Genomic DNA, 55,442 nt, shown 5'->3' on the forward strand with positions numbered 1-55,442 from the left:
GTCGCCCTGACGCTGACGGCCTCGGCGGACTTCGCGATCGACAAGGACGCGGGCACTCCGTGCCCCAACCTCGCCGACGACTTCCGCTGCGGCATTCATGCCCGGCTGCGCACCGAGGGCTTCACCGGCTGCACCGTGTACGACTGCTTCGGCGCGGGCCAGAAGGTCTCCCAGGAAACCTACGGGGGGCGGGACTGGCGGTCCGCCCCGGACACGGCGCGCCAGATGTTCCAGGTCTTCCCCGTCATGCGACAGCTTCACGAACTGCTGCGGTACCTCACCGAGGCGCTCACCCTGCCGGCCGCCGAGCGCCTGTACGCAGACCTCCGCGACGTCCTCGCCACCACCGAACACCTCACCCGTCTGCCTGCCGGCGAACTGGCGGACCTGGACGTGTCCGCGCACCGGGACAGGGTCGCCTCGCTGCTCCTGCGCGCCGGTGAACTCGAACGCGCCACCGTTCGACGGCGCGACACCCGCAGCCGGCGGGGAGCCGATCTCATCGGGGCCTCGCTCAAGGGCGCCGACCTGCGCGGGGCCGAACTCCGCGGGGCCTACCTCATCGCCGCCGATCTGCGCGGAGCCGACCTCCGCCGGGCGGAACTCATCGGCGCCGACTTCCGTGACGCGGATCTGTCCGACGCGGATCTCAGCGGTGCTCTCTTCCTCACGCAGGCCCAGGTGAACGCGGCGAGAGGCAACGCCGCCACGAAGCTGCCGGATTCCCTCACCCGGCCTCCGCACTGGGCGGCGGACAGGCCCGGCACCGCCTGAAGCCGCCGGACTCCAGCCGGCGGCAACGGGGGCGACGACCCGGCAACCTTTCGCGTCCCGGCTGCCACTGCAATCCGACCCCCGCTCAACTCTCCCGGAGGGACGGTCGGATGAGCCGATCAGCCGTGAACAGCACCACCACCCGCAGGCGCTTTCTCCTCGGTGCCGCCGGCGCGCTCACCGCCGGTGTCGCAGGCACGCTGGGTGCTCCCGGCAGCGCCTCTGCCACCGGGCGAACGCCGACAGCCGCGGGGACCCTCTACATCGCGAGCGACTCCACCGCGCAGTCGTACAGCTCGGGGTACTACCCGCAGGCCGGCTGGGGCCAGAAACTGTCGTCGTACTTCACCTCCGCCGTCACCGTCGCCAACCGTGCCATCGGCGGGCGGAGTTCGCGGTCCTTCATCGAGCAGGGCCGGCTGGCCGCGATCCACGCGGTGATCAGGCCCGGCGACTACCTGTTCGTGCAGTTCGGGCACAACGACGCCACCGTCGGCAACGCAGAACGGTACACACCGCCCGCCGACTACAAGGAGTACCTGCGCAACGACTACATCCGCGCCACCCGTGCGCTGGGCGCCACCCCCGTCGTGGTGACGCCCGTGTCGCGCCGCTCGTACGACGCGTCCACCGGGAAGTTCAACGTCTCCTTCCCCGCCTACGTGGACGCCGCGAAGGCCGTGGCGCGGGAGGAGAACGCGCCCCTGGTCGACCTCTCGGCGGCCAGCCGCTCCTACCTCGACAGGACAGGGGTGGAGGCGTCCAAGGGGATCTTTCTGTGGCTGGACGCCGGGCAGTACCCCAATTTCCCCGGCGGCGTGCAGGACAACACCCACTTCCAGGAGCGGGGCGCCGCCGAGATGGCCCGGCTGGTCTCCCGCTCCGTTGCAGGTCTGGGGCTGCCGCTCTCGGGTGAGGTGGTGCCGACGGCCGCGCGCTGACCGCTCCGCACGGCGGGCGCGGCGGGACGGACGAGACCTCGGACGCCGGGCGCGCCGGGTGCCCCAGCCGGTCCGCTCCACCGCACGGGCCCCGAGCCTCGGCCCCGTCTCACGCCCCGCCCACGCCCGGACCGCCCTCCACGCGGACGTCCTCCGAGCCGTCTGCCTCCAGCACCGCCTTGAGACGTTCCAGCGTCGTGCGGATGTTCCGCCGCTGGAACTCGGCGAACGTGTGCCCCCGCGTCGCGACCCGGTCGAAGGCGTTTGCCACGAAATCGGGCCACGACCGCCGGTTGTCCGTCCAGGTCTCCGTGACACGGGTGAAACCGTCGACCGACTCGAACCGGTACTCCCACAGTGCGATCGCCCCGGGCAGGAGCGGGCGGCGCGCCCCGATCGCGTGCACACGAAAAGCGAACCGCTCACCCGGATCGGCCGCCGTCACCGTGCACTTCGTCGTCCACCGGAAGGAGCCCCGCTTGTTGCGCCCCTCGAAAACCATGCCTACATGAGCACCCCGGTGCTCCCCGAGCACCCTCGCGCCCCTGTTCTCCGGACTCCAGCGTCCCATCGCGGTGGGGTCGCTCAGCTCCCGGTACACGGCCGACGGCGCCATACGGATGAGGATGCTGTCCGAAACGGACATCGTGCGAGGCATCAGAGGTCTCCCTGCCCCGGCCGGCCGGGGCGTCTCCCGCAGGCCGGGCGGATCATCTGCGAACGGTTGGCGATACTGGTGCGTTGGACAGTGTGTCGTACACGCAACACCGTCCAGGACACCGGGCCCGAGCGCGCACATGCCGCCACACCGCGCCGTGCCGCACCCCGTCCGGGGCGCGGCACGGCACCGGTCAGGCGCGCCAGTCGGCGGTGCGCTCGGGGGACGCGTCCGCCAGGGCCTTCGTGATGGTCACGGCGTCACCCCGGTTCCCGTACACCGGCGTCCCCGGCTGCTGGCGCCAGGACTCGTCGATGCCGCCCGCGTCGACGGTGTCGAAGCCCAGCTCGTCGATCAGGTCACGGACCGCCTGCTTGGCCGCCGGGTCGTCACCGGCCACCGGAAGGGCCTGCCGTCCAGGCGTGCCCGGCGGGGTGCCCTTGTCCAGGATGTCCTGGGCATACGTCCCGTTGAACGCCTTCACCACGGCACGCCCGATCTGCTGCTCGGTCCAGCGGCTCTCCGTCAGCCCGTCCTCGATCGCGGGAATACGTCCGTCACGCTGCTGCGGGTAGTAGTTCCCGGTGTCGATGACGGCGACGTCGTCCGCCGCTCCGTCGAGAAGGCCCGAGGGGAGGTCAGGGACGGCCTTGAGAGGCACGGTCACCACGACGATCCGGGCCCCCTTGGCCGCTTCCGACGCCGTGACCGCCGTCGCCCCGGTCTCCTCGGCCAGCGCCTTCAGCGTCTCGGGACCGCGCGAGTTCGCGACGGAGACGTCGTGACCCAGCGCCGTGAGGCGCCGGACGAGATTGCCGCCGATGTTGCCTGCTCCGATGATGCCGATCTTCATGAATCCGACCTTCCGATGCGGAGTTCCTCGACTGAAAGGGTCTCGCCGGATCACCAACCCCGGGGGCGCGGACACTATTCCGGGTGCCGAATCGATTCTGTGGCAGTCCGGCGGATGCCGGGGATCCCGGTGGGCAGGTATGGGTGTGTCAAACGGAACCACAAGGCCCCACCCGGAGGTGGTGTCCGTGCTGCACGGCATCGATGTCAGCGCCTATCAGACGGAATTCGACACGGACGGTCTGGACTTCGTCTTCGTCAAGGCCACCGAGGGCCGCTCCTACGTCAATCCACGGCTGAGAAGCCAGGTGAAACGCGTCCGGGACGCCGAGTGCGTCGTCGGCTTCTACCACTTTCTCTGGCCGGGACACGCCAAGGATCAGGCGGAGTACTTCGTGGAGAGGACTCCGGACAAGGAGGGCGACCTCCTCGCGGTCGACTGGGAGAGGACGGGGGAGGGCACGCGCGCGAGCAGCGCGGACAAGGACCGCTTCATCCGGGAGGTGAAGAGGCTGAGGCCGCATCGCCGCGTCCTGCTCTACTGCAACCGCTCCTTCTGGGTCGGCCACGACACCAGTTCCTACGTCGGCGACGGGCTCTGGATCGCCGACTACGGCAAAGCGGCCGCACCGCGGATCGACGCCGACTGGCGTATCCACCAGTACACCGACGACCCCCTCGACAAGAACGTCGCCGACTTCCCGTCACGTGAGGCGCTGCGCGCCTGGGCCGAGGCCTGAGCCCGGCAGGACAGCCCGGCAGGACAGCCCGTGGACGGGTGCCCGGAACGGTGGTGCGCCCGTCAACACGGGCAGTACACCCTTCCGCCAGTGGAGTGTCCTTTGCCAGCCACTGGTGCAGTGCGCACGGAGATGACCTGCGGTACCGCCGCGGGGAGTCCATCCTGGTCGCCGAGTCAGCAACCGGCCGTCGACCGAAGGAGTGCCGCAGTGACGACGAGGGGTCCCGCAGTATCGGCGGAAGCCGATGACGCCTACCAGGACGAACTGCCTGTACGGCGTCGGCAGCCGGGCAACGTGGTCATCACGTGGCTGACCACCACCGACCACAAGACGATCGGCACGCTGTATCTGGGCACCTCATTCGCCTTCTTCATGCTCGGGGGTGTCCTGGCACTCGTCATGCGAGCCGAGCTGGCCCGTCCCGGTACGCAGATCGTCTCGAACGAGCAGTACAACCAGGCCTTCACGATGCACGGCACGATCATGCTGCTGATGTTCGCGACGCCGCTGTTCGCGGGGTTCGCGAACTGGATCATGCCGCTGCAGATCGGCGCGCCCGACGTCGCGTTCCCGCGGCTGAACATGTTCGCGTACTGGCTGTACCTCTTCGGCTCGCTGATCGCGGTGGCGGGCTTCCTCACCCCGCAGGGCGCCGCCGACTTCGGCTGGTTCGCCTACTCGCCGCTCACCGACGCGGTTCGGTCCCCAGGCGTGGGGGGCGACCTCTGGATCATGGGTCTGGCCTTCTCCGGCTTCGGCACGATCCTCGGTTCGGTCAACTTCATCACCACGATCATCTGCATGCGCGCGCCCGGCATGACCATGTTCCGTATGCCGATCTTCACCTGGAACGTCCTGCTGACCGGTGTCCTGGTCCTGCTGGCCTTCCCGGTTCTGGCGGCGGCACTGCTCGCCCTGGAGGCCGACCGCAAATTCGGTGCGCAGGTGTTCAACGCCTCCAACGGCGGCGCACTGCTCTGGCAGCACCTCTTCTGGTTCTTCGGCCATCCGGAGGTGTACATCATCGCGCTGCCGTTCTTCGGCATCGTTTCCGAGATCATTCCGGTGTTCAGCCGTAAGCCGATCTTCGGTTATGTCGGGCTGGTCGCCGCGACGATCGCCATCGCCGGCCTTTCGGTGACGGTGTGGGCGCACCACATGTATGTCACCGGTGGGGTGCTGCTGCCGTTCTTCTCGTTCATGACGTTCCTCATCGCTGTGCCGACCGGGGTGAAGTTCTTCAACTGGATCGGCACGATGTGGAAGGGTTCGCTGTCCTTCGAGACACCGATGCTCTGGTCGGTGGGCTTCCTCGTCACGTTCCTCTTCGGTGGTCTGACCGGCGTGATCCTGGCCTCGCCGCCGCTGGACTTCCACGTCTCCGACTCGTACTTCGTCGTCGCGCACTTCCACTACGTGGTCTTCGGGACCGTGGTCTTCGCGATGTTCGCCGGATTCCACTTCTGGTGGCCGAAGTTCACCGGCAAGATGCTGGACGAGCGGCTCGGGAAGATCACCTTCTGGACGGTCGACGACCCCTGGGGCTACGGCCGCTCGCTCGAATGGGCGACGTCGTGCCCGCCGCCCCGGCACAACTTCCTGACGCTCCCTCGTATCCGCTCGGAATCGCCGGCCTTCGACCTGCACTACCCCTCGATCCGCGCCCTCGAGGATGCGACGAACCGTCCTCACGAGTCCGTCACCGTGGCTCCCGGGGACAAGCAGGAATAGGCCGCAGACCAACGGTTCGAGGAGAGGAGGACCGCATGGAGCCGGACAAGGAGAGCGCCCGGGGCCTGGCTCAGGTGGAGGGCTACCTGCTCTGGAACGCCGAGGTCGAGGAGGCCCGCCGGCAGGCCCGAAGTTTCACGGGCTCCCTGCCCTGGCTGACCACCGCGCAGCGTGAGGACGTCGAGCGCGTCTACGTGGCGGACCGGGTGGAGCTCTGCCGGGACACGCTGACCAGGATCGCCGGACGCGCGGTGGAACTCCGGGGCGAGTACACGGAACGGTACGAGCGGCTGAGGGCCCGCTGCGTCGCGCTGTCCGTCCTGACCGTCGCCGGGATGGGCGGTGCCTGCGCCTTCCTGGCGCTGGTCAGCCGCTGACCCCTGGTTCCTGACCCGTGCACCATGGACCGTCGTCCGGGTGTACGGGTCAGTGTCGTACCAGGCAGAACGGATGCCCGGCGGGATCGGCGAAGACACGCCAGCTCCGGCGACCGTCGCCCTCGTCCAGCACGGTCGCCCCGAGGGCGACCACCTGCTCGTGCGCACGGTCGAGATCGGGTACCGCGAAGTCCAGGTGGAACTGCTGGGGCTGGGCGGGATCCGGCCACAGCGGAGGGCGGTACTCCGGGACACGCTGGAAGCAGAACACCTGCCCGGCCGGGGTGTGTACCGTCGCCCAGTCCTCACCGCGTGCCCAGCGTCCGTCCGGCCGGTCGGTCTCCCCGCCCAGCACGGCTGCGTAGAACCTGGCCAGACCGGCCGGGTCGGCGCAGTCCAGCACGACACACTCCAGTTCGGCGATCATGAACCGCATCCTAGGGGCCGGTCCGCGACAGGCGCTCAGCCGACGGGAACCGCCCGTGCCCGGTCGAGTTCCGACAGATGCGCGGCGAGCACTTCGGCGTGCGCCGCCGGCAGCCCGGCAGCCCGGTGCCCGAGCTCCACCGCACACGCCGTCGTCGTGTCGATGAGCTGTTCCAAGGCGCCGGCGACCCCTTCGGATCCGGCTGAGTGCCGGGAGACCGACGGGAGTTCGGCCGCCGACAGATCGATGGCCGTACGGGCCTTCGCCAGTGACCTGTAGGCGTCGCGGCGGAGTGCTCCTCCCAGCGCCTTGTCCTCCGGGGCGTCCAGGACATGTCCCAGGTAGCGGTGCGCCGCCCCCACCGCCGTGTCGAGAGCCGCCCGGACGCCGTGGCCACGCCGTCCCGGCAGGGGGAGATGGCCTGTCAGCAACACCGTCCCGCAGGCGAGGAGGGACTCCACGACCCGGGCCCAGGAGGCGGCCGGCTCACCGCCCAGCAGGACGAGGGACAGCACGAGCACGGTGACCACCGCGGTCTGCAGAGCGAAGTGACGGGTCGCCACCGGAAGGAGGGCGCCGCAGAGTGCCACCGTCGCGACGAGGGCGGAGGGGCCGGACGACAGCACGCCCAGGACACCGAAGACCGCGGCGCCCGCCACGGTTCCCACCGCCCGGCACACCACCCGTGAGGCGAGCGGTCCCAGATCGGGCTTGACGAGGAAGACGGTGGTCGCGGGGAGCCAGTACCAGTGCTCATGGTGCAGCCACTGCGCCAGGACCGTACTCGCCGCGCAGCTCACCGCGACCCGCAGGCCGTACTCGAGCCCCGCCGCGCTCCAGGCCCGGCGCAGAACGGACGTGCCCGGGCGTCCGGGGCGCTCTCCCGGGGGCACCCGGGCGGGACGGTCGAACACCGCCGCGGCACGGAGCAGGGCATCGTCCAGAGCCCGCAGTCCGGCGTCCGTCCCGGCCGGCGCCGGGAGGGGCCCGCAGGGCACTCCGGACCGTACGGCGGCCGCCAGCCTGCGCGGCCCTTCCGAAAACCTGACAGGCAGCGTGACGCCGGCCCAGGCCAATGCGGTCGCCGCCTCTGCCAGGGGAAGAGCCGCCGCGTACCGGGCGTGGAGCCGGCGCTCCGCCGCGGAACCGGCACGGCGCCGCAGCCGTGGGCCCGACAGAGCATCCTGGGCCTGGTCGAGCGTGGCGCTCAGCGCGGTCCGCCCCGCCCGGGCCCCCGGGCTGCCCGCGGCCAGCAGGAGCCCCGCCACGGCTTCGTAGACCGCGGCCACGGCCTCGCGTTCCCCGTCGAGCGCGTACGGTCCGCTGCGGCGCCCACCCGGCGAGGGCAGGACCAGCCGGAGCAGGAGGAGCCACCCCGCACCGGCCAGGAACAGCAGTGCGCGCACCGGACCGGGCTCCGGCAACGGCATGCCGGCCCCGATCACGACCGCGACGAGCACCTGGGTGCCGCACGCGGACGCGACCGGCCCCGTCGAGCTGATCGCCCCGGCACCCAGCCCCAGCAGTCCGAACACGAGCGGCACGACGACGAGGGAGCGGCCGTCGCCGACCGTCTCCGCGACTACCGATCCGCAGAGCAGACCGGCCGAGCCCGCCAGAGCCGGCAGACCCAGCCGGGCGACCGAGGCCCGGCGGCTGCCGGGCCGGTCGTTGATGCCGGCCAGCATCGCGCCCAGCGCCGCGGGAACACCGGCGGTCGGCCGCTCGGCGAGCACCGACAGCAGCAGTGGCACGGCGGCCAGCGCGCCCCGCAGCACGGCGCTCCACGGGACGGGGCCGCGCTGGGCACGCAGGACGTGCGCGAGCCAGGGAGGAAACCGAGTGGCGGGAAATGGGGGCGTGGGCACCGTGCTCCAGTCCGCTGGGGGAGGACGACTGTCGCCTGCGGACGCCTTCGGCCTGGGCTCGGTCCCAGCCTGCATGCCTCACGTGGAGAAGGTGCTACCTGCTCGTTTCCACGGTGTGACGGTTCCCCGGACTGCCGGCGTCAGAGCGCGGTGCCGAAGTTCTGGGTCCACACGGGCCCCCCGGACGAATCCACCCTGCCGACACCGAGCTCCTTGAAGGCGCAGTTGAGGATGTTCGCCCGGTGCCCCTCGCTGTTCATCCAGGCGTCCATCACCGACTCGGCCGTCTGCTGGCCCTTCGCTATGTTCTCGCCGTACGTGCTCCAGCGGTACCCGGCGGCGGTGATGCGCGCGCCCGGGTCCGTGCCGTCCGGTGAGGTGTGCGAGAAGTAGTCCCGCGCCACCATGTCCGCGGAATGGTCCGACGCCGCCTTGGCCAGCAGACCGTTTCCGCTGACGGCACCGCAGCCCTCCTTCGCCCGCTCGGTGTTGACCAGGGCGATGACCTCGTCGGCCACCGAGGGGGCCGACGAGGCCTCCGGAGCGGCCATCGGTTTCGAGGACGGTGTGCTCGGTTTCCGCGTCTTCTCCGGTGTGGCGGTTGCGGTGGCGCTCCGGCTCCTGGACGGGGACGGGGTCGCGGACGGTGACGGCGAGGCCGACGACGGCGTCGGAGAGGCGGAGGAGGGTGCCGCGGACGGGGAGGACGCGGTGCTCACCGGTGCCGACGGGCCGTCGAGCGGGGCTACGGCGGTGGCCGCGTCCTCGTCCGTGTCGTCCGTGTAGAGGTGTACCGCGGCCCCGCCGCCTCCCAGGACGGCCACCGCCGCCAGTCCGGCCACGACCGTCGTGCGACGTCGTCGCCGTGCACTGTCCCGTCGGCGCTCTGCCCGCCCGGGTCCGGCGGCGGCCGCCGTCGCGGGGAGGAAGGCCGTCGGCAGGAGTTGCTCCGACGTGCCTGCGAAGGACGCCGCCACGGGGACCAGCGCGAGTCCCACCAGCAGGCCCTCCGCCGGGACCAGCCCCGACCGGTGACCCGCGCACACGGTGCACTCACGGGCGTGGCGTGCCAGGCGCTTGCGCCACAGCGCGGACGGCACCCCGTCCCAGCGGACCGTGAGGTCTTCGAGCAGCACGCAGCGAGGGTCGGCCGCCAGAGCGCGCACCACCACCCGGGCGGCCTCCAGCCGCTCCTTCATCCGCTGCACGCGAACCGCGGTGTGCTGCGGTGAGAGGTCGAGAGCGCTCGCGACCTCCGCCCGGGACAGTTCCCCCGCCGTCTCCAGCCACCACAGCGACACCAGCTCGCGGTCGTCGTCGTCCAGCCACCGCGTCGCCTCGGCGGCTTCCCGGCGCTGGCCGGTCAGACCGAGACGCACGATCGTCAGCTCGACGAAGTCGGCCGCGGGATCCACGACGTCGTACGCGTCCTGAAGGGGGTCCGCGGACATTCCGCCCGTGCTGCGCTCGCGCCAGTGCCCACGGATCTCGTTCATGGTGATGGCCACGAGCCAGGAGCGGAAGCTCTTCGGGGTGCGCAGCGAGGGCAGGCCACGGATCATCCGCAGCACGCTGTCCTGGACCACGTCGTCCACGTCGGCGTGACCGTTCAGCGCGCGGCCGACGATGTTGTACACGAGCGGCAGGTAGGACGCCACAAGCCGGTCCTGCGCCTCGGGGTCGCCCTTCTGCGCGGCCTTGATCAACGCCGTCTCGCGTGTCTCGCCCATGCTGTGCTCACTCTTCCGGGGTCCTGTTACGTCACTTCCCACACTCGGGAGACGCTGTGCGGCGGGGACGATAACAGGAATTCGGTCGAGTGCTCGATAATCCGCTCCCGGTTCCGTACACGCGGAGTGCCGGGCCCGTCGACGCGTGGGCGGTCGCCGGGCCCGGCACCGGGTCGGGCGCGGGCGGCGGGTCAGCGGTTCTCCGTAATCAGGCGCGGGGCGGGTCGTTCCGGTCGCGATCCGAGCCGAGCTGCTGCTTCAGCTTGTCCTGGCCGGTGTCGACGTGCTTGCTGTACTTGCCCTGCGTCCGGTCGTCGACCATGTCGCCGGCCTTGTCGATGCCCTTTCCGGCCTGGTCCTCGTGGCCCTTGAGCATCTTCTTGATCTTGTCCAGCGCGGACATGGCGGATCCTCCTCGCGTCGGTTTCCCCCCGCGTGTCCAGGGTCACCGCACATCGCCCGCTCCGCATCCGCGAGCGGGCGCCGGCAGGTCCGTGAACGGCCCGAGGAGCACCGCACGTGTGAAGGGCGCCTGGATGGGCATCTATCGGGTTACCAGGAGGAGGTGGTGGCCGTGGGCCGCATCCAAATCGTCCGCCGTCCGCAGCCCCCCACGGGGCCGCCCCCGCTGGACCTGCGAACACCGTCCGGCCGACCGCTTCCGTACTGATCCGGCACGATATCGACGAGCCACGCCGTCGGCGGTGCGGGGCGCAGGCACCGAGCCCGAGGACGGCCGGAGCGTAAGCTCCGTAGCCATGATCGATCACTCGGAGCACGGCCTCTCCGCCCGCCGGACGAACTGGGCCGGCAACATCGCCTTCGGTGCGAAGCAGCTGCACACACCCGCTTCGATCACCGAGCTCCAGGAGCTCGTGTCCGCAGGGACGGCCGTCAGAGCGCTGGGCACCGGCCACTCCTTCAACACCGTCGCCGACACCCACGGCGCGCTCATATCCGTGGCTGGTCTGCCCCGATCCGTCGAGATCGACACTGAGGCCCGTACCGCGACGGTGAGCGCGGGCATGCGCTTCGGGGAGCTGACCGGCACACTGCACCGGAGCGGGCTCGCCCTGCACAATCTGGGCTCGCTGCCCCACATCTCCGTGGCGGGCGCGTGCGCGACGGGCACCCACGGTTCCGGGGTGGGCAACCGCGCACTCGCGGGAGCTGTCCGAGCACTCGAGCTCGTCACCGCCGACGGCAGCGTCAGGACCCTGGAGCGGGGCGACGCGGACTTCCCCGGTTCCGTGGTCTCCCTGGGCGCGCTCGGAGTCGTGACCCGGCTGACCCTCGACCTCGTGCCCGCGTTCGAGATCCAGCAGTGGGTGTACGAAGGGCTCCCGCAGGAAGAGCTGCTCGGCCGTTTCGACGAGGTGATGTCCGAGGCGTACAGCGTCAGTCTCTTCACCGGCTGGCACGGTGGCCCGATCGATCAGGTCTGGCTCAAACGGCGTGTCGGGCCCGGCACCCCCGGAACGGCCCCGCACCGTTGGCACGGCTCGACTCTCGCACGGGGGCCGAGGCACCCGGTGCCCGGCGTGGCGGCCGAACACTGCACGGAGCAGCAGGGCGTCCCGGGACCGTGGCACGCCAGGCTGCCGCACTTCCGGCTCGAATTCACCCCGAGCAACGGGGACGAGCTGCAGTCCGAGTACTTCGTCGCCCGTCAGGACGCCGTCGCCGCCTACGAGGCCCTCGACCGGATCCGGCAGGACTTCGCGCCGCTGCTCCAGATCGGGGAGATCCGGACCGTGGCCGCCGACGACCTCTGGCTCAGCCCCGCCCAGGGAAGGGACTCCGTGGCGTTCCACTTCACCTGGGTCCCCGACACGGCGGCGGTGACGCCCGTCCTGGGGGCCGTCGAGGAGGCACTCGCCCCGTTCGCCGCCAGGCCGCACTGGGGCAAGGTCTTCACCACACCGCCCGGCGTGCTCCGGGAGCTCTACGACCACTACGCCGACTTCGAGCGGCTGACCGAACGGTTCGATCCGACCGGGACGTTCCGCAACGACTTCCTGGCACGCCACTTCCCGCGCACGGGCGGCTAAGCGCCGTCCCACCCGTGCCGGGGCCCGTCGGGCCCGCCCTCCGGCGACGGACCGGGCGAGAGCTGCTCCACGAGGGCCGCCAGCTCCTCGCAGGCCAGCTCCGTCTCGTGACGGATGTTGTTGTGCTCGGTGACGATGGCGGCGAGGAGGAGCGCGGTGAGGGCCACACAGCCGTTGAGGATGCAGAGGTTGAGCATCACCTCGAGCACCGAGTGGTCGGCAAACGGTCCCACCCCGTCGGTGCCGGCGACGATCGCCATGACGGACATCAGCAGGGCACAGGGGGCGCTTCCGGCCAGCTGGAAGCGGAGAGCCGCCCAGACGAGCACCGGAAAGAGGAGGTAGATCATGGACAGTGGACTCCTGGTCGCGATCGCCGCCGACGTGACCGCGACGACGGCGAGCGCCAGCGCCTCCGCCCACCGGTCGTCCATCCGGGGCAGACGCACCTTGTGCAGGACGAGCAGCAGCGGGGTGACCATGAGCACCCCCATGGCGTCTCCCGCCCACCAGGCCGCCCAGACCGGCCAGAACTGCGAGGCCGACTGGCCGCCGCTCAGCACCTGGACCCCCGTGCCCGTGGTCGCGCTGATGACCATGCCGCCCAGGGCCCCCAGGAAGACCAGGGCGACGCCGTCGCGCAGCCGGTCCAGCTGCGCGCGGAAACCCACGGCGCGCAGGGCGAGGAAGGAGCAGACGGGGGCCAGCGTGCTGCCCGCCGCGACAGCGACTCCCCAGAGGGTGAGCGAGTCGGTGATCGACATGATCGTGAGCAGCGCACCCGCCGCGATCGCGGGCCAGATCCGCAGGCCCAGGTAGAGCAGCGAGGCGAGGGCGATCCCCGAGGGCGGCCACAGCGGGGTGACGACCGAGCCCTGCACCTCGACCTGCCGGAGGAGACCGAGCTGCGCCGACGCGTAGTAGACAGCGGTGATGCCCAGTATCTGCAGGACGAGCACGGCTCGGCGTCGGGTCTTCTCGCTGCGGATCACCGTCTCATAAGACACCGCTCATGTCGGCGGGTGGCTGTGACACGCGCGGCAGGTGGCCCCGGTGCTCACCCGGGACCCGCGGCGGCGTCGTGGCGGAGAACCAGGACCGCGGCGTCGTCCTCGTGCCCGGTCAGGGCCGCGGCCTTGAGCACCTGGTCCGCCAGGTCCTCGGCGTCGGCGGTGGCGTGGGAGCTCACCAGCCGCCTGATCCGGTCCAGGCCGTCGTCGATCGTCAGTGAGGGCCCTTCGATGACTCCGTCGGTGAGCAGGACGAACGAGCCGGTCACGTCCAGGTCGCGCCGGGCGACCGGGTAGTGCTGATGAGGCTCGATACCGAGCGGAAGGCCGCCCGCGTCGGCGGTGACTCCCGAATGCCCGTCGGCCGTCGCCCACACGGAGGCGACATGACCGGCGCGGGCGCTGCGCAGCTCCCGGCTCCGCGGATCCAGCCGCAGGAAGGAGCACGTGGCGAAGAGAGTGGAGTTCATCGACATGATCAGGTCGTTCGTGCGGCCCATCACCTCACCCGGATCGGACGTCGAGCTGGCGATGGCACGCATGGCGATCCGGATCTGCCCCATGAAGGCGGCAGCCTCCACGTCATGCCCCTGGACGTCGCCTATGGCCAGGCCGAGGGCACCGTCCGGCAGCAGGAAGCCGTCGTACCAGTCCCCGCCGATGTCCAGCCCGTCGCGCGCGGGAGCGTAGCGGGCCGCGGTCCGGAGCCCGGGGAAGGACGGCAGTGTCGCGGGCAGCATGTCGCGTTGAAGCGCCTGGGCGAGTTCCACGCGGGCCTGGTGCAGCTGCACCTCCTGCCGGGCGCGGGCAGTGAGGTGCTGCAGTGTGCTGAGCAAGTCCTCGGCGCTGGCCGACCGGGGAGTTCGACGCCGGTTCATGGGCCGCTCCGCGTTGCGATAGTTCCTGCATCATATTTCGGCGTCGCAACGCCCGCGAGCGCTGTGCGGACGGCCCGGGCCCGGGGCGTGGGCGGAGCTGCCCGGCGGGTCAGCCGGCCTTGCCCAGCGATGCCGTGAGGCGCCCCAGCGTCTCCTGGAGGGCCAGGATCTCCTGTACCGACAGCCCCGTGGCCCGGAGGATCGTCCGGGGGACGGAGAGCGCGCGCCCGCGCAGCTCCGACCCGGCGTCCGTGAGGTGGACCGTGACCGAGCGCTCGTCCTGAGGGCTGCGCTCACGCCTGACGAGACCGGCCGACTCCAGCCGTTTCAGCAGGGGCGACAGCGTTCCCGAGTCGAGGTGGAGCCGCTCGCCGATCGTTTTGACCGGCAGTGAACCGTGCTCCCACAGCACCATCATGGCCAGGTACTGGGGGTAGGTGAGGCCTAGGTCCCGGAGCGCTTCCCGGTAGACGCCCCCGAAGGCTCGGGAGGCCGCCTGCAGCGAGAAGCAGACCTGGTGGTCCAGCTTGAGCAGCTCGGAGTCCGCCGGCTCGGACGGAGCGGGTGCGGGGGGCGGTGTCGGCGTCATGGATCCAGGATAGCCTGCGCCCGCGATTAAGTTGTGCGCAATTGAATTGTGTGCAACTCTTTGGGGGTGATCGGTCCGCGGTCACCGTCGTACGAGAGAAGGTCACCCATGGACGCGCTCTACACCGCTGCCGCCACCGCGAACGGCCGTGAAGGCCGGGCAGTGAGCTCGGACGGACAGATCGACCTCGCGCTCGCTCTGCCGCCGGCCCTCGGGGGCGACGGGAAGGGCACCAACCCGGAGCAGCTCTTCGCCGCCGGATACGCCGCGTGCTTCGCCAGTGCGATGAGCTCCGTCGCCCGCGAGATGAAGGTCGACACCAAGGACGTCTCCGTGACGGCCGAGGTCTCGATCGGCAAGGACGACTCCGGGTTCGGCCTCGCGGTCGTCATGCGCGTCGAGCTGCCCGAGGCCCTGGAAGGGGAGACCGGACGGCGTCTGGTCGAGGCGACGCACGCCTACTGCCCGTACTCGAAGGCCACGCGGGGCAACATCGACGTGGAGCTCGTGATCGAGTAGCGGAGCAGGCTCCCCGCCCTGTGCGGGCGGGGAGCCGATCCTGCAGGGGAGACAGGAGTCGAACCTGCGGCATCCGGTTTTGGAGACCGGCGCTCTGGCCTCTGAGCTACACCCCTTCGGTCGGTGTGATCAGCCTCGCAGCCGCCGTGATCCCTGACAACCCGTTTTCGGGTGGGTGCGACCCGTTTCCCGGGGACCGCCCCCCGGAGCTCCGGACGCGACGCGTACACTCGGCTCCCGTTTCCGCTGATTGGCGGGCATAACCGATCGATAGGCAGTTTCACGTGAGTTCCACAGAGGCATCCGACGCACCGATCTACGCCGGTCTGGTGGAGGAACAAGGCGACGTCCCGGCCGAGGTGCGGCGGGTGGCCGAGGAGACCCTGCTCGAGGTGGAGAGCGCGCTCGACTTCAGCGCGGTCCGCGCCCCGGCCGCGGCCCGCTGAGTGCGTTACGCCCCGGCCCGGCCCGCACCGTAAGGGTGCGGATCATGACGGGTTCCCAGGGGCAGGATCACCGCGTACCGGTTCCCTACCGTTCGGAGTGCCGCGTGACCGTCAGCCTGCACCACTCAGCCACCGTCCTGTTCCAGGGCGACAGCATCACCGAGGTGGGCAGGCTGGCGGAACGGGACTGCCCACTGGGCAACGGCTACGTCCGGATGGCCGCCGAGTCCGTGAGGTCCGCCAGGCCGGACTCCGGCATCACCTTCCTGAACCGAGGAGTCGCCGGCGACGGGGTCGCGGACATGCGTGCCCGTTGGCGTGGCGACGCGCTGGACCTCCGGCCGGACGTCGTGTCGGTCCTGATCGGCGTGAACGACACCTGGCGCCGCTACGACTCCGGAACCGTCACCTCGGTGCGCGCGTACGAGGACGACTACCGTGCCGTCCTCACCCAGGTCCGGGACGCGACCGGCGCCCAGCTGATCCTCGTCGAGCCCTTCCTCGTGCCGGTACGGGACGAGCAGTGGGCCTGGCGGGAGGACCTCGACCCCAGGATCCAGACCGTCCGACGGCTGGCCGAGGAGTTCGACGCCGCACTGCTGGCGGCTGACGGCCTGCTCAACCAGGCGGCGCGTGCCGCCGGCGGCCCCGAGTCGATCGCCGGTGACGGAATCCATCCGACTCCCCTCGGGCACTACCTCCTGGCGGAGGCCTGGACCGCGCTGGTGGGGCTGTGAAGCGCGGGTCCCAGCAGGACCGGAATCACCGCCCAGACGGTCTTGCCCGCCACGGTGGGCCGTGACCAGCCCCATGAGCTGCTCAGCGCGTCGATGATGCGCAGGCCCCTGCCCCGCTCCAGCCAGTCCTCAGCCCTGCGCAGCACGGGTACCTCGGGGCTCGAATCGTTCACCGCGCAGACCAGCGCCCCGTCCTGGCAGGCCAGTCCCAGCCGGGCCGTCGGGAGCTCGGGGTGCTCCTCCGTGGGCTGGATTCCGTGACAGACCGCGTTGCTCACGAGCTCGCCCGCCACGAGGGTCACGTCGTCCGCGCACGAGCCCAGGCCCCAGCACTCGAGCGCGTCCCGGACGAACGCCCGCGCCTGCCGGAGGCTTTCAGGGTCCGCGCCCAGGCCGCGCGTGGTGAACCCAGGAGCGTCGATGCCGAGATCCCGTGCCAGTTCCTCATGCGGATCCGCACCGCCGGAGGCCGGACGGGGCGGGAGAGCTGCCGCTCCGTGACGTGGCGTGTTCTCCTCGTGCATGAGCGCTGATCACCCTCCGCTGAAGGCCGGTTCGTGGTGTCGTGAGGTCCGGACGACCACTAGTATCCTCGCCGTCCGTGCATGCAGTGCAATTGCATCCGGAATTGCACCCAGGGGTGTGAGCCAGGGACACCTGTTCACCCTGCGCGGGCCCCGGTGTCGCACCAGGACGTGACCAGCACGACGAGAAGGAATGGACCGCATGCAGCACTTCGACAACGGCGTCCCCGCCAACTCCCTTTCCGGCGTGGAGTGGAGGAAGAGCCACCACAGCAACCCCAGCGGGAACTGCGTGGAGATGGCGCTGCTGCCCGGCGGTGAGGTGGCCGTCCGCAACTCCAGGTTCCCCGACGGCCCCGCCCTCGTGTACACGGGGGACGAGGTGCGGGCCTTCCTCGCGGGCGTCAGGGACGGCGACTTCGACACCATGGCCGGCTGAACTCGCCCCAGGGCAGGCCGAAAAGACACGGAACTCTCGCAACGGCCGGGCCTGCCCGGGCCTTCTGATGGCACACTGGCGTCACGACGCCCGTCCTCAGGAGTCCGCATGCCCGGCATCGAACCGCTTCAGCCGTCCCGGAAGCCGACGCTCGCCTCGGCCACGGGGGCGAGCCCCACGGCGTTACGCCTGGTACTGGGCGCGCAGCTGCGGCGTATGCGTGGCGAGGCCGGCATCACCCCGGATGTCGCCGCCGACCGGATCAGGTGCTCGACGGCCAAGATCAGCCGGATGGAGACCGGGCACTCCCCGTGCAAGGAGCGCGACGCCGCCGATCTTCTCGCGCTGTACGGCGTGACCGATCCGGCCAGAACGGCGGAGTTCATCGACCTGGTGCGGAGGGCGGGGCAGCGCGGGTGGTGGCGCAACTACGCCGACGTGCTGCCGGACTGGTTCGAGCCGCTGGTCGGTCTGGAGGAGGCCGCCGCGTCCATCCGTACCTATGAGGGGCATTACGTTCCGGGGCTTCTGCAGACAGCCGACTACGCATACGCGGTGGTGCGTTCCGGGCATGCCCTCGAATCGGAGGAGATCACCCGGCGTCGCGTCGAACTGAGGCTCAGGCGCCAGCAGTTGCTGCAGCGACGCGATGCGCCCAAGCTCTGGGTGCTGCTGGACGAGGCGGTGCTGATGCGTCCCACGGGTGGTGCCCGGGTGATGCGTGAGCAACTGGTCCACCTGCTGGAGATGACTCAGCTGCCCCATGTGATCGTGCAGGTGGCACCTTTCGAGGTGACCGCCCACACCTCTCCGGGCAACGGGATCACGTATCTGCGGTTCGCGATGGACGGGCTTCCCGATGTCGCCTACATCGAGCACCTGACCAATGCCACGTCCGTGAACAAGCAGGAGAGCACGGACGAGTACCGCTGGATCCTCGACTCGCTCAGCGCCCAGTCGCCGAGCCCGGTCGCGAGCAGGGACCTGCTGAGGCAGGCACTCGAGCGCTACAGCTGAGTACCTGCCCCGTCACCGCTTATCCCGTCTCACGCGATCCACGTCACCACTTGCGGGCGACGCCACCGAACTCGATCCACTCCTCGGTCTCCTGTTTCGGCGCCAGATCCGAATCCGGCCGCCACGTCGAGACCTCCACCAGGCCGGGGTCCAGCACGTCGAGGCCTTCCAGGAAGCCGTGCACGTCGGCCTGCTGACGCACCCGCCCCCACTGGTTCCCCGTGCTCTTCGCCATGTAGTCCGTGACGAAGTCGCGGGTCGCGGCGTCCTCGCTCACGAGCTGGCACACCACCAGGAAGCTTCCAGGAGCCAGCCGCTCCGCCACACGCCGGACCAGACCCGCGGGGTCGTCCTCGTCGGGGATGCAGTGCAGCACCGACACGAACAAGGCGGCCACCGGCTCGTCGAAGTCTATGAGCCGAACCACCTCCGGGTGAGCGAGGATTCCCTCCGTGTCCCGCATGTCCGCCTGGATGACCGCGGTCCGGTCGTTCTCCTCGAGTATGGCCTTGCCGTGCGCCAGCACGATGGGGTCGTTGTCGATGTAGACGACCCGGGCGCCGGGGTCGACGAGCTGGGCGACCTGGTGGACGTTGTCCTGGGTGGGCAGGCCGGACCCGTGGTCGATGAACTGGCGTATCCCGTACTCGGAGGCCAGGTGGTGCACCACGCGCCGCAGGAATCTCCGGTTGTTCACCGCCAGGACCTTCGTGCTCGGCACACGCTCCAGCAGGTGTTCGCAAGCGACCCGGTCGGCCGGGTAGTTGTCCTTGCCACCCAGGTAGTAGTCGTACATCCGCGCGACGCTCGGCACGTTCACGTCGATGTTCTTCGGAATGGAGGTGTCCCCGTGGCTCATCCAGCCCCTCGCGGTTCAAAGAGAGTGAAGTCGGTGTGGGGTCATGCTAGGGATCTCGCCGGGTGGCAGACAGCCCTCGGGGGAGTGAGGCAAGGGTGCGGGGTGTCGAACCGGCCACATGAGTCCGATGGTGGAATGCCCGTCCTGCCTGGCCCACGGCCTCGAAGACGACCGAGCCGGGTTGATGAATCGTCAACGGTGCCTGATGGGAGGCCTATTGTCAGTTGAGAAGCCGAGTTCGGGACTCCGGCCGCAGTCGTGCGGAGCCATGTTCCAACGCGGCTGGAAATCGGCGTAGGACTTCGCTCCTGGACAGTGCTGGGGCGGTCCGGAAAACAATGCCCTTACCGCGTCGCACGATCGCCGTTCCCGCCCGGCGGTCTATCGTGACCCCATGTCCGCTCCCGAGCTGATCCGCATCGTCTCCCGCGACTCGCCCATGGCCCTGGCTCAGGTCGAGCGCGTCAGGGCCGGCCTCGCGGCCCTCCACCCCGACACCGTCACCGAGGTCGTCCCCGTCCGGACCACGGGCGACAAGTGGCTGGGCGATCTCTCCAAGGTCGAAGGCAAGGGTGCCTTCACCAAGGAGGTCGACGCCGCCCTGCTCGCAGGGGAGGCGGACCTGGCCGTCCACTGCGTCAAGGACATCCCCGCCGACCGCCCCCTGCCCGCCGGCACGACGTTCGCGGCGTTCCTCGAACGCGACGACATCCGTGACGCCCTCGTCCACCCGGACGGACTCACCCTCGAGCAGCTCCCCGAAGGCACCCGCATCGGCACGTCGTCCGTCCGCCGGACAGCACAACTCGCCTCCTCCCACCCCCACCTGGACTGTGTCCCTTTCCGGGGCAACGCCAACCGGCGGCTGGCGAAACTGGCCGCGGGAGAGGCCGACGCGCTGCTCCTGGCCGTCGCCGGTCTCCACCGCATCGGCCGGCCCGACGTGATCAGCGACATCCTCGCCCCGGAGACGATGTGCCCCCCGATCGGCGCGGGTGTGCTCGCCCTGCAGTGCCGTGAGGACGACACGGCGACTATCGAGGCCGTCGGCGCGCTCAACCATCCGGGGACCTATCGGGAGATCACGGCGGAGCGCATGTTCCTCCACGTCCTGCAGGGCCACTGCAACTCGCCGATCGCCGGCTACGCCACGGCTCACCGCAACGGTGACCTCTCGCTGCGCGCCTGCGTGTTCACCCCCGACGGCAAGACGGTCCTCAACGCCCACGAATGGGCCGGTCCGCTCGACCCCGCCACGCTCGGGACCTCCGTGGCCGTGTCCCTGCTGCGGCAGGGAGCACGCGAGCTGATCGACTCCATCGCGCACTGAACCGAGGTCTCGGGGACAGCGCGGCCCGGGCGGCCTCGCCACGTCGAAGGCGCTGCCCGGGTGCGTACGGCAGAGGGGCACGGGCATCGAGGGGACGCTGCCGGGCCGGGCGGCCCGTCCCGGGGTGGCACCCGATTGCGCGCCGGAGGTGCCCGTCCGGCTGCCGAGCGGCCGGGTAACGCGGATCCTGGGAGGCGGTGCCATCCCGGGAGCGCCGCGCCGCCACGCCGCGCCCCGTCGTACCGGAGGAGATCCCATGGCCCGGTTCGAGGCGACGGTCGACATCGACCGTCCCGTCGCAGAGGTTTTCGCCTTCCTGGCGGACGGCGAGAACGACAGGAAGTTCAGCACTCGCGTGCAGGCCATCTCCAAGCAACCGGCGGGTCCGACGGCAGTCGGCACGGTGTTCCGCAGCACGGTCAAGGACGCCGGCATGACGACCCGGCGTGAGTTCCGGATCAGCGATCTCGTCGCGCCGGCACGCATCCGCTGGAACGAAGTCTCGACCAATCTCGTGACCGCCCGTGAAGGTGGCTATCACCTCGAACCCCTTGCGAACGGTCGAACGAGGGTGCGGATCTTCAATGATCTGGAGGGGCACCGACTGGGCAAGCTCCTCGTGGGACTCGCCGTGGCCGCCGCACGCAAGGACGCCCCGGCGTTCGGACAGCGGATCAAGGCCGCGGTGGGGGCCTCCTGATCATGGGGCCCAGCGGGCGGCGCCGACGCACGGTTCGGCGTCACCGGGCCGCGTAGGGTCGGGGCCATGGTGCACGTACTGAGCAGCAGGGTATTGCTGACGCCCCGCGATCCGGAGGTCTCCCGTGACTTCTACGGGCGAACGCTCGGACTGTCCGTCTACCGGGAGTTCGGCACGGGCCCCGAACGCGGAACGGTGTACTTCGTCGGCGGGGGCTTCCTCGAGGTGTCGGGGCGCTCGGACGCACCGCCGACCGAGACCCTGAGGCTCTGGATGCAGGTGGACGACTGTGCGGCGGCGCACGAGGAGGTGGCCGCCCGTGGAGCACACGTCCTCCGTCCGCCGGTCCAGGAGCCCTGGGGGCTGATCGAGATGTGGATCGCCGACCCCGACGGGCACCGCATCGTGCTGACCGAGGTTCCCGCGCGACACCCGCTCCGCTACCGCCCCTGAGGGACGGGATACTTCTGTCCGGCGAGAGCCGTGAGCGCGACACGGGCCGCCCGGGCGATCAGCGCGTCCTGCGGCTTCGCTCCGCGGGTGGCCCGACGGGACAGTACGGCGATGGTGATCGGCGCGGAGTGAGGTGGCCACACGACCGCGATGTCGTTGCGGGTTCCGTAGCCGCCCGTACCGGTCTTGTCGCCCACGGGCCAGCCGGCGGGGGTTCCCCCGCGGATGAGGGCGTCTCCCGTGGTGTTCCGCCTGAGCCAGTCGGTCAGAACGGCCCGCTTCTCATCGCCGAGGACGTCGCCGAGCGCGTACGCGCGCAGATCGGTGGCCAGGGCCCGAGGCGTGCTGGTGTCCCGGGGGTCACCGGGTGCCGCCTCACTGAGATCGGTCTCGTAGCGGTCGCAGCGGGTGGTCCGGTCACCGAGGGCGAGGAGCGCGTCCTGGAGGCGACGGGGCCCACCGATCTCGCGGAAGAGGAGATTCGCCGCGGTGTTGTCGCTGTGGCGGACGGCGGCGTCGCACAGGGCGCGCAGGGTCATGCCCGCCTCGACGTGCCGCTCGGACACCGGGGAGTTGGCGACGAGGTCGCCGGGCCCGTACCGCACGCGCCGTTCGAGCTGCTGAAGCGTGTGCATGCCCAGCACAGTGCCCGCCAGCAGGGCCTTGCAGGTGGAGGCGTAGGCGAAGCGTTCGTCGGGGCGGTGGGTGACGGACGCGCCGGTCCCGGTGTCGATCGCGTACACCCCCAGCCTGGCCCCGAACCTCTTCTCCAGCCCCTGGAACGCGCGCCCCGGACGGTGTCCTGACCCTCCGGGCGTCGAGGGGACGGCGGGAGGCGCGGCAGCCGGAGTGGTCGGGTCGCAACCGGCGACAGGGAGGGCGACGAGGCCGGCGAGGGTGCGGAGCGCGGTACGGCGGGGGAGAGGCGTGGGCACGGTGGCGGTGGCTTCCTTGCTCCGTGGGACGGCGCGCGGCGACAGCCGGTCCACCCGCAGCACGGGGAACGCGGGGGGACCCGGCAGGTGGCCGGCAGTGTTCTGGCTGACCAGCGTAGGGCGGGAGCCTCCTGTGACCGTGGACCTGACGCGCGGGCCGCGTCGCGCGGGGCGGACCGTGCTCCCTGCGGGGCCCCGAACGCCTTCCCGGATGATTCCGAGTGGGTTTGCCGGTGGGGCATGATGAGGCCATGCGCGCGCGACCTGTACTGATCTACGACGGAGACCGTGCTTTCTGCACCTCTTCCGTGCGCTTCGCCGAGCGGCGTCTCCGGCCGCGCTGCGAGATCTCCCCCTGGCAGTTCGCGGACCTGGACGCCCTCGGCGTCACCCGGGAGCGGGCGGAGTACGAGGTCCTGTGGGTCACACCGGCCGGAGTGGTGCACGGGGGTGTCCAGGCTGTCGCCAGGCTGCTCCAGGACGCCGGCCGAGGCTGGTACGTGCCGGGAGTGCTGCTCACCCTTCCTCCGCTCCGCTGGATCGCGCACGGTGTCTACCGGCTCGTCGCCAGTCATCGCGAGCGGATGCCGGGTGGAACGCCTGCCTGCGCGCTTCCCGCGGACCGTCGGTCGGGTGCGCGGGAGCCCTCGGGACCCGTCGAGTGACGAGGGCGGGGTGCCGGGCACGCGGCGACAGCTGGGCGCATGCGAAGGCGCCTGTCCTGCGGGCGCCTTGGACGCCTGTGGCCTCTGCGGCGGTCACCGCATGCTGTGCCGCGTGCGCTTCGGCTGCCGCCCTGCGTGTGAGGTCCGCCGGCGAGGCCGCACGCACGGACGTGCGGGGCGTGTGGATCCGTCGCCGGCGGGCGTAGTCGTCCTGCCCGGCCCGCCGTCCCGTGAAGGGGCGCCTGCCGGGCTCCCGGTCAGAGCTGGAACTCGGCGGGGGAGAGCCCCAGTGCGGTGCACGCCTCTCGGAGGATCATGTGCTCGGCCTGCGAGAAGTCGCCGTCGGCCCCGGCGACGACGATTCCCGTCTGGATCACGGCCCTGGCCTCGGCCGGCTTCTTGGCCGTCTTGGCGATCTCCTGGAGCGCGTCCGCCTTGCCCTGCTGGAAGTTGCGGGTCAACTGGTCCACGTGCTTGTTGAAGCGCTGTCGCAACTGCTCCGACGGGAAGTTCTGCAGGACTTCGTTGCCCAGGATCAGGGACTCCACGTGCTGGCGCTCGGCAGGGTCCACGTGTCCGTCGGCCGCTGCGACCAGTGCGCACATCGCCATGCTTGCGTCGCGGTAGGCGCCGCTCTTCAGCTCCGTCTTGAGGGATGCGAGCTGTGACTTCAGCGTGCTGACCAGCTGGGCGCGTGAGCCACCACCCGATCCCTGCCCGGTGCTCCGTCCTGCTGCCTGCCCACGTGCCCCCTGGGTCTGCTGCAGCGTCCTGGCCTGATCCTTGAGTCGGTCCCACACTGCCATCGAGGTCACCTCGGTCTTCGTCTGGATGTCGGTCGCGAGCCCGTTCGCTCATCCAGCCAACGGCCGATCATGGGTAAAGGTTCCGCAAAGTCGCCCGGTTCCTCGGTCGCGGTCACTTCGCCCCCTCCTCTCTCCCCGAAGGGTGGTGGCACGGCCTCTCGAGAAAAATTTCCATCGCCCGCAGGAGCCCGACCGGCCAGGATCCCGCGAGGAGACTGCTCCCACGGTGATCGTCCCGTACCTCTACGTGCATGCGGTGCAACCATCCACGCCGTTCGAGGGTCACATCAAGCAGGAGCAAACAGCTCTCAGGGATACAAGGGGGAAATATGAGAACTGCGCGTAATGTCGCGGCTGTCGGGGCGGCCACCGCTCTGCTCGTGGGTGGCACGGCCGCGTTCGGTGCGTCGGCATCCGCCGCGCCCAACGTCACACCGCAGGGTGTCTGCGGCAAGGCGTACAAGACCGTCAACTCGGTTCCGGTCGGCTCGCTGGGCACCGTCTACCTGACGTACAACTCCTCCAACGGCCTGAACTGCGTCGCCACCATCCGGACCAACCCGGGGTCGGCCAAGCCCATGTCCGCGTACATCTACGTCCCGGCCACCGACGAGTGGGCCGGGGACGACGGGAGCTTCACGTCGTACGCCGGACCGGGTTACGTCTACGGCAAGGGCTACTGCGTGAGCTGGGGCGGAAGCATCTCCAACGTCTACGTGTCGGTGGAGAACTCCAACTGCGCCTCCCTCAAGGAGCGGCGGACCACCGAGATCCGCTGATCCCGTGTCCCGGGCCGTCGCGAGGGCGCGGGCTCAGTTCCGGCAGTGAGGGAATCCGTGCCCGGGGGCAGCGGCGGGCCGGGCAGAACATGTGCCCGGCCCGCCGTCGTCCGTCCGGCGCGGCGCACGGACGACCGGACCCGCCGACGCCCCGGGCGGGTGGCCGGTGGGCCGGAGCCGACCGACAATGGCAGGCGGTAGCCGACCACGAGCTCGCGCCGGGGCTCCTCACGCGGGAGAGGGGTGCGGAGTGAACGTACGGCCCCGATGCGTGCGGCACCGGCCCTGGGCGCCGCCGACCCCACCCGCGGCGATCGCGGTCCGGCTCAGGGGCGCCGCGTGAGCGCCGAGGCCGGGAGGGCGGCGATCCTGCGGAGGTCCCTCCGGGTGACCGTCGCGGCGAGCGTCGGCTTCTACCCGCTGCTGTACGTCGCCGACCTACCGGCCGCGGCGCTCTACGCGCTGTTCGCACCCATCGCCATCGGCCTTCTCTCGGCCATCCCCGGGTCGGGCCGACGGCAGGCCTTCGTGGTGTTGCGCGCGCTGCCTCCCGCACTGGGCCTGGCTGCCCTGGGGACGTTTCTGGCGGTGGACACCTGGTCCGCGACCGGAGGCATGCTCGTCATCGGATTCCTCCTGGCGTTCGCCGCTGTGGCCGGCCCGCGACCGGCCGGTGCCGCGCCCGGGCTTCAGCTCTTCTACATCCTCGCCTGCTTCCCGCCCTACGCGCCGGACGCCCTGGGCGAGCGACTCACAGGACTCGCCGCGGGCATGCTGTTGCTCGCCGCCTCACACGCCCTGCTGCCCGACCCGCCTGTTCCCTCCTACCGCAAGCGGCTGGCGGCCGCGCTCGCGACGGCGGCCCGCGGAGTCACCACCGGTGAGGTGACTCCGCAGGACCTGCGCGACACAGGTGCGAGGATGCGGCTCTCCCGTGTCCCGCCCTCGGAACGCCCCGCGGGTGCGGGACGGACGGACCGCGCACTGGAACAGGGAGGCCGCGCCGTACGCCGCCTCCTCGACCAGCTCGCCGCTCTCCCGGAGTGGCCGTCGCCGGCCCCCGACCACGCGTCCGACACCCTGCTCGGCCGGGTCGCGGTGGTGTGCGACACCTGCGCGGACTCCTTGGTCACGGGGCGCCGCCCGCCTGCGCCGGGCGCCCTGGAACAGGCCATGCGGAACTTCCAGTCGGAACGCGTCCGCACGTCTCCCGGACCGGTCGCCCCCGCGCGACCCGCTCCCGAGCCGCCCACCGCCGGGGCGAACGGACGGACGCCCTCCCTCGCCGTGCTCCGCAGGCAGTCGCGCGTACTCGCGCTGGCCGAGTCCGCGCGGATCGTGGAGGTCACCGTCGACATCGCCGCGAACGGCCGGCCGGCGGACCCGCCCGCCCCTCGCGAGCTGTTCTGGTACGCGGAACTCTCCACCCCGAAGCTCTGGGCCCGTCGTGTCCTCGGCAACGCGACGCTCCGCTCCGTGCTCTTCCAGAACGCCGTGCGGACCGCTCTCGGTCTCGCGGCCTCCCGGCTGGTGGCCGGCTCCCTCGACCTGGACCACGGGTTCTGGGTACTGCTGGCCGTGCTGACCCTCGGGCGGACGACCGTCGGAGCGACCTGGCGGGCGGCACGCCGGGCGCTGGCCGGGAACGCCGTCGGAGCGCTGGTCGCGGGCGCACTCCTGATCGGCCTCGGGGCCCACACGGACGCCTACGCGATCCTGCTCGCCCCCGCGATGCTGGTGGGATTCTCGCTCGGACCGATGCTGGGCACCGCCTACACACAAGGGCTGTTCACCCTTGTGGTGGCAACGGCGTTCGCCCAGCTCGCGCCGGTCACCTGGCGGCTGTCGGAGGCCCGGATGGTCGACGTGGCCACCGGCAGTGTGATCGGCCTCCTGTGCGGACTCCTGGCCTGGCCCGCCGGGGCCGGGCGAGAGGTCCGCCGTGCCATGGCGGAACTGCTGCGCACCTGCGGCGGGCTGGTGCCGCCGACCGCGGAGGCACTGCTGACCCCGTCGCCCGGATCGCGGTCCTCGCCGCGGACACTGCCCAGCCTGCACCGGCTTCGCCTCGCGGAGGCGGCCTACGCCCAGTACCGGAGCGAGTCGGGAACCGCCTCGAAGGACGCCGAACCGGACTGGCACGCGGTGCTGATCGCTGCACAGCACATGCTCCTGGGCGCGCACCGGCTGCCCCGCTTCGGCCTCCGCCCCGAGATCGGGCCTCCGAACCCCTCCGCGAGCCGGGCCCGCACCACCGCGGCCGGTCTGCGCGCCGACGCCGACCGGATCGCCTCCTTGCTCACAGGCGGTCACCCGGTCTCCGAGCCGAACACGCCGCCGGAACCGGAGGGCTACTCACCGGCATCCCTCTCCGTCGACCTCGAGGTGTGGATGACCAGCCTCGGCCGACAGCTCGCCCACGTCGAGGCATCGGTGACGCGGCGGCCCGCTCCCGACAGGGCGGCCTGAGCGCGCCTCGCCCGCCTCGCCCGTCCGAGGTGCCATCGTTGGGCGCCCACTGACACCCCGGACGAAGGCGAAGGCCCAGGCCCGGGAGCTGACACACCCGCCGGACGCACGCCGAGGGCGGCGGAGCGCACGGCGGCCGAGCGGACCGAGGTGACCACCATGGCGGACGAGAGCATCCAGTACCCGGGCCTCATCGTCCCGGCCGGGCATGTCGAACCCGTGCCGCGCCGCGTCCGGGCCACGATCGGCGGAAGCACCGTGTTCGACACCCGGCGCGCCCTGTACGTGTGGGAGTGGCCCCCCTACCCCCAGTTCAGCATTCCGGTCGAGGACCTGGCCGAGGGTGTGCTCACCGACGACGGCCGCACGGAGGAACGCGGTGCCGGGCCCGCGCGGCGCCACACCCTGACGGTCGGCTCCGAGGTCCGCGAGGGAGCGGCATGGGTGTGGACGGACGGCGCCCCGTCCGCTCTGCTCGGCACCGTCCGTTTCGAGTGGGAGGCACTGGAGTCCTGGTTCGAGGAGGACGAACCGGTCTTCGTCCACCCGAGGAGCCCGTACTCCCGCGTGGACGCGCTCCGCTCCTCCAGCAGCATCCGTGTGGAGCTGGACGGCGCCGTCCTCGCGGAAGCGCCCGGCTGCGTCAAACTGTTCGAGACCGGCCTCCCGACCCGCTACTACCTCGACCTCACGCACGTCGACCGGGCACGGCTGCGCCGCTCGGACACGGTGACCCGCTGCCCGTACAAGGGCACCACGAGCAGCTACTGGTCGTTCGACGGCGACGCCACCCACGAGGACATCGCCTGGGCCTACGACTTCCCGACGGTCCACGTCGACCGCATCGCCGGCCTCGTCGCGTTCTACAACGAGCGGGTGGATCTCCACGTCGACGGCACAAAGCTCCCGAGGCCGGCCGGTCGGGCATGACCGCGCCCCGGGAACTCCGCGGCCGCACACGGCAGTCGGCCGGATCTCAGAGACCGGTGACCTTGGAGCTCGCCGAGACCTCGTAGACCAGGGTGACCGTGCGGCGGCCGTCGGGTGGGAGGGCGACATCCCAGCGGGCGATGCCCTCGGCGTCGACCACGTCGGGCTCGGGGACGCACGAGTCCTTCCGCAGACGTACGTCCACGGCCGAGACCTCGGAGACCGGGAGCCGCTCCCGCAGGGTGACCACACGGTCCCCCTGCTCGCCCGGGGGTGAGAACCGGGACAGGTGCAGCTGGACTTTGCGGGTGAGGACGGTCCGCTGGGTGAGTACGGCCGTCTCCCGTGTCTCCGATGCCCGTCTGACCACCCGGTGGTCGTCGCGGCTGCCGAAGGCGAGCTCGCAGGGAGCACCGGGGGCCGAGAAGTCCAGCGTGCCGCGGCCGACGAATCCGCTGTCGCGGACGAGGTCGACCGGTCCGGCGAGCAGCGCGTGGCCGGCCCGGTTGTCGAACCGCGCCACCTGGGTGACCAGCGGGGACAGCTCCGGAGAACAGGCGTACTCGCTGCGCGCTTCCGTGGTGAAGCGGGACAGCGGCACGCGGTGCGCGCGGCCGTCACCGGGCAGGGAGACCCGCGCGGGGGAGCGCAGCACCCGTGCCTCGCCGCCGTCGTCCACCCCCGGCAGGCCGACCACGGACGTCGCGCCGAGGGTGTGCGTCTCCTCCTCGCGCAGTTCGACACCGACCGTGCGCCGCTCGGCGGCGGAGCGGTCCGTGAGGGTCAGCCGGTCCTCCCCGAGGGACGGCGGTTCGGTGGCGAGCGCCGAGCGCGCCGTGGACAAGGTCAGCCGTACGTCCGGCCAGTCCTCGCCGGTGCGCTGCCAGACCATCGCGTCGGTCTCCAGCGTCAGGGAGTCACCGACGAGCACGGCGCGGTAGGCGGGGCGCCACAGGGCGCACGGGGTGAGGTGGCTCAGGCGCAGCTCGACGGGACCGGCGGCGGCCGTCTCCACGGTCAGTTCGATGTGGCCGACGAGTGCGGCGGGCTCCTCCTCGGTCAGCCGCATCGCACGCTCGGCCTCTCCGTGTTCGTCGTGGACGGCGGCCAGCCGGGCTTCCACGACGCGCAGTTGCTCGCCGCAGGAGGCACGCTCCTCGTCGGTCCGGTCCAGTTCACGGGACCAGCGCGCGCTGTCCGTGTCTCCGGCGCCGGCGCCCTCGCCGATCTCGCGGAGCAGGTCGGCGGCGAGCGCGTCCAGCAGGTGCCGGCGCGCGTCGAGTCGCTCGCGCCGCTGTTCCAGGTCGAGTTGCTCCCGTACGAGGGCGTGCACCCGCAGACGCGGAGCGGAGTCGTCCTCGGGGTGCGGCACGGGTCCGCGCGGCGTCCAGTTGCGTGTCATCCGGACGTCGAGCACGGTGGCGGAGTGGCCGGCGGACAGTTCGGCGTGGAGCGTCCGGTCGACGGCCAGGGCACTGACCGGTCCGAGACGCAGCCGCTGCACCCCTGCTGCCAGGTCGAGTACGACGACACGCTCGACGTGGGCCCGGTCCTCCAGGCAGGTCACCGCCGTGACGGGCAGGGCGATCGGATTCGTGTGCGTGGCCATGGCGTGTGTCAGCTCCTGCGGTTGCCGCCGACGACGGTCCTGTTGGCCGGTATGCGGATCTCGTAGCCGCCGTCGAGCTCGGTGGTACCGCCGGCGGGGATGTCGACCCGCCAGACGCGGGTGCCCGCGGCGGGGTGATCCTGCACGGACCCGCCCTCGGGCTCCGTCCAGTCGGCCCGCTCCTCGATCCTGACGTCCGGGTCGGCAGTGACGGGCACCCGCTCGCGCACCTCGACGGTGACGGGACCGGCGAGGCGGTTGGCGAGCTCCACATGGACGCGATGGTCGAGCACGGTGGTGCTGCCGCGCAGTCCCGAGGCCGACTCGTGCAGGTTGGTGCGGCGGCTGACCTGGATGCCCTCGACCGGTCCGAGTCCGACCCGGCGCGCACCCCCGGGTGCGAGCGTGGGCAGCGCGGCGGTCAGCAGGAAGTCGTCGTCGACCGTGACCTCCACCGGGCCGGCGAGAAGGGCCTGGTCCGAGGAGTTGGAGAGCGTCAGGGACGCGTAGACGGTCTGTTCCACGGACGGTGTGCAGAGGTAGTCGGTGTGTGTGCCGACGGATGTCTCGCCGATGGTGACGGTGTGCCAGGTGCCGTCCGACGGGATGTCGGTGCGGGCGGCGGTGTCGAAGCGGTGGTCGAAGGAGCCCGCCGATTCGCGTGGTCTCACCGCGTGGCCGGGCAGCGGCAGCCCGGCCACCGATTCGGCGCGGTGGCGGTGCTCGGGCGCTACCGGGTCCGGGAGGGCGCCGGGGAACAGCCTGCCCCTGCGGTCGCCCCGCTCGTCGGGACCGCACAGCACCAGCGCGGCGTAGTCGAGCTCGGCGCCGCTCGGCTGCGGCGGGCCGGCCGGCGGTGCCGCTGACGGCAGGGGCGGAGCACCGCCGGGAGCAGCGGGGACGGGAGCTCCGGAGGGCATGCCCGCTGGACGGTACGGCTCGGCCTTACGCGCCCTGGCGGCGGGTGCCGGGGCAGGTACGTCACCGCCGAAGCGCTCCGGGAAGGCGCCCGTGCGGCCGGCTGCCGCGAGCGGGGCCGGAGGCCCTCCGTAGGCCTGCGGCGCGGGCGGTGGCGGCGGAACGGGCGGGGGCACGGAGGGAACCACCGGCTGGGCGGCCGGTGCCGGGCGGCCGGGCGCCGTGTCGTATCCGGTGAAGAGGTCGGAGAGGCCCGCCGGGGGCTCGCGCCAGCCCGCGGGTGCGGGAGCCGGCTGGCTGCGCCCGATCCGGATCGAACGGAGCTTCGGCAGGCCGGTGGCGCGCCGCAGGTCCGCCGTGGCCAGGCCCAGGGACACGTCGGTCCAGTCCTCACCGGTGCGCTGGGCCACCGAGGCGCGAAGCACCAGACGGCCGGTGCTGTCCCCCTGACGGTAGGTGAGACGGTAGGCGGGCGCCCAGACGGCCCCCGGCACCCCGTACTCGAGTTCCAGCTCGACCTCGGCATCCGGCTCGCCGGGACCGCGGACGTCGAAGGTCAGGAGGGCCGAGACGGTGGTCCCCACATGAGCCGACGGTATGTCGGTCGAGGCGCGGGCGAGCCTGTCCACGGCGATGCCGAGCTCGTGGCCGGTGACGCGCAGCGTGTCCTCCAGCTCGACGAGGCGGGCGTGCAGCCGGGTGAGCCGCTCGTCCACGAAGCCGGCGAGCTCCAGCCACGCATCCACCGGAGTGCGGCGGACGGCGTCCTCGGGCGGACGGGGCGGCGGGACGGGGTGCAGTGACCTGACCTCCTCGATCAGGCTCAGCTGGTGGTCCCGGCGCCCCTGCGCCGCGGCGTGTTCGTCCCGCAGCCGCGCGACCTCTTCGCTCAGACCGTCCGTCGCCGTGCCGAGCGGCTCCGCTTCGAACTCGACGCGGGCCTCGCTGACGTGTACACCGCGGGCTTCCGGGACCCGGGCCCGCAGCGAGGACGGATCCAGCGAGCGGGGCAGGCCCGTCACCCGCACCCTGCCGTCGGGCGGGACGACGCCCCGGGCCAGCCGGCGGCAGACCGCGCCCTGCTCGTACACCACCACGGAATCGAGGTGTGACCCCCAGCGCCGCGCTGCTTCGACCGTCATGTCCTTCGCCCCCGTTCGCGCCGGCCCGAGTGTACGCCCGGCCCGTCCCCTGCGCGTCAGACCCCGGGACCGCTACCGCCGCCCAGGGCCCAGGCCTCGATGTCGCGGTAGTGGATCGGCCCGGCGCTGCGGCCGAAGTTGCTGCCCACCAGGTGCAGACGCTCGGCCGGCCACCGCCGGCCGTCGAACCCGGCCACCCCCTCGGCGATCTCCGCCATCGAGGACCGGTCGCCCCGCCGGGCACGGGCCAGCGTCAGATGGGGGCGCAGGGGCCGGTCCTCGAAGGCGACACCGCAGCCCTTGACCGCCGTACGCACGTCGGCGGCGAGCATGTGCAGTTCGTCGAGGTCGCCGTCCACGCCGGTCCACAGCACCCGGTCGTCGAAGGTTCCGCTGCCCCGCAGTGCCAGACGGGGCGGCCGGTGCGCGGACGCGAGGCGGGCGAGCGGGGGACGCAGGAGCGGGACGGTCGCGGTCGGGATCTCGCCCAGGAACGCCAGCGTGATGTGCCAGTCCTCGATGCGGTTCCACCGCACGTGAGGATGCGTGTCGTAGGCGGGGCGCAGCTCCCGGGCCAGCTCGTCCTTCGCCCGGTCGGGCGGGGCGAGGGCGACGAACACGCGAACGGTCGCGGGCGGGGTCTCTTCGTTCACACCCGACTTCGTACCCCATGCCGGTGGCGGGCGGTGGACCGGGTCGGCCCCGGAGACGCTCGCGGTCCGAGGAGGCAGCCCCGTGACGAGGCCGAGGGGGTGCCTCCCCGGATCCACGTGGTCAGTTCGGATTGTCGCCGTGGGTCAGCGTCTCCCAGGCCACGAAGAGGTTGTTGCTGCCGGCCGGGCGGTTCTGCTCGGTCAGCCTCTGGGTGTTGGTCATCGGGATGCCGAGACGGTGGTGCAGGGCGTTGTAGCCGACCTCGGTGACGGGCCCGAGCCCCAGGTTCAGGGAGCCGCCGCACAGCCAGCTCGGGACGGTCTCGCCCAGCTGGTACCTCGACTGGAAGCCGAGTGCCTGCCGCAGGCGCTCGCCTACGTCCGTGCCGTAGAGGTCCTGGCCCTGGATACGGCTGGTCTCGGCGATGTGGGCGATGGCCGAGATCCCGTACCCGGTGTGGGTGAGGTCGCGGCAGGTCTCCTGGGTCAGCCCGGTGACGAAGGTGGACTGCCCCTGCCAGTAGCCGACGATCTTCGCGGTGGTGTCGAGGTTCTGGCTCGGCACGGTCCGGGGCAGGGCCCCGTCGGAGGCGAGGTAGACGTATGCGGCCGTGCGTGTCCGGAACGTCGCCATCGCCTTGTCGTACGACGCCTTGTCCTCGAGGAAGACGGAGATGCCGACGGCGGCCTCCGTCATCGACAGCTCCCAGTTCCCGTTGGAGTGGGAGCCGTTGATGACCTTGGGCAGGTAGACGTCGCGCAGCATGGTGGCGAAGCGACCGGATCCGGCCCACGTGCCGGTGTACGTGTGCTTGATGATCTCGGCCGCCTTGGGCCAGGACGAACCGGCCCATCCGGTCTGCAGCGGCGCGTTGCTGTTGGTGTGGCTCTTGATCACCGCCGACCAGGCGTCCATCAGCTCGATCGACTTCTTCGCGTACCGGTCGTCGCGGGTGAGGTACCAGGCGAGTGCGTTGGTGTACGCGGCTATCGCGTCCTCACGCTCGTCCGTGCAGCCGTAGTTCGGGTTGGAGTAGGAGCCGCACTCGACGGTCGCGCGGGGCTTGGCGGTGCGGTTCGGGTCGGCGTACCTGCTCGCCATCATCTGGTCGAACGCGCCCTTCCAGGGCTGCGCTCCCGCGTCGACCTTGCCGCGGGTGAAGTCCAGTTGTCCCTTGGAGACGGTGACGCCGGGGTGGGCGAAGACGGCGGGTGCGGCCTCGGCGCGGGGCGCGGCGGGCAGGGAGAGGAGGCCGGCCACCAGGGCGGCGGTCGCGGCGGCCGCGGAGACCAGCAGCGCCGGGCGGCGTCGCTTGCGGTGGAAGGCGGAAGTGTCAGGCATGTGGGGGGCCATCCGTTCGTGTATATGAACGATGCACTGGATGTTGAACATGCGCGCTGATCGGTGACCATAGGTACGGACCAGGGGTCAGTCAAGGGCCTGCGACGGAATAGCGACTCAACTCCTGTTCACGGATGAGAACTTGCAGCGAGGTGCCACGCGCCTGTTCGCGGCGGTCGGACCCCGGCGCGTGGTCTCCTCCGACGTGCCGTGCCCGGCCAGGGTGACCTGCGCAGGCGGACGTCGTTGGGGTGGTGATCGATGTCGGACGCAGAGTTTGGAGTTCTGATGGTGACGGCTCGGCAGGGACACTCCCGGACGGACGCGACGGTCCGGTGCGGTGCCGCCACGCTGGTTCTCCTCCTGGCCGGCTGCGCCGGGGGCGGAGCCGGCGGGGCGAGCGACGCGAAGCCCTCCGGCGGCGTACCTTCCACGACCACGGCGGTTGCCCCGGAGACAGCGTTGTCCTCGGCCCAGCTCGCCACGCCCGCCCCGGGGGAGGCCGGCCACGCCGAGGTGCTGGAGGTGTACCGCCTGATGGCGGCCGAGTACGAGAAGGCCTACCGGGCGGCCTCGGCCGAGGGGACGGACCTGGAGCGGTACATGGCGCCCGCCGCCGCGGGCGAGGTCGAGAAGGACCTGGCGCGCCTGGCCGGACAGGGTGCTGCCATGCGCGGAGCACTCGGACACGATCCGGAGGTCACCGCTCTCGCCGCCGCCGCGCAGCCGCCCACGGCGACCGTGCGGGACTGTGTCGACGCGTCGGGATGGCAGACGCTCGACACGACGACGGGATGGCGCATCCCCCGTCCCGACGACCAGCCGTCCCGTTACGTGGCCACGGCGAGGATGGAGCACCGGCCCGGGGAGCGATGGAAGGCCACCGCGTACACGGTGGACGAAGAGCGGTCGTGCTGAGGGTTCTCCGGATCATGGGGAAGGCGGAGGCCGAGGGTTGCGCGCCTCCGCGGTGTAGAGGGCTCGGGCGCGGTACCGAGGACGACGACGGACCGGCAGTGGGGCGACGCGAGGGCGGCGGCCTCCGTGTGCGATCCGTACGGCGTGCCTCCGGGGGAGTGGTGTCGACGACGAGCCCGTGAACGGACGGGTCCGGTCGGGCAGGGACAAGGGGTCCCGCGCGCCCTCTCTCCTGGAGCCTTCGATGAAACGCACCGCCACAGCGGTCACCTGCGCCGCCACGCTGCTCCTCGCCGGCGCCCTGACCGGCTGCTCCGAAAACACTTCGGGAGAGGGGAACGGACCCACCTCCTCCAGTGCCTCGCCCTCGGCGCCCGCCACCGTGGACACGAAGTCGGCGGGCGGGCTCGGCGACATCCTCGTCGACGACAAGGGCAACACCCTCTACCTCTTCCTCGCCGACAAGAAGAACAAGTCGAACTGCAACGGCGCCTGTGCCAAGGCGTGGCCTCCTCTCCTCACCAAGGGCGCCGCCGAGGTGGGCAAGGGCGTGGACAAGAAGCTGCTCGACACGACCAAGCGTTCCGACGGGGACGAGCAGGTCACCTACAACGGCCACCCCCTCTACTACTACGCGGGGGACACCGAGCCCGGCCAGACGAACGGCCAGAACCTCGACCAGTTCGGCGCCGAGTGGTACGTCCTCGACACCAAGGGCAAGCAGGTGGAGAGCTGAGCCGGCTGAACGGCACGACCTCGCGGCGCGGCGAAGGAGGCGGCAGGAAGCTCGCACCCGTCGCCGTGCTCGCCGTCGTGGTGCCCGTCGCGGTCGCCGTCGGCATCTACCTCTTCGGCACCCACCACACGCCGGACTACCTCAACGGGCTCTTCGGCCGGTACGGCACCGACGCGGTCGACCTCAAAGCCCGGCTCGGAACCGCGCTGCTCGGCCTCGCACTGGTCCAACTCGGCCTCGCCCTGTGGATGTACGGCCGCCTGCCGGGTGCCCGCCCCGCACCCCGTCCCGTGCGTCCGGGGCACCGCGTGCTCGGGTTCCTCGCCTTCCTTCTCTCTCTGCCGATCGCGTACCACTGCCTCACGACCTACGGGATCGAGACGACATCCGCACGCGTCGCGATCCACTCCTTCGCCGGTTGCGCCCTCTACGGTGCGTTCGTGGCCAAGGTGATCGTCGTGCGGAGCAGGCGCCTGCCCGGCCGGCTCCTCCCGGTGGTGGGCGGTCTGCTCGTCCTCGGTGTCGCCCTCCTCTGGTACACCGCCGCGCTGTGGGCGCTCGACGGGGACTCGGTACCGGGATTTCCCTCCGGTTGAGGAGGCACCTCCGGTCCACCGGCCTCACGACCCCGCGTGGCCCAGCACCCGCCCGAGGAAGCCGCGCAGATAGCCCGCGACGACGTCCAGGTGGCTCTCCAGCAGGAAGTGGCCTCCGTCGATCAGGTGCACCTCGGCGTCCTTGGCGTCGCGGGCGAACGCCCGGGCGCCGGCGGGGCCGAAGATCTCGTCGTTGCGGCCCCACACGGCGAGCACCGGGACCTCGCTGGTGCGCAGGAACTCGTGCAGCAGTGGGTAGAGCGGGCGGTTGTTCCGGTAGTCGCGGAACAGGGCCAGCTGCACCTCGTCGTTGCCCTCGCGGGAGACGAGGGCGAAGTCGTGCTCCCAGGTGTCGGGGCTGACCAGGCTGGGGTCGGGTACGCCGTGCACGTACTGCCAGCGGATGGCGTCGATGCCCAGCGCGGTGCGGACGGCCGGTTCGGTGTCGGGGCCGGGGGCGGCCCCGTAGGCCCAGACGTCGGTCCAGAACGACTCGACGAAGCCGTCCTCGTAGCCGTTGCCGTTCTGGGTGACGAGGGCGGAGATCCGCTCCGGGTGTGCGAGCGCGAGGCGCCATCCGATGGGGGCGCCGTAGTCCTGGACGTAGAGGGCGTAGCGGTCCAGGCCCAGTTGGTCGAGCAGGCCGGAGGTGATGTCGGCGAGGGCGTCGAAGGTGTAGTCGAACTCCGCGGCGCGAGGTGCGTCGGAGTGGCCGAAGCCGAGGTGGTCCGGCGCGATGACGTGGTAGTCGTCGGCCAGCAGCGGGATGAGCTCGCGGAACATGAACGAGCTGGTCGGGAAGCCGTGGAGCAGGACGATCGCGGGGGCGTCGGCGTGGCCGGCTTCGCGGTAGTGGATCCGATGGCCGTCGACGACGGTGGTCCGGTGGTGTACTGCGCTCATGTCTAACCCCTTCAGTGCTTTGAACCGGTTAGTTCTTCGTCATGCAAGCACCGCATGGGCTAACCTGTCAAATGATTCGATCCGGTTAGAGGAGAGTGGGCGAGATGGACGTACTCCTGGACCTGCTCAACAGCAGGCCACTGGTCGACGGCGAGGAGCGGGACGCGCTCGGCGACCCGGCCGAAGGCCGGCGCTGGGCGCGGGAGCACGGTGGCGAAGGGAGCCCCGCGGAACTGGAGCTGCTGCGCGAGACGCGGGACGTCCTGCGGGACGTCGTGCTCGCCAGACGCTCACCCGTCGCGTTCGGCCCGCTGCTCGAAGGAGTCCACCGGACCCCGGAGATGACGTCGGACGGTCTGAGGTGGCTGCTCCGGACCGCCCCGCACGCCAGGCTGGCCGCGGAGGTGGTTCTCGCCTGGGCCGACACCGAGGAACAGCTGCCCGGCCGGCTGCGCCCCTGCGCCAACGACGGGTGCCGGCTGTTCCTCCTCGACCGCAGCCGCGCCAATCGCGCCCGTTGGTGCTCGATGGCCGTCTGCGGCAACCGTGAAAAAGCGCGCCGCCACTACGAACGCACGCGCTGACCCGAGGCCGGACGGCGGCCGCGTGCGTCGCCGCCCGGTCGTGGCGCCGGGCGGACGCGGCCGCGCCCGGGAGCGGCATCCCGTGGGGAACGGCCGCACCCGGACGCGTCCGGTGCCTGTGCCGTGATCAGCCCGACGCGCAGGCCCGGCCGTTCAGCTTGAACGACCCCGGATCCGGCGCCGTGCTCGCGGCCGAGGTGTTGAAGCCGAAGTCGACGGCCGCCCCCGGAGCCAGGGTCCGGTTCCACGACAGCGGCCTCGCGCTCACCGTGCGGCCGTGCTGGTCGAGCTCCGCGCTCCAGGTGTGACCGATCCGCTGGTCACCGGGCAGCAGCCAGGTCAGCGACCAGGGAGACACCGGCTCCGAGCCGGTGTTCTCGACGCGGACGGTCACGGTCGAGCCGCTGTTCCACGGGTGCGACGCGTAGGAGACCCTGCACGTCCGGGCCGGAGCGGTCCGCGCCCCTTCGCCCGCGTCGTCCAGGTAGGAGGCGATGAAGGCCAGTGGCGCATTCCAGTTGACCGTGATCTCGTTGGTCGCCCAGGAGCCGATGTCGTCGATGTAGCACATGGCCGGGGCGCAGCCGCTCAGCTTCTGGGCCGCCACCGGGTCGCCCGAAGCGATCGCGGTGAGGTTGGGCCCGCCCGCGATCGAACCCGGCGCCGGGTTCGGGAGAGCGGAGTCGTTCTGATGTGCCCAGAAGCGGTGGTGCTGGTTGTGGGAGTCCCGCTCGCCGTATCCGGTGACGTACGACTGGTTCAGGGGGTTGCGGCCGAGGAGGTAGTCGGCGCCGCTCAGCACCGCGTCCTGGTACGCGGCTTCGCCGGTCAGGTCGTGGGCCGTGGCCATCACGATCATGTTGTTCAGGACCTGGCTGTTGGATCCCCAGACGTAGTTCTCGTCCTCGGGGGCGTACGGGAGCCCGTAGGCCTGCGCGCGGGACTGCGCGGCGTAGCGGTCGGCGCCTGTGGTGACGACCGCGCGGACCTCACCCAGCTGCGCCTGCGTCAGGCTGTTCGGCACGGTGGCCAGGGTGAGGACTCCCAGTCCTGCCGTGTAACCCCATGAGATCCCGCCGCCCGCCGGGAAGGCCGCGTCCGTGTCGCCGTGCAGCGGGGAGGAGAGAACCGCCTGGCGGTAGGTGTCCTTGCCGGTCGTCGTGAACAGCTCGGCGGCCGCCCAGTAGAACTCGTCGGAGACGTCGTTGTCGCTGTAAGCGCCGCCACCGGTGCCGTCGTTCGGGTCGGCGAGCACGTCCGGGTGCTGCTTCGCCGCGGCCCACGCGGTCTCGGCGGCCCGCAGGCAGCGGCCCGCGAAGGCCGCGTCGAACGGTGCGTAGAGCCGGGCGCACTGGGCGGCCGAGGCTGCGAGGTTCAGCGTGGCGGCCGTCGAAGGCGGGTGCAACTCGCGTTGCTGGGGGTCCAGATGCGGCTTCATCGGCAGCCCCGTCCACTGGGCGTCGTGCATCTTGTGGTGGGCCATCCCCGCCAGCGGTTCGCCGGCCGGGACCTGCATCTTGATCAGGAAATCCATCTCCCAGCGCGCCTCGTCCAGGATGTCCGGTACCCCGTTGTCACGTTCCGGCACGCGGAGCTTGCCGTCGCCGAGCTCCGCCGACTCCGCGTTCGGGGCGGTCAGGGTGCGCTCGTACGTGGACATCAGCTGGGCCACCGAGATGCCGCCGTTGACCACGTACTTGCCGTGGTCGCCCGCGTCGTACCAGCCGCCGGACACGTCGAGCCGGTAGTCGCAGACCCCTGGCTGGCAGGGGACGTCCGTGTCGCCCTTGTTTGGCGCGACGCCCACGTGGCCGGCCGGGCGCGCGTACTTCTCGCCGACGAGGTCCGCCTCGATGGGAGTGCCGCTGCGGTTGTGGTAGAAGTACGCCAGCGCGTCGGAACGCAGCCCGTCGTACAGGTTCCCGCGGATGGAGAACGGTTCGCTGGTCTCGCCGTCGACCTCGACGGTGTAGCCGTCGCCGGGGGTGGTGAGGTCACCGAAGTCGAAGGTGTGGACCCGCTGTCGTGAGCTGGGGTCCTCGCCCTGAGGGACGGTCCTGCCGGTGGCGGCCGTCGTACCGGCGGAGGTCTTCACCGCCCAGGTCAGCGGGGCGTCGGCATCGGTGACCACGGTGCCGCTCTTGGGGCCGTGGGGCAGGTACCCGACCTGGTTGACGCGGACGGGCGACCCGGTGTCCGGTACGTACACGGGGGGTTCGGCTCCGCCCCGGAGCGACACGTCGTCCAGACAGAAGGTGGTCGCCCGCTCGCCGCCGCCGATCTGCAACTGCACCGACGCGGCGGGCAGGTCGACCGAGGCCGTGAACGTGCGCGTCACCTGTGTGGTCTCCGCACCCACGGGATCCGCTGTGGCGAGCACCGTCGTGTACGGCTCGGCAGCCTCCTGGACCCGGGTCTGGACCGTCAAGGGGACGGTCGCACTGGCCGAGTAGGACAGCTCGTAGCTCTCGCCGGCGACGATCGGGACGTCGTTCTGGCCGACGATGACGTCCCAGGCATTGGCGGTTCCGGCGGGCACCTGGGCGCACAACCGGCCGTCCGACACGGCCGAAGGCGCGTTCGCCGTCCACCACCAGGGGGCCGTACCGGCGGTGAAGTCGCCGTTGGAGATCTGCTCGGGGCCGGGTTCGGCCTCCTGCGCACCGGCCGTGCCGGGCACCGCCAGCGCCGCGGCGAAGAGGAGGGCGGCGGCTGACATCCCTAACGGGCGACGCCCGTGCCGGGGACGAATGCGCACGGGCCGTGCGGGGGGTGGTGAGGCGTTCACCGGGAAGGCCTTTCGTCGACGGATGCGAGGCGACTGGCGGAGCGGTTCCCGACGCGGATGGGAGCGCTCCCATGTGCATTGTGGGGGTGGAGCGTGTGTTTCACCAGGGTCATGACATCCCCGCGTCCCGGGGTGGTGCTCAGGCAGGAGGCCAGGCGTTGCCGACGGTCACCTCGTGAGCGATGCGCCACCATTGGTCCTCCCCTCCTGGCAGGGGCCAGGACCAGGTCGGCTGTCGTGCGGTGTGCAGGTCGTGGAGCTGGCGGGCGAACTGCGGGCCGGTGGTGGCGGCGCCGTCCGGGACGGTGGGGCCGTGGAAGGCGCGGAGCCCGGCGAAGCGTGCGAGTGCGGACTCGTAAGCGCCGACGGCGTCCTCGATGCCCGCAGCCAGGTCGTCGCGCGCCGCCGTGCGGTGCACCTGCAACAGTGGCGGCTCGACGGACTCGGCGATCGCGGCGGCGAGTCGTGCGTGACCGTCCAGTATCAGATGACAGTCCAGGCCGCGGACCCACCACAGCAGGACGGGCGGCAGCGTCCCCTCCCGGGCCTGCTTGCGGTACGCCTTGACGCGGCTGTCGCCCGGACCGGGCATCGGCCGCAGCGGCAGGACCTCCCACGAGTGGGAGTGGAGGTACCAGTCGATGTATCCGTCCGGATCACCCTCGACGAGCATCGAGCTCCAGTGCTCGGCATGCGAGGTGGTGGGGTGGCGCCCGTGCAGGATCGGACTCTCGCACGTCAGCAGCCACCGGCCCTCGTGCAACGGACTGCCCGGAGAGTCGCTGAGGTACCGCGCGAAGCGGTGAGCCCACCTCTCCGGGCTGCCCGACAGGGCGCGTGCCGTGTCGGCGCGCAGCGGTGGGACGAAGGACCGGTATCCGTCGGCGCGCCGGAAGTGCACGCCTTGGAGCGGCTCTTCGACCACGGCGAGGAGGACGGGCCGCGACAGCTGGGAGACCAGCAACCGCGGTCCGGCAGTGTGGACGCACAGGTCCGGCTGGTGACGGTCCCGCACGTCCAAGGACAGGCCCGCCCACGTGCCGTCGTCCCGTGTGGCATCGATGCGCTGCATGCCAGGAGCGTAGACGTGGCGGCGACCACGCCCTCGGCCGGTGGGCACGAGCCCACACGCCGGAACCGGTCGGCCGGAAGACGCCCGCCACCGGCCGGGCCGGGAGTCCACGGCCCTGTCGCCGCCCTCGACATGGAGGGGCAGGTGCGACCCGTTACGCTTCCTGACCTGGAGAGCGCTTCTCTGCCCGGCAGCCGACCGGACCCTGGAAAGTCCCGTCGCTGCCGGTCATCAGTGCTCTCCGTTCGTTTTGCCGGGACCGGCGGCCCAACTCGTGCGGCCCGAACCGGGAGACCGTCGGTTGCGTGGTGGAGGAGCGACAGCATGACAGGTAGGACCCCGTTCGGCAGGCGGCGGCGTGGGCGTCATGACCAGGACACGGACCGGCGACCCGTGGGCGAGGGCGCCGAACCGCCGAAGCCGGTCCTGCGTCGTCCCCGCACCGGCTTGGCGAGCGTGGCCCTGGCCACGGTGGCGGCGCTGTTCGCCACTTCCTGCTCCGCGGCAGGCGAGGAGGCCCCCGCCACCTCGCCGTCCGTGGCCCCGCTCGTCCCGTCCGAGGGTGCGTTGCTGGGGCACTACTACGGTGACGGCACCGTGGAGGAAACGGCCGCCCGCATCGGGACGACGCCCGGAATCCACCTCACCTACTACGGCTGGGACGACGACTGGTCCGCCTCCGAAGCCACCCGCGATGATCTCAGCGGCAACCGGATCCCCCTGGTGAACTGGGAACCCTTCGACGTCGACTTCGACGACATCATCGACGGATCGCTGGACGCGACCATCGAGAAGCAGGCCGACGGGGCGAAGGAGCTGGAGAAGCCGTTCTTCCTCGACTTCGCCGCCGAGATGAACGAGGAGGAGGGCTGGGGCGGGCACGACCCCGAGCGGTACATCGCCGCCTACCGTCATATCCACGACGTCTTCGACGACCGAGGTGCCTCGAACGTCGTCTGGGTCTGGGCACCGAACGTCACGGACAGCGCCGACGCTCCTGCGGCCATGTCCTACTACCCCGGGGACCGCTACGTGGACTGGACGGGCGTCGACGGATACAACTGGGGAACGTCCGACCCCGACTTCGCGTGGCAGAGCTTCACCGACCTCTTCAGGGACATCTACGCCGAGCTCGCCGTCAAGGGCAAGCCGATCATCATCGGCGAGACGGGATCCGATGAGACCGGGGGAAGCAAGGCCGAGTGGATACGGGGCATCGTCCCGGGCCTGAAGGAGGAATTCCCCCTCATCAAGGCCCTCGTATGGTTCGACGTCGACAAGGAGCGGCACTGGCAGATCAACTCGTCGCCCGCGGCTCTCGCCGCCTACCGGCGGATGGCGTCCGACCCCTACCTCACCCCGTGAAAGCCTCACACACGGCATGGGGCCGGTGCTCGAACCGCTTCGAGTGAGGGCGCGGTATCGCCACCCGCCAGGACAGGGCCATCGAGTCCTGCGGCACGGCTGTCACGACGCATCCCTCCTGAGGAGGGCGTGGTGTCCGGCGGCCTGACTCAGGCCAGGTCCTCACCCTCGTCCTCGCCCTCGTCCTCGTCGTACCCCGAGTGGAACAGCGCCGAGAAGCTGGGGAACTTCGTCGGATTGCCGTACTTCGGAGCGAACTCGTACGCGGCCCACTCGCCGTCCGGTCCGACGTCGGTCGGATCGAGCAGCCAGAAGTCCTCCCCCCGGGCGACCTCGACGGAACGGCGAAACAGCTGTACGTCGTCCTCGTTGCCGGGTATCGACTCGTAGATCTCGGTCACGCGCATGCCGGCATCGCCGTCCCGCATCCACGAGACACGGCCGCACGGATGGACGCCTTCGACCCAGGCGTCCAGGTGCGCCCACCCGTCGCTCGCCAGGAAGAACCCCCTCAGGCTCGGAGGGAACCGCACCCCGAGCCGCTCCTCGGATGCGACCAGGGCTTCCTCCCGGGCCGGTGCTTCCCCCAGCCACACGGAGACCCGCTCGCCCCGGTCGAACGCGTCCAACTGGTCCTCGTCCAGCAGATCGACCAGCTCGTCGTCGTCGGCGCAGCTCTTCAGATACCTCTCGCCGTAGCGCTCCAGAAAGTCCCGCCACTCCTGCGGTGAGGTCGGAACGGCGGCAACTGCATTGTCTGTACGCTCGGTTGGATCACTCATACGGATCATGGTGCCAGGCGGGTATGACAACGCGGACGGCTGCCGGCCGACGGCGGGGGACGTCCGCTCACGCGTCCTGCCGCCCCCTGCTGTGGACGTGGCATCTGGAGGCACCCCGGGCGGAGGTCAGTCGAACTCCTCCACGTACTCCTCCGGCGGGCCCAGCTCCGCGCGGTCACGGAGATCCAGGGTCTTGCCCAGTCGTTCCAGTTCGAGGACGGTCACGGTGTTGGAGCCCGCGCGCAGCAGCGGTGCCGGACAGTAGAGGGTGACCTGGGGACCGATGCCCCAGTGGCGGCCGAGCAGGAAGCCGTTGACCCAGACGAGGCCGTGGCCGGAGCCCGGCAGCGCGAGGAACGTGTCCGCAGGTGTGCCGACGTGGAGTTCGGCGACTGCGAACCCGGTGGACTCCGTGGCGGGAGCCGTCTCCGCCGAGGAGGCCGCGAAGCCCGCGGCGATGGTCTCGGACAGTTCGGCCGAGGACCACTCCTGCAACGCGAGGGGGGCGCTCTGCCAGCCCTGCACCATGCGACGGTCGACCAGGACCGGACCGAGCAGGCCCTTGTGCCGGCCCACCCCGGGGCCGTAGTTGATCCGGCCCAGGTTCTCGACCAGGACCTCGAGACGTACGAGCCGGCCGGTGCCGGTCACCGGCAGCTCCGGTGACCGGGCGTCCACGACGCCGAGGAGGATGCCGTCCGCGAAGACCCGGGCCCGGTCGCGCACGTCCGTGAACAGCAGCCGGTGCTCGCCCGCCGGGATACGCGGGTGGGCGGTGTGCAGGACCATGCCGGCGTCCAGCCCGAGCTGTTCGAACGAGGCGGGGCGCGGGGCGGTCGTGGCCCCCGTGGACGCTGCGCGCAGGGCGGCCAGCAGACCGGCCCGGTGGACCAGCGGGACGTGCGCGGGCGGGAGCGTGGGCATCCGTGCGAGGGAGCGGACGGGTTCCCGCACGCCGAGTGCTTCGCGCATCGCGAAGAACTTGGGGGTGAGACGGCCGTCCTCGGCGATGGGCGCATCGGAGTCGTAGCTCGTGACGACGGGTTCGAGACGGCCGTCGGACTCGTTGGCGCCCGCCCACAGACCGAAGTTGGTGCCGCCGTGTGCCATGTAGATGCTGACGCTGCCGTGGTCGGCGATGATGCCGCGCAGGGTGTGGACCGCGCTCTCCACCCCTCGGACGTGGTGCCGCTCGCCCCAGTGGTCGAACCAGCCGTTCCAGAACTCCGCCACCAGGAAAGGCTCCTCGGGCCGGCGGCTCACGAGGAGCCGCCGGGCCGCTTCCGGCTTGGAGCCCAGGGTGGCGGCGGTGAGCGTGCCGGGCAGGGTGCCGCCGTCCAGCATGAGTTCGGTGGGGCCGTCCGCGGTGAACAGCAGCTCGCCGATGCCGCGCTCGACCAGGGCGTCCCGGCACCAGCGGACGTAGGCGTGGTCGTCGCCGTAGCTGCCGAACTCGTTCTCCACCTGGACTGCGACGACCGGACCGCCCCGGGACGCCTGCAGTGTGGCCAGGCGCGGGATCAGGTGGTCGAACCAGCGGGCGACAGCCGTGGTGAACGCGGGATCCGAGCTTCGGATGGCGAGGTCCTTGGCGGTCAGCCAGCTGGGCAGGCCTCCGTTGGACCACTCCGCGCAGATGTACGGACCGGGCCGGACGACCACGTCGAGGCCCTCCTCGCCCACCGTGCGGATGAACCGCTCCAGGTCCCGCCAGCCGTCGAACCGTGGCGACCGGTCCTCGTGGAGCTGGTGGAAGTTCCAGGGGACGTAGGTGTCGACCGTGTTGAGTCCGAGGTCGGCGATCCGGCGTATCCGGTCCTGCCACAGTTCGGGATGAACACGGAAGTAGTGCAGTGATCCGGACAGGATGCGGTGGGGAACGCCGCCTCGGTACAGGCGGCCGTCGCGCCAGGAGAGCGCGGCGCCGCAGGCCGTGGCGGTCGTGCTCGGCGGCTCGGAGGGTTGCGTCGTGGACGAATCGGTCACGGCAGGAGGGTATGTTATCGATGACATGACGACAAGATCGGCAAGGTCCGCGGATTGCCGCGGGGGAGGGGACGCCATGAACGAGGACGTCGCACGGCCGAGACAGCCGAGCATGGCCGACGTGGCCCGGGTCGCGGGGGTGTCGGCCCAGACCGTTTCGCGCGCGCTGCGTGGCTCGGCGCACGTCAACCCCGACACTGGCCGGCGCGTGCTGGCCGCCGTCGAACAGGTCGGCTACCGGTTCAACAGCGCTGCCAGGGCCCTGTCCTCGGGGCGCAGCCTCACCGTCGGGCTCGTGCTGCTCGCCTCCGGCGGCTACTACTCGCGCTCGGCGGTGACCGCCGGGGTCGAGTCGGCCGCCGACGATGCCGGGTACGCGGTCAGCATCGCGACCATCGCCTCACTCGACGCCCGGCGGATGGAGCGTGCCCTGGCCAGGCTCGCCGACCAAGGGGTCGACGGTCTGGTGATCGCGGTGCCGCTCATCTCGGTGACCCGGAAGATGGAGGACATCACCCGCGACATCCCGACCGTCACCCTGGACGGCTCGCGGACCGCCGGAGCCCGGGTGATCGGCATCGACCAGCGGGAGGCAGGACGGATCGCCACGCAGCACCTGCTCGACCTGGGGCACCGGCAGATCTGGCATCTCTCCGGGCCGGACGAATGGCTGGAGGCACGTCAGCGGCGAGAAGGCTGGCAGGAGTGCCTGGCGCTCGCCGGGATCGAGGCGCCGCCGGCCCTGGAGGGCGACTGGTCGCCAGGCTCGGGATACCGGCAGGGGCAGATCATCGCGATGATCCCCGAGGTCACCGCGGTCTTCGTGGCCTGTGACGAGATGGCGTTCGGGCTGATCCGCGCCCTGCGCGAGCGCGGCCGCGCGGTGCCCGAGGACGTGTCCGTCGTGAGCGTCGACGACATCGCGCTGGCCTCGTACTGCACGCCGCCGCTGACAGCCGTCCGGCAGGACTTTTTCGGTCACGGCGCGGCCGCGGTCCGGCTGCTGCTCCAGGACGGCGTCACCGTCGAGCCGTCCGCGGTCGAAGCGACGCTCTCCGTGCGCGCCTCCACGGCTCCGCCGCGCCCCCGGTGAGCCTCTCCCGGTCGTTCGTCCGGCGGCCTCGGTCCGCCCCCGCGCAGTCGTGGAGTGCAGCTGACGGGTCGATGTCATCGGTGCCATCGCGGCAGTTCCGGGCGGCTTGGTCCCACTGTCTCGGAGCTGCTGCCCCGGGCCCGGGGCACCAGTTCCGGCACAGTGGGACGACCGCCCTTCACTCCAGGATTCGGGCGGCCCGGGCGGCGTCCAGCCACTGCGGGAACTCGTGCAGGAGGTGGTCGTAGAGGCGGTTGTCGTCGGTGGTTCGCGGAGTGCGGCCGGCATGGAAGAAGCCGGCGTTGTCGACGGTCCGGCGGGCCGGCACCGCGAGGGTGTCCAGCTTGTGGAGGAACGCGAACTCGTTGTCCTCGGGGTCGCCGAAGCCGATGAACTGCCAGAACAGCGGGAGACGCGCCGCCTTGCAGAGATAGCGCTCGGCGGCGAGTCTGCTGGTGGGGCCACCGTCGGTCTGGAAGACGACCAACGCCGGCGCCTCACTGCCCGAGGCGAGGTAGTGGTCGATGACCTCGTCCATCGCCCAGTGGTAGTTCGTACGGCCCATGTGGCCCAGGTTCGCGTGGAGCTTGTCCATCAGCCCGCGGTGCCGGCCGAGCGTCAGGTCGGTGCACCCGTCGACGTCCGTCGAGAAGAACACGACCGGCACGACGCCGTCGTCGTCGAGGTGCGCCGACAGCGACAGCACCTGTTCGGCCAGGTGCTGCATGGTGCCGTCCCGGTAGTAGGGCCGCATGGACCCGGAGCGGTCGAGCACCAGATAGACCGCGGCCCGTACACCTTCCAGTCCGTGGGCGCGGACACTGCTCCCCGCCGCCTTGTACAGGTCCACCAGGTCGGGCGCCCGCTCCATGACCTTCGTGAGGCTGATGGCGGGCGCGCGTTCACTGCCGTTCGAGACGATCATCTCTCCATGGTGGGCCAGGGCACCGGAGAAGTGGGGCGTTCCCCCGGGAGACCTGTGGAATCCGGCTGTCCCCGGCCACCTCGAAGGCCGACCCGCCGTGTCGGCCACCTCGAAGGCCGACCCGCCGTGAGTCAGGTGCCGGACCGCCAACCCAGCGCCGGGGCCAGCTTCGTCGCGATGTCGGTGAGTATCTGCTCGTAGTCCTGGTGCTCGAACGTGAAGGGAAGCGCGAACGCCACCTCGTCCACCTCGCGGAACGCCGCGTGTGCGCGCAGTCGCTCGGCGATCACCTCCGAGGTACCGACCAGGTCAGGCGCGAACATCATGCGTCCCGGCCCCTGCGGAACTGCGGTGCGGGGCAGCCGTTCCTCGGCGTAGCGTTCGTACCTGGCACGTTGCTCGGGTGACGCCGAGTCGGTCGGGATGACGACCAGCCCCTGGGAGACGCGGGCCGCCTCCCCGTCGGGGTGTGCCGCCCGGAAGGCACGGATGTGCGCGAGCTGGACGGCGGCGAAGTCGGCGGGCTCGTCCCCGGGGCCTTCGGCCTTGACGACGCTGCTGGTCAGCAGATTCATCCCGTGCTCGCCTGCCCACCGGGCCGACCGCAGACTTGCCCCGCCGTACCACATCCGCCGGTGCAGCCCCGGTGAGTGGGGCTGCACACGGTCGGAGAAGACCTCGAAGCCCTCCGTGCCTCCGGATGCGGTGGCGGGTTCGCCACGCACGAGGTCCAGCAGGCGCTCCACCCGGCCGTAACCGAAGTCCTCGGCCTCCGCGGTCTGCGGGTACAGGGCGTCCTTCACCCGGTCGTAGAACATCGGAGGGCCGACGCTGATCCCTGGATTGAGGCGTCCGCCGGACAGTACGTCGACCGTGGCGAAGTCCTCGGCGAGCCGGAGTGGATTCTCCCAGCCGAGCGGTGTGACCGCGGTGCCGAGTTCGATGCGCCGGGTGCGCTGCGTGGCAGCCGCCAGCACGGCGACGGGAGACGAGATGCCGTACTGCAGATGACGGTGGCGGACCCACGCGCTGTCGAAGCCCAGCCGCTCACCCAGCTCGATCAGCCGGAGCGTGGACTCGTGGCCACGGCCCGGGTCGTCCTCGTCGTAGAGCCCGATGGTCAGGAAACCCAGCTTGCGCAGCGGTCGCGATGTGTGTGGCACTCAGCCCTCCGACGTCGGGGTGTGTCAGACCTATGGGCTTGCCAACAGGAGATCGTCCTTCGGTGTTCCCGACCGGCGGTGAGCGGGGTGGAGGCCGCGGAGCCTTCCGGCCCCCGGAGCAACCCCCGGTGCGTCACCGGGGGTTGCCCGTCCCGAATCCGGCTTCCCCGAGCGGCCGCGGCCCCGACTCGGCCCGTTCCTCCGGGTGACGTGCACGGCCGGCCGAACTTTGAACTTACAGATGACAAAGTATGGACTTCCCCAGCAGAAGCCCCCTAGCGTGGCGGCGCAACCGTAGGCGATCGCCATCAGCAGATCAGTTCAGCCCGCCCGGAGTGCCCCCGTTTCTGGAGGATCGATGCATCCACGGCTGTTCCCACGTGCTCGAAGACACCTCGCCACCCTGCTCGTCGGGGGCTTCCTCGCGGGAGGTGTCTGGGCCGGCCCCACGGCAACCGCCGCGCCCGGTGACATACCGCCCCAGGAGCCGGGCGTCACCCTGCGGGTGTTCGACACCCAGGTGCCTCTCAGCGGTCTGTGTACGCTCAAGCCCGGACAGACGCCCAACCACGACAAGCTGATGCCCACCGTCGACTGGTCCACGGTCGACGACTTCGGCGGCTACGCCGACAACTTCGTGGCCGAGGTGTCCGGTTACCTCGTCGTTCCCGCCGACGGTACGTACGACTTCCGCCTGACCAGCGACGACGGCTCACGGCTCACGATCGACGACCAGCAGGTCATCGACCACGACGGGCTCCACGGTGCCGAGCCGAAGGACGGATCCGCCTCACTCACGGCGGGATCACATCCCTTCCGTGTCGACTACTTCGAGCGTGGCGGCGATCAGCGGCTGACGCTCGCGTGGAAACCGCCGGGCGCGGGTGACTTCGGCACCATCCCCAACGAGGCGCTGACCACCGACGCCGGGGTCGTCCGGGTCACGGCACCGGGCCGCAAGGAGTGCGAATCGGGCGCGGACACCCCCGGTGACGGCCTCCCGCTCACCGCCGTACGTCCCGACCTCGACCTCACCGACCTCCGCCCGGAGGGTTTCGAGCCGCAGGTCACCGGAATGGACTGGCTGCCCGACGGCCGTCTGGCACTGTCCACATGGGGCGGCTCGGAAACCACCACCGGAGAGGTGTACCTCCTCGGCAATGTCACCGGCGAGACCAGCCGCGACAAGGTGACGGTGGAGAAGATCGCCGAGGGACTCCGCGAGCCGATGGGCATCAAGTACGTCGACGGCTCGCTCTACGTCTCGCAGAAGCACGAGCTGACGCAACTCGTCGACAAGGACGCGGACTTCGTCACCGATGAGTACCGCACGGTGGCCACCTGGCCGTACGGCGGAAACTTCCACGAGTTCGCCTTCGGGCTCCTCTACCGTGACGGCTACTTCTACGTGAACCTGTCCGTCGCCATCGACTACGGCGGCGCCACCACCACTCCCCAGCCCGCGCAGGGCCGCGGCACCACGTACAAGGTCAGCAAGAAGACCGGCAGGATCAAGGCTGTCGCGGGCGGTCTGCGGACACCGAACGGGATCGGCTGGGGCCCCGAGGGCTCCCTGTTCACCACCGACAACCAGGGCGGCTGGCTGCCCGCGTCGAAGCTCGTCCAGATCAAGCAGGACCGCTTCTTCAACCACTACACCCAGCCGTCAGGCGCCTTCGACGACCGCACCCCCACCCGGCCGGTGCTCTGGCTGCCGCAGAACGAGATCGCCAACTCCCCCAGTACACCTCTGTATCTGGACAAGGGCCGGTTCGCCGGACAGATGCTGTTCGGCGACGTCACCTACGGGGGACTGCAGCGGGCCTACCTCGAGAAGGTGAAGGGGCAGTACCAGGGCGCCGTGTTCCGGTACACGCAGGGGCTCGAAGCCGGTGTCAACCGCATCACCATGGGTCCCGACGGCTCCATATACACGGGCGGTCTCGGCGCCGACGGCAACTGGGGCCAGGAAGGCAAGCTGAAGTTCGGCCTGCAGAAGCTCACGCCGAACGGTGGCAACACCTTCGACATCAAGGAGATGCGTGCCGTCCCCGGCGGCTTCGACCTCGAGTACACCCAACCGCTGTCGGAGGCCACCGCGGAGGAACTGGCTTCGCACTACCGGGCCGAGCAGTGGCGCTACACCCCCACCTCCGACTACGGAGGCCCGAAGATCGGCGAGGAGCGGCTGGCGGTGCGCTCGGCGACGCTCTCCGGCGACAGCCGCACCGTGCGGCTCCGCCTCGACGGGCTCAAGCCCGACAGGGTCGTCCATGTGCGTTCGCCCCGCCCCTTCGCCTCCACTTCCGGCGAGTCGCTGTGGAGCACGGAAGCCTGGTACACCCTCAACGCCCTGCCCGGGAAGCAGCCGCCGCCGGCAACCCTGTACGAGGCGGAGGAGGCGCGCCTCACCGGCACCGCGGGTGTCCACACCGACCACCCCGGTTATTCGGGAAGCGGCTTCGTGGACCGCTACAACACGGAGAACCGGACAGGCACGACCTTCGACGTGACCGTGCCCAAGGCCGGTGACTACGACGTGAACCTGCGTTACTCCAACGGGCCGAACCCCTTCCAGGGCACCAAGTCCCTGTCCCTCCACGTCAACGGAAAGAAGCTCCGGCAGACGCGACTGCCCTCCACCGGCACGTGGGACACCTGGTCCACGCAGACCGAGCGGGTCCGTCTGAAGGCGGGGAGCAACACGCTCTCGTACCGTTACGACACCGGTGACACCGGTCATGTCAACCTCGACCTGATCACCGTGCACCGTCACGGTGCTTCCGTCTCCCTCTTCGACGGCACCACGGCCTCCCAGGGGCAGTGGCAGCACACGGACGGGCGGCGTGTCGCATGGCCGCTCACCGCGGAGCGTTCCATGGAGGTGTGCTGCGGCGACATCCGCACCAAGGACGCCTACCAGGACTTCAGGCTGCGCATGGAGTTCCGGGTGCCACTGCTGCCGGACGACGTGACCGGTCAGGACCGCGGCAACAGCGGCGTCTATCTCCAGGACCGCTACGAGCTGCAGATCCTCGACTCGTTCGGTGACACGACTCCGGACACGAACGAGGCCGGGGCGATCTACCAGAAGAAGGCACCGGACATCAACGCGGCGACAGCGCCGGAGACCTGGCAGACCTACGACGTCACCTTCCGTGCGGCCCGCTTCGACGACAGCGGGCGGAAGACCGCCGACGCGCGCGTCACGGTGGTGTGGAACGGCCGCACGGTCCACGACGACATCGCGATCGACGGACCGACCGGCGCGGGCGCGCCGGAGAGCCCGTCGGCCGGAGCGATCCGTCTCCAGGACCACGGGAACGCCGTGCGGTTCCGCAACATCCGCATCGAACCGCTGAGCTGAGCCGCGGACACCTCTCCTGAAGCGGAGCGCCTGCGAAGCGCAGGCGCTCCGCTTCGGCGTGGGGGCGCACCGCATCAGGAGGCTCGACGGCCGCCTCCGCGCAACACCGAGGACCGGCCGCGTGACCGGTCAGATGTCCAGGGAGGACTCGATCCGCTTCAGGCTGTGCCGGGCCAGGGCGAGGTTGCTGCGGCCGCGGTCGAGGGCGAGATAGAGGAAGAGGCTGCCGCTGCTGCTCGCGAGGGGGCGTACGAGGTGGTACTGCCGGCCGAGGGTGATGAGGATGTCCTCGATCGTGTCCTCCATGCCCAGCGTCGCCAGCGTCCGGATCTTGGCGCGGACGACCTCGGTGTTACCGGCCGCCGCCACCTCCAGGTCGAGGCCGGCTTCGCCACCCAGAGTCCCCAGTGACATGCCGCTCTCGTAGTCGACCAGGGCGACGCCCAGGGCCCCGTCGATCGCCATGGCTTCCTTGAGCGCTGTCTCCACGGTCATTGTGTTGCTCCTCGGTCACGTTCGCGCCGCGTCGACGTCATGTCATACATCGGCGTCATGTCGCAAAAACATCCAGAAGCTCTGTTTCGAGCTTGATCTTTAAACTACTGTGCTTTCTGTCCGAAAGTGAAGCCTCAGGAGGGAGGGATGGGACGAGTGTCTTCGGTTGAAGACTCTTTGGGCCACCTGCTTCAGGTGCCCGGAGTAACTGGTGTTTCCCTGGTAGACGCGGTCTCCGGGCTGTCCTACGGCGCGGCGGGCCCCCAGAACCTCGGCGTCGACGAATGCGGCCGGTTGGCCGTACTCATCGATGAACGGCTACATTCAGCCGGTGCAGAGGGAGAGTTGGAGACTGTGGTGGTGACCGGTGCCCGGCACCAGCTCGTGCTGCGCGTGCTGCCCGGCTTCGGTGATCCGCTGCTGCTGGCGGTGGCGCTGGAGCGCGAGCGCGCGAACCTGGCCCTGGTGCTGCGTCACCTCGACGTGTTCCCGGCCCGGGAGGCCGCGTGACCACCCGGGCGGAAGGGCCGCGCAACGTCTCGGCGGTGCTCCACACCCTGTACGAGCAGGAGCGGGACGCCACGGTACTCGTCGCTGGCGCACCCGGTGGTCGGATACATGTGCGGCAGGGACTCGTCGTGAGCATCGAAACCCCCGGTGCACCCGGTGCAGAATCGATACTTCTCAGGTCCGGGCGCGTAGCGGACACCGAGTGGACCGCGGTCCGGGCCGCCTGCCGTGACGAGGAGGGCCGACTGGCGGACGAACTGTCGGCCCGCGGTCTGCTGACGGCGACGGAGTTCGAAGTCCTCTGCGTTGCGGCCGTGTTCGACGCCGCCTTCGTGCTCGCCCTCGCCGCTCCCCAGGGCTGGGAGGTCACGGGGCCGGTTCCGGTGCCGGTCAGCGGTCCAGGGCTCACCCCTCGGCGGATCGCCGCGGAGACCACCCGTCGCCTGGCCGCCCTGAACGGCCAGTGGATGCCGGCGAGCGCTCTCGCCGCCCTGCGGGTCCAGCCCGCCGAACCCGTCCCGTCCCTGCTCCCGTCCCGGTACGTGACGCTGCTGCGAGCCGCCAACGACCGGCGCACACCCCGGGATCTGGCCTTCGCCCTGGGGCGCGGAACGTACGCGGTCATGCTCGACCTCGCCCGGTTGCACACCCTCGGACTCCTCCAGGAGACCGCGCCCGTGACGGACGCCCGTCCGAGCACGGCACCGCGCGTCCCGGCGTCCGGCACCCGGAGTCCGGAGCCCGCCCCGGTGGTCACCCTGCCCCGGCGCACTCCCGGAGCCCACCAGCTGGGCGGGGCGGACCGGTCGTGAACGCGCGCCGCCGGACACGGGCCAAGGCCCGCAACCTGCTGCTGGCGCGGCGTCTCCGGAGCCACCGCCGGAACCGGCCGCCCCCGCCGCTGCCGGTGCGCCGCCCCGGCAGCCCCAGCACCCTGCCCCGCCCCCCGGACGGCCTCGACGCCCACCGGCCCGACATCGGCCTCCTACGCCGCGTGTACACCCGCCTGATCGACAGCCCGGAGCCCTGACCCTCCCCGGGCGCACCCTTCCCTCACACCAGGAGCTACATGTCCGGCACCTCGCACCCCGGCCCTCTCGTCGAGATCATGACCGCTCTGCGGGAACGGGTCATGGGGGTGCACGATCTCGTCCTGTCGACCGGCGACGGCCTTCTGGTCGCCGCGGACGCCGCGACCGTGCACCCCGAATCCATCGCGGCGCTCTCCGCCGCCACCCTCAGCCTCGGCCAGCGGCTGGCGCACGAGGCCGAAGGTGGGACCCTGCGCGACGTCACGACCCGTTGCGCCGGACGCCATGTCCTCATCCAGGCCGTGGGCGACCGAGCCCTGCTGACCGTCCTGGGCGACGAGGGGCTGGACCTGGCCCTGCTGCACCTGCACATGCCCGCCACCGTCGACCAACTGGTGAGGATCCTCGACAAGGACGCACCCTCGGCCTCCTGACCGCCCGTGGCCCCTGGCGGGCGCACGACGACGGCCACGGCATCGGGCTGCGCCGGAACGCCTGGACGCCGCCCGCATGCGGGCGCTGCTCCGCTCGCGAGCCACCGCACCCGGCGCCGTACGCCTGCCCGCCGGGGACCACGGGACGCCGCCCGGAGGCCGACGGCCTGGATCGACCGGCCTGGATCGGCCACCGTGTGCCGGTGCCGTCGGGCGACATGACCACCGCGGGCTGTTGCGACACGTTCAACGACGGCTACGCCGCGGTGCCGACGGTTCTCCGGAGCGGGCGGACCGCAGGAGAACGGGGCGCAGCCGGCTGTACCCCCGCACGGACACCGGGCGCAGGACTTTCAGGGTGTATGAGGTCGTGCCCGCCAGTTCGCCGGCGAACGCCGTGTCGACGAGCACCGTGTCGGGCCGGGCCACCGCGGTGAGTCGCGCGGCGATGTTGACCGCCGCACCGTACACGTCTCCGAAGCGACTGAGGACCGCGCCGTGGGCGAGCCCTGTCCGCAGGTGCGGTACATCCCGGTCGCTCTCGGCCCGGGCGGTCACTTCCAACGCGATACCGGCGGCCGCGGACGCCGACTCGCACACGAAGAACACCTCGTCGCCGATCGTCTTCACCACCCTGCCCCGTCCCTCGGCGACCACATCGCCGACCACGCTCTCGAACCGGTCCAGGACACGGGCGAGTTCGGCACTGTCCAGCCCCCGGGTCATCCGCGTGTAGGCCACCATGTCGGTGAAGCCCACCGCCAGGTGGCGTATCTCGGCGCCGCCGTGAGGA

At 71.0% G+C, this 55,442-nt stretch carries 55 protein-coding genes and 1 tRNA gene (2 of these 56 running past the window's edge); 29 read left to right on the plus strand and 27 right to left on the minus strand.

Annotated features, from left to right (window positions below; genetic code table 11):
* Positions 1-774: the 3' portion of a pentapeptide repeat-containing protein gene (locus IA22_RS0126435; protein ID WP_030125063.1), read on the plus strand. The gene continues 72 nt to the left of window position 1, outside the view; 774 of the gene's 846 nt are visible here — the last part of the coding sequence; its start codon lies beyond the left edge, outside the window; the stop codon is at positions 772-774.
* 110 nt (positions 775-884) lie between these two features.
* Positions 885-1,715: a rhamnogalacturonan acetylesterase gene (locus IA22_RS0126440; protein WP_015580132.1), complete on the plus strand. Its 831-nt coding sequence runs from the start codon at positions 885-887 to the stop codon at positions 1,713-1,715.
* Positions 1,716-1,824: 109 nt separating this feature from the next.
* On the opposite strand, the gene IA22_RS0126445 is transcribed toward IA22_RS0126440, so the two are convergent.
* Positions 1,825-2,373 carry an SRPBCC family protein gene (locus tag IA22_RS0126445; protein WP_015580133.1) on the minus strand — a complete coding sequence of 183 codons (549 nt, stop codon included), beginning with the start codon at positions 2,371-2,373 and terminating at the stop codon, positions 1,825-1,827.
* Between the two features lie 193 nt (positions 2,374-2,566).
* A complete protein-coding gene (locus tag IA22_RS0126450; protein WP_258395878.1) occupies positions 2,567-3,427 on the minus strand; it encodes an NADPH-dependent F420 reductase in 861 nt (286 codons plus the stop codon).
* Between IA22_RS0126450 and IA22_RS0126455 the strand changes: the two genes are divergently transcribed.
* The 3 genes from IA22_RS0126455 to IA22_RS0126465 all read left to right on the plus strand — a co-directional run bounded on the left by IA22_RS0126455 (position 3,414) and on the right by IA22_RS0126465 (position 6,076).
* The gene (locus tag IA22_RS0126455; RefSeq protein ID WP_014152359.1) at positions 3,414-3,965 is read left to right on the plus strand and encodes a glycoside hydrolase family 25 protein; all 552 of its coding nucleotides are present in this window, start codon (positions 3,414-3,416) and stop codon (positions 3,963-3,965) included. The genes IA22_RS0126450 and IA22_RS0126455 overlap by 14 nt on opposite strands.
* 210 nt (positions 3,966-4,175) lie before the next feature.
* Positions 4,176-5,699: a cytochrome c oxidase subunit I gene (locus tag IA22_RS0126460; protein ID WP_030125065.1), complete on the plus strand. Its 1,524-nt coding sequence runs from the start codon at positions 4,176-4,178 to the stop codon at positions 5,697-5,699.
* Positions 5,700-5,734: 35 nt separating this feature from the next.
* Entirely contained in the window at positions 5,735-6,076 is a 342-nt protein-coding gene (locus tag IA22_RS0126465) for a hypothetical protein (protein WP_014152357.1), read from the plus strand.
* 49 nt (positions 6,077-6,125) lie between these two features.
* Here the strand turns inward: IA22_RS0126465 and IA22_RS0126470 are convergent, their stop codons facing one another.
* The 4 genes from IA22_RS0126470 to IA22_RS0126485 form a co-directional block, all read right to left on the minus strand.
* Entirely contained in the window at positions 6,126-6,503 is a 378-nt protein-coding gene (locus IA22_RS0126470) for a VOC family protein (RefSeq protein ID WP_030125066.1), read from the minus strand.
* Positions 6,504-6,538: 35 nt separating this feature from the next.
* Entirely contained in the window at positions 6,539-8,281 is a 1,743-nt protein-coding gene (locus IA22_RS0126475; protein WP_030125067.1) for an FUSC family protein, read from the minus strand.
* A 230-nt stretch (positions 8,282-8,511) separates the two neighbouring features.
* Positions 8,512-10,101, minus strand: coding sequence for a sigma-70 family RNA polymerase sigma factor (locus IA22_RS0126480; protein ID WP_030125068.1), 1,590 nt, complete (start codon positions 10,099-10,101; stop codon positions 8,512-8,514).
* Positions 10,102-10,309: 208 nt separating this feature from the next.
* Entirely contained in the window at positions 10,310-10,504 is a 195-nt protein-coding gene (locus IA22_RS0126485) for an antitoxin (protein WP_014152353.1), read from the minus strand.
* Between the two features lie 355 nt (positions 10,505-10,859).
* On the opposite strand from IA22_RS0126485, the gene IA22_RS0126490 reads away from it, so the two are divergent.
* A complete protein-coding gene (locus IA22_RS0126490) occupies positions 10,860-12,152 on the plus strand; it encodes an FAD-binding protein (protein ID WP_049799014.1) in 1,293 nt (430 codons plus the stop codon).
* On the opposite strand, the gene IA22_RS0126495 is transcribed toward IA22_RS0126490, so the two are convergent.
* The 3 genes from IA22_RS0126495 to IA22_RS0126505 form a co-directional block, all read right to left on the minus strand.
* Positions 12,149-13,144, minus strand: a complete 996-nt coding sequence (locus IA22_RS0126495) for an MASE1 domain-containing protein (protein WP_030125070.1) — start codon at positions 13,142-13,144, stop codon at positions 12,149-12,151. The genes IA22_RS0126490 and IA22_RS0126495 overlap by 4 nt on opposite strands.
* A gap of 65 nt (positions 13,145-13,209) precedes the next feature.
* Positions 13,210-14,040: a PP2C family protein-serine/threonine phosphatase gene (locus tag IA22_RS0126500; RefSeq protein WP_015580141.1), complete on the minus strand. Its 831-nt coding sequence runs from the start codon at positions 14,038-14,040 to the stop codon at positions 13,210-13,212.
* Positions 14,041-14,149: 109 nt separating this feature from the next.
* Positions 14,150-14,629 carry a MarR family winged helix-turn-helix transcriptional regulator gene (locus IA22_RS0126505; protein ID WP_014152349.1) on the minus strand — a complete coding sequence of 160 codons (480 nt, stop codon included), beginning with the start codon at positions 14,627-14,629 and terminating at the stop codon, positions 14,150-14,152.
* 108 nt (positions 14,630-14,737) lie between these two features.
* On the opposite strand from IA22_RS0126505, the gene IA22_RS0126510 reads away from it, so the two are divergent.
* A complete protein-coding gene (locus IA22_RS0126510) occupies positions 14,738-15,148 on the plus strand; it encodes an organic hydroperoxide resistance protein (protein ID WP_014152348.1) in 411 nt (136 codons plus the stop codon).
* A gap of 43 nt (positions 15,149-15,191) precedes the next feature.
* Here IA22_RS0126510 and IA22_RS0126515 read toward each other — a convergent pair.
* Positions 15,192-15,264: transfer RNA gene (locus tag IA22_RS0126515), tRNA-Trp, on the minus strand.
* A 168-nt stretch (positions 15,265-15,432) separates the two neighbouring features.
* Here IA22_RS0126515 and IA22_RS37205 point away from each other — a divergent pair.
* Together IA22_RS37205 and IA22_RS0126525 are read left to right on the plus strand one after the other, a co-directional pair.
* Positions 15,433-15,594 (plus strand): hypothetical protein, encoded by a 162-nt coding sequence (locus IA22_RS37205; protein ID WP_014152347.1) that lies wholly within the window; start codon positions 15,433-15,435, stop codon positions 15,592-15,594.
* A gap of 104 nt (positions 15,595-15,698) precedes the next feature.
* On the plus strand, positions 15,699-16,331 hold the full coding sequence (locus IA22_RS0126525; protein WP_015580142.1) for an SGNH/GDSL hydrolase family protein: 633 nt from the start codon (positions 15,699-15,701) through the stop codon (positions 16,329-16,331).
* On the opposite strand, the gene IA22_RS0126530 is transcribed toward IA22_RS0126525, so the two are convergent.
* A complete protein-coding gene (locus IA22_RS0126530; RefSeq protein WP_014152345.1) occupies positions 16,289-16,855 on the minus strand; it encodes an ATP-binding protein in 567 nt (188 codons plus the stop codon). The two genes, IA22_RS0126525 and IA22_RS0126530, sit on opposite strands and share 43 nt — an antisense overlap.
* Positions 16,856-17,057: 202 nt before the next feature.
* On the opposite strand from IA22_RS0126530, the gene IA22_RS0126535 reads away from it, so the two are divergent.
* Entirely contained in the window at positions 17,058-17,294 is a 237-nt protein-coding gene (locus IA22_RS0126535; protein ID WP_015580143.1) for a DUF397 domain-containing protein, read from the plus strand.
* A gap of 108 nt (positions 17,295-17,402) precedes the next feature.
* The gene (locus IA22_RS0126540; RefSeq protein ID WP_015580144.1) at positions 17,403-18,311 is read left to right on the plus strand and encodes a helix-turn-helix domain-containing protein; all 909 of its coding nucleotides are present in this window, start codon (positions 17,403-17,405) and stop codon (positions 18,309-18,311) included.
* A gap of 43 nt (positions 18,312-18,354) precedes the next feature.
* On the opposite strand, the gene IA22_RS0126545 is transcribed toward IA22_RS0126540, so the two are convergent.
* The gene (locus tag IA22_RS0126545) at positions 18,355-19,170 is read right to left on the minus strand and encodes an SAM-dependent methyltransferase (protein WP_015580145.1); all 816 of its coding nucleotides are present in this window, start codon (positions 19,168-19,170) and stop codon (positions 18,355-18,357) included.
* 394 nt (positions 19,171-19,564) lie between these two features.
* Between IA22_RS0126545 and hemC the strand changes: the two genes are divergently transcribed.
* The 3 genes from hemC (at position 19,565) to IA22_RS0126560 (ending at position 21,653) form a co-directional block, all read left to right on the plus strand.
* Entirely contained in the window at positions 19,565-20,500 is a 936-nt protein-coding gene (gene hemC / locus IA22_RS0126550) for a hydroxymethylbilane synthase (RefSeq protein WP_014152341.1), read from the plus strand.
* A gap of 256 nt (positions 20,501-20,756) precedes the next feature.
* Positions 20,757-21,200, plus strand: a complete 444-nt coding sequence (locus IA22_RS0126555; RefSeq protein ID WP_030125071.1) for an SRPBCC family protein — start codon at positions 20,757-20,759, stop codon at positions 21,198-21,200.
* 66 nt (positions 21,201-21,266) lie between these two features.
* Positions 21,267-21,653: a VOC family protein gene (locus tag IA22_RS0126560; protein WP_015580147.1), complete on the plus strand. Its 387-nt coding sequence runs from the start codon at positions 21,267-21,269 to the stop codon at positions 21,651-21,653.
* Here the strand turns inward: IA22_RS0126560 and bla are convergent.
* Positions 21,641-22,588 carry a class A beta-lactamase gene (gene bla, locus IA22_RS0126565; RefSeq protein ID WP_063828354.1) on the minus strand — a complete coding sequence of 316 codons (948 nt, stop codon included), beginning with the start codon at positions 22,586-22,588 and terminating at the stop codon, positions 21,641-21,643. The genes IA22_RS0126560 and bla overlap by 13 nt on opposite strands.
* A gap of 251 nt (positions 22,589-22,839) precedes the next feature.
* Between bla and IA22_RS0126570 the strand changes: the two genes are divergently transcribed.
* On the plus strand, positions 22,840-23,253 hold the full coding sequence (locus IA22_RS0126570; protein WP_030125073.1) for a thiol-disulfide oxidoreductase DCC family protein: 414 nt from the start codon (positions 22,840-22,842) through the stop codon (positions 23,251-23,253).
* 257 nt (positions 23,254-23,510) lie between these two features.
* Here IA22_RS0126570 and IA22_RS0126575 read toward each other — a convergent pair whose 3' ends face one another.
* Complete coding sequence (locus IA22_RS0126575; protein WP_030125074.1) at positions 23,511-24,059, minus strand: tellurite resistance TerB family protein; 549 nt, start codon at positions 24,057-24,059, stop codon at positions 23,511-23,513.
* A gap of 329 nt (positions 24,060-24,388) precedes the next feature.
* On the opposite strand from IA22_RS0126575, the gene IA22_RS0126580 reads away from it, so the two are divergent.
* The 3 genes from IA22_RS0126580 to IA22_RS0126590 all read left to right on the plus strand — a co-directional run bounded on the left by IA22_RS0126580 (position 24,389) and on the right by IA22_RS0126590 (position 28,237).
* A complete protein-coding gene (locus IA22_RS0126580) occupies positions 24,389-24,838 on the plus strand; it encodes a hypothetical protein (RefSeq protein ID WP_014152336.1) in 450 nt (149 codons plus the stop codon).
* Between the two features lie 339 nt (positions 24,839-25,177).
* The gene (locus IA22_RS0126585; RefSeq protein ID WP_030125075.1) at positions 25,178-27,307 is read left to right on the plus strand and encodes an FUSC family protein; all 2,130 of its coding nucleotides are present in this window, start codon (positions 25,178-25,180) and stop codon (positions 27,305-27,307) included.
* 159 nt (positions 27,308-27,466) lie between these two features.
* On the plus strand, positions 27,467-28,237 hold the full coding sequence (locus tag IA22_RS0126590) for a DUF427 domain-containing protein (protein WP_030125076.1): 771 nt from the start codon (positions 27,467-27,469) through the stop codon (positions 28,235-28,237).
* 46 nt (positions 28,238-28,283) lie between these two features.
* Here IA22_RS0126590 and IA22_RS0126595 read toward each other — a convergent pair whose 3' ends face one another.
* From IA22_RS0126595 to IA22_RS0126610, 4 genes are all read right to left on the minus strand, one after another.
* Positions 28,284-29,846: a mucoidy inhibitor MuiA family protein gene (locus IA22_RS0126595; protein ID WP_030125077.1), complete on the minus strand. Its 1,563-nt coding sequence runs from the start codon at positions 29,844-29,846 to the stop codon at positions 28,284-28,286.
* Positions 29,847-29,854: 8 nt separating this feature from the next.
* Positions 29,855-31,906, minus strand: coding sequence for a DUF4139 domain-containing protein (locus IA22_RS0126600; protein ID WP_051694845.1), 2,052 nt, complete (start codon positions 31,904-31,906; stop codon positions 29,855-29,857).
* Positions 31,907-31,962: 56 nt separating this feature from the next.
* Entirely contained in the window at positions 31,963-32,559 is a 597-nt protein-coding gene (gene thpR / locus IA22_RS0126605) for an RNA 2',3'-cyclic phosphodiesterase (RefSeq protein ID WP_030125079.1), read from the minus strand.
* 121 nt (positions 32,560-32,680) lie between these two features.
* Positions 32,681-33,901: an alginate lyase family protein gene (locus tag IA22_RS0126610; RefSeq protein ID WP_030125080.1), complete on the minus strand. Its 1,221-nt coding sequence runs from the start codon at positions 33,899-33,901 to the stop codon at positions 32,681-32,683.
* A 288-nt stretch (positions 33,902-34,189) separates the two neighbouring features.
* On the opposite strand from IA22_RS0126610, the gene IA22_RS0126615 reads away from it, so the two are divergent.
* The 3 genes from IA22_RS0126615 (at position 34,190) to IA22_RS0126625 (ending at position 36,151) form a co-directional block, all read left to right on the plus strand.
* Positions 34,190-34,819, plus strand: a complete 630-nt coding sequence (locus tag IA22_RS0126615; protein ID WP_030125081.1) for a hypothetical protein — start codon at positions 34,190-34,192, stop codon at positions 34,817-34,819.
* Positions 34,820-35,063: 244 nt separating this feature from the next.
* Complete coding sequence (locus tag IA22_RS0126620; protein WP_014152328.1) at positions 35,064-35,555, plus strand: COG4315 family predicted lipoprotein; 492 nt, start codon at positions 35,064-35,066, stop codon at positions 35,553-35,555.
* A 65-nt stretch (positions 35,556-35,620) separates the two neighbouring features.
* Complete coding sequence (locus tag IA22_RS0126625) at positions 35,621-36,151, plus strand: DUF6529 family protein (RefSeq protein ID WP_015580159.1); 531 nt, start codon at positions 35,621-35,623, stop codon at positions 36,149-36,151.
* A gap of 24 nt (positions 36,152-36,175) precedes the next feature.
* Here the strand turns inward: IA22_RS0126625 and IA22_RS0126630 are convergent, their stop codons facing one another.
* On the minus strand, positions 36,176-37,054 hold the full coding sequence (locus IA22_RS0126630) for an alpha/beta fold hydrolase (protein WP_030125082.1): 879 nt from the start codon (positions 37,052-37,054) through the stop codon (positions 36,176-36,178).
* 104 nt (positions 37,055-37,158) lie between these two features.
* On the opposite strand from IA22_RS0126630, the gene IA22_RS0126635 reads away from it, so the two are divergent.
* Positions 37,159-37,638, plus strand: a complete 480-nt coding sequence (locus IA22_RS0126635; protein ID WP_015580161.1) for a CGNR zinc finger domain-containing protein — start codon at positions 37,159-37,161, stop codon at positions 37,636-37,638.
* Positions 37,639-37,765: 127 nt separating this feature from the next.
* Here IA22_RS0126635 and IA22_RS0126640 read toward each other — a convergent pair whose 3' ends face one another.
* Positions 37,766-40,357 carry a glycoside hydrolase family 9 protein gene (locus tag IA22_RS0126640; RefSeq protein ID WP_030125083.1) on the minus strand — a complete coding sequence of 864 codons (2,592 nt, stop codon included), beginning with the start codon at positions 40,355-40,357 and terminating at the stop codon, positions 37,766-37,768.
* Positions 40,358-40,565: 208 nt separating this feature from the next.
* The gene (locus IA22_RS0126645; RefSeq protein WP_030125084.1) at positions 40,566-41,498 is read right to left on the minus strand and encodes a hypothetical protein; all 933 of its coding nucleotides are present in this window, start codon (positions 41,496-41,498) and stop codon (positions 40,566-40,568) included.
* 324 nt (positions 41,499-41,822) lie between these two features.
* Here IA22_RS0126645 and IA22_RS0126650 point away from each other — a divergent pair, with 324 nt between their 5' ends.
* Complete coding sequence (locus tag IA22_RS0126650; RefSeq protein WP_030125085.1) at positions 41,823-42,863, plus strand: glycoside hydrolase family 26 protein; 1,041 nt, start codon at positions 41,823-41,825, stop codon at positions 42,861-42,863.
* A 149-nt stretch (positions 42,864-43,012) separates the two neighbouring features.
* Here IA22_RS0126650 and IA22_RS0126655 read toward each other — a convergent pair whose 3' ends face one another.
* Both IA22_RS0126655 and IA22_RS0126660 read right to left on the minus strand, forming a co-directional pair.
* Positions 43,013-43,654: an SMI1/KNR4 family protein gene (locus tag IA22_RS0126655; RefSeq protein WP_030125086.1), complete on the minus strand. Its 642-nt coding sequence runs from the start codon at positions 43,652-43,654 to the stop codon at positions 43,013-43,015.
* 117 nt (positions 43,655-43,771) lie between these two features.
* The gene (locus IA22_RS0126660; protein WP_030125087.1) at positions 43,772-45,658 is read right to left on the minus strand and encodes a glycoside hydrolase family 35 protein; all 1,887 of its coding nucleotides are present in this window, start codon (positions 45,656-45,658) and stop codon (positions 43,772-43,774) included.
* Between the two features lie 49 nt (positions 45,659-45,707).
* Between IA22_RS0126660 and IA22_RS0126665 the strand changes: the two genes are divergently transcribed.
* Positions 45,708-46,724 (plus strand): LacI family DNA-binding transcriptional regulator, encoded by a 1,017-nt coding sequence (locus IA22_RS0126665; RefSeq protein WP_015580168.1) that lies wholly within the window; start codon positions 45,708-45,710, stop codon positions 46,722-46,724.
* A 178-nt stretch (positions 46,725-46,902) separates the two neighbouring features.
* Here IA22_RS0126665 and IA22_RS0126670 read toward each other — a convergent pair whose 3' ends face one another.
* Both IA22_RS0126670 and IA22_RS0126675 read right to left on the minus strand, forming a co-directional pair.
* Entirely contained in the window at positions 46,903-47,649 is a 747-nt protein-coding gene (locus IA22_RS0126670; protein WP_015580169.1) for a VWA domain-containing protein, read from the minus strand.
* Positions 47,650-47,780: 131 nt separating this feature from the next.
* Positions 47,781-48,812, minus strand: a complete 1,032-nt coding sequence (locus tag IA22_RS0126675; protein ID WP_030125088.1) for an LLM class flavin-dependent oxidoreductase — start codon at positions 48,810-48,812, stop codon at positions 47,781-47,783.
* 358 nt (positions 48,813-49,170) lie between these two features.
* Here IA22_RS0126675 and IA22_RS0126680 point away from each other — a divergent pair, with 358 nt between their 5' ends.
* Positions 49,171-52,179, plus strand: a complete 3,009-nt coding sequence (locus IA22_RS0126680; RefSeq protein ID WP_030125089.1) for a 3-keto-alpha-glucoside-1,2-lyase-like domain-containing protein — start codon at positions 49,171-49,173, stop codon at positions 52,177-52,179.
* A 129-nt stretch (positions 52,180-52,308) separates the two neighbouring features.
* Here IA22_RS0126680 and IA22_RS0126685 read toward each other — a convergent pair whose 3' ends face one another.
* Positions 52,309-52,674: a hypothetical protein gene (locus IA22_RS0126685; RefSeq protein WP_014152315.1), complete on the minus strand. Its 366-nt coding sequence runs from the start codon at positions 52,672-52,674 to the stop codon at positions 52,309-52,311.
* A gap of 147 nt (positions 52,675-52,821) precedes the next feature.
* Between IA22_RS0126685 and IA22_RS0126690 the strand changes: the two genes are divergently transcribed.
* Genes IA22_RS0126690 through IA22_RS0126705 form a run of 4 tightly spaced genes read left to right on the plus strand, consistent with a single transcriptional unit; the run spans position 52,822 to position 54,649 of the window.
* Positions 52,822-53,184, plus strand: a complete 363-nt coding sequence (locus IA22_RS0126690; protein WP_014152314.1) for a hypothetical protein — start codon at positions 52,822-52,824, stop codon at positions 53,182-53,184.
* The gene (locus IA22_RS0126695; RefSeq protein WP_030125090.1) at positions 53,181-53,996 is read left to right on the plus strand and encodes a hypothetical protein; all 816 of its coding nucleotides are present in this window, start codon (positions 53,181-53,183) and stop codon (positions 53,994-53,996) included. The genes IA22_RS0126690 and IA22_RS0126695 overlap by 4 nt, the downstream gene beginning before the upstream one ends.
* Entirely contained in the window at positions 53,993-54,214 is a 222-nt protein-coding gene (locus IA22_RS0126700) for a hypothetical protein (RefSeq protein WP_015580172.1), read from the plus strand. The genes IA22_RS0126695 and IA22_RS0126700 overlap by 4 nt, the downstream gene beginning before the upstream one ends.
* 39 nt (positions 54,215-54,253) lie before the next feature.
* Positions 54,254-54,649: a roadblock/LC7 domain-containing protein gene (locus tag IA22_RS0126705; RefSeq protein ID WP_014152311.1), complete on the plus strand. Its 396-nt coding sequence runs from the start codon at positions 54,254-54,256 to the stop codon at positions 54,647-54,649.
* 246 nt (positions 54,650-54,895) lie between these two features.
* On the opposite strand, the gene IA22_RS0126710 is transcribed toward IA22_RS0126705, so the two are convergent.
* On the minus strand, positions 54,896-55,442 hold the final stretch of the coding sequence (locus IA22_RS0126710; protein ID WP_030125091.1) for an adenylate/guanylate cyclase domain-containing protein. 620 nt of this gene lie beyond the right edge of the window; 547 of the gene's 1,167 nt are visible here — the last part of the coding sequence; its start codon lies off the right edge, out of view; it ends in the stop codon at positions 54,896-54,898.

Origin of the sequence: Kitasatospora papulosa (genome assembly GCF_000717245.1) — a bacterium.
Lineage (GTDB): Bacteria > Actinomycetota > Actinomycetes > Streptomycetales > Streptomycetaceae > Streptomyces > Streptomyces papulosus.

Coding starts and splice junctions, on each gene's coding strand:
- IA22_RS0126440 (WP_015580132.1), top strand. CDS start 885: ATGAGCCGATCAGCCGTGAACAGCACCACCACCCGCAGGCGCTTTCTC.
- IA22_RS0126445 (WP_015580133.1), bottom strand. CDS start 2,373: ATGCCTCGCACGATGTCCGTTTCGGACAGCATCCTCATCCGTATGGCG.
- IA22_RS0126450 (WP_258395878.1), bottom strand. CDS start 3,427: ATGCCGTGCAGCACGGACACCACCTCCGGGTGGGGCCTTGTGGTTCCG.
- IA22_RS0126465 (WP_014152357.1), top strand. CDS start 5,735: ATGGAGCCGGACAAGGAGAGCGCCCGGGGCCTGGCTCAGGTGGAGGGC.
- IA22_RS0126470 (WP_030125066.1), bottom strand. CDS start 6,503: ATGATCGCCGAACTGGAGTGTGTCGTGCTGGACTGCGCCGACCCGGCC.
- IA22_RS0126480 (WP_030125068.1), bottom strand. CDS start 10,101: ATGGGCGAGACACGCGAGACGGCGTTGATCAAGGCCGCGCAGAAGGGC.
- IA22_RS0126485 (WP_014152353.1), bottom strand. CDS start 10,504: ATGTCCGCGCTGGACAAGATCAAGAAGATGCTCAAGGGCCACGAGGAC.
- IA22_RS0126490 (WP_049799014.1), top strand. CDS start 10,860: ATGATCGATCACTCGGAGCACGGCCTCTCCGCCCGCCGGACGAACTGG.
- IA22_RS0126500 (WP_015580141.1), bottom strand. CDS start 14,040: ATGAACCGGCGTCGAACTCCCCGGTCGGCCAGCGCCGAGGACTTGCTC.
- IA22_RS0126505 (WP_014152349.1), bottom strand. CDS start 14,629: ATGACGCCGACACCGCCCCCCGCACCCGCTCCGTCCGAGCCGGCGGAC.
- IA22_RS0126510 (WP_014152348.1), top strand. CDS start 14,738: ATGGACGCGCTCTACACCGCTGCCGCCACCGCGAACGGCCGTGAAGGC.
- IA22_RS0126530 (WP_014152345.1), bottom strand. CDS start 16,855: ATGCACGAGGAGAACACGCCACGTCACGGAGCGGCAGCTCTCCCGCCC.
- IA22_RS0126535 (WP_015580143.1), top strand. CDS start 17,058: ATGCAGCACTTCGACAACGGCGTCCCCGCCAACTCCCTTTCCGGCGTG.
- IA22_RS0126540 (WP_015580144.1), top strand. CDS start 17,403: ATGCCCGGCATCGAACCGCTTCAGCCGTCCCGGAAGCCGACGCTCGCC.
- IA22_RS0126545 (WP_015580145.1), bottom strand. CDS start 19,170: ATGAGCCACGGGGACACCTCCATTCCGAAGAACATCGACGTGAACGTG.
- hemC (WP_014152341.1), top strand. CDS start 19,565: ATGTCCGCTCCCGAGCTGATCCGCATCGTCTCCCGCGACTCGCCCATG.
- IA22_RS0126555 (WP_030125071.1), top strand. CDS start 20,757: ATGGCCCGGTTCGAGGCGACGGTCGACATCGACCGTCCCGTCGCAGAG.
- IA22_RS0126560 (WP_015580147.1), top strand. CDS start 21,267: ATGGTGCACGTACTGAGCAGCAGGGTATTGCTGACGCCCCGCGATCCG.
- IA22_RS0126570 (WP_030125073.1), top strand. CDS start 22,840: ATGCGCGCGCGACCTGTACTGATCTACGACGGAGACCGTGCTTTCTGC.
- IA22_RS0126575 (WP_030125074.1), bottom strand. CDS start 24,059: ATGGCAGTGTGGGACCGACTCAAGGATCAGGCCAGGACGCTGCAGCAG.
- IA22_RS0126580 (WP_014152336.1), top strand. CDS start 24,389: ATGAGAACTGCGCGTAATGTCGCGGCTGTCGGGGCGGCCACCGCTCTG.
- IA22_RS0126590 (WP_030125076.1), top strand. CDS start 27,467: ATGGCGGACGAGAGCATCCAGTACCCGGGCCTCATCGTCCCGGCCGGG.
- IA22_RS0126595 (WP_030125077.1), bottom strand. CDS start 29,846: ATGGCCACGCACACGAATCCGATCGCCCTGCCCGTCACGGCGGTGACC.
- IA22_RS0126600 (WP_051694845.1), bottom strand. CDS start 31,906: ATGACGGTCGAAGCAGCGCGGCGCTGGGGGTCACACCTCGATTCCGTG.
- IA22_RS0126610 (WP_030125080.1), bottom strand. CDS start 33,901: ATGCCTGACACTTCCGCCTTCCACCGCAAGCGACGCCGCCCGGCGCTG.
- IA22_RS0126615 (WP_030125081.1), top strand. CDS start 34,190: ATGGTGACGGCTCGGCAGGGACACTCCCGGACGGACGCGACGGTCCGG.
- IA22_RS0126620 (WP_014152328.1), top strand. CDS start 35,064: ATGAAACGCACCGCCACAGCGGTCACCTGCGCCGCCACGCTGCTCCTC.
- IA22_RS0126630 (WP_030125082.1), bottom strand. CDS start 37,054: ATGAGCGCAGTACACCACCGGACCACCGTCGTCGACGGCCATCGGATC.
- IA22_RS0126635 (WP_015580161.1), top strand. CDS start 37,159: ATGGACGTACTCCTGGACCTGCTCAACAGCAGGCCACTGGTCGACGGC.
- IA22_RS0126640 (WP_030125083.1), bottom strand. CDS start 40,357: ATGTCAGCCGCCGCCCTCCTCTTCGCCGCGGCGCTGGCGGTGCCCGGC.
- IA22_RS0126645 (WP_030125084.1), bottom strand. CDS start 41,498: ATGCAGCGCATCGATGCCACACGGGACGACGGCACGTGGGCGGGCCTG.
- IA22_RS0126650 (WP_030125085.1), top strand. CDS start 41,823: ATGACAGGTAGGACCCCGTTCGGCAGGCGGCGGCGTGGGCGTCATGAC.
- IA22_RS0126655 (WP_030125086.1), bottom strand. CDS start 43,654: ATGATCCGTATGAGTGATCCAACCGAGCGTACAGACAATGCAGTTGCC.
- IA22_RS0126660 (WP_030125087.1), bottom strand. CDS start 45,658: ATGTCATCGATAACATACCCTCCTGCCGTGACCGATTCGTCCACGACG.
- IA22_RS0126665 (WP_015580168.1), top strand. CDS start 45,708: ATGAACGAGGACGTCGCACGGCCGAGACAGCCGAGCATGGCCGACGTG.
- IA22_RS0126670 (WP_015580169.1), bottom strand. CDS start 47,649: ATGATCGTCTCGAACGGCAGTGAACGCGCGCCCGCCATCAGCCTCACG.
- IA22_RS0126680 (WP_030125089.1), top strand. CDS start 49,171: ATGCATCCACGGCTGTTCCCACGTGCTCGAAGACACCTCGCCACCCTG.
- IA22_RS0126685 (WP_014152315.1), bottom strand. CDS start 52,674: ATGACCGTGGAGACAGCGCTCAAGGAAGCCATGGCGATCGACGGGGCC.
- IA22_RS0126690 (WP_014152314.1), top strand. CDS start 52,822: ATGGGACGAGTGTCTTCGGTTGAAGACTCTTTGGGCCACCTGCTTCAG.
- IA22_RS0126705 (WP_014152311.1), top strand. CDS start 54,254: ATGTCCGGCACCTCGCACCCCGGCCCTCTCGTCGAGATCATGACCGCT.